The 57,671-nt window shown below is 72.4% G+C and carries 39 protein-coding genes (1 of these 39 running past the window's edge); 12 read left to right on the top strand and 27 right to left on the bottom strand.

Features of this window, described 5'->3' with window-relative positions; translation table 11 throughout:
- Together OG349_RS00620 and OG349_RS00615 are read left to right on the top strand one after the other, a co-directional pair.
- On the top strand, positions 1-1,492 hold the 3' portion of the coding sequence (locus OG349_RS00620; protein WP_327232659.1) for a purine-cytosine permease family protein. It extends 29 nt beyond the left edge of the window; 1,492 of the gene's 1,521 nt are visible here — the last part of the coding sequence; the start codon falls outside the window, past its left edge; it ends in the stop codon at positions 1,490-1,492.
- A gap of 66 nt (positions 1,493-1,558) precedes the next feature.
- Positions 1,559-2,275, top strand: a complete 717-nt coding sequence (locus OG349_RS00615; RefSeq protein ID WP_327232658.1) for a GntR family transcriptional regulator — start codon at positions 1,559-1,561, stop codon at positions 2,273-2,275.
- Positions 2,276-2,306: 31 nt separating this feature from the next.
- Here the strand turns inward: OG349_RS00615 and OG349_RS00610 are convergent, their stop codons facing one another.
- From OG349_RS00610 to OG349_RS00600, 3 genes are all read right to left on the bottom strand, one after another.
- Entirely contained in the window at positions 2,307-2,936 is a 630-nt protein-coding gene (locus OG349_RS00610) for an alpha-ketoglutarate-dependent dioxygenase AlkB (protein ID WP_327232657.1), read from the bottom strand.
- Between the two features lie 183 nt (positions 2,937-3,119).
- Positions 3,120-3,494, bottom strand: a complete 375-nt coding sequence (locus tag OG349_RS00605; protein WP_327232656.1) for an SH3 domain-containing protein — start codon at positions 3,492-3,494, stop codon at positions 3,120-3,122.
- Positions 3,495-3,654: 160 nt separating this feature from the next.
- Positions 3,655-4,116, bottom strand: coding sequence for an SPW repeat protein (locus tag OG349_RS00600; RefSeq protein ID WP_327232655.1), 462 nt, complete (start codon positions 4,114-4,116; stop codon positions 3,655-3,657).
- Positions 4,117-4,408: 292 nt separating this feature from the next.
- Between OG349_RS00600 and OG349_RS00595 the strand changes: the two genes are divergently transcribed.
- Complete coding sequence (locus OG349_RS00595; protein ID WP_327232654.1) at positions 4,409-4,846, top strand: Asp23/Gls24 family envelope stress response protein; 438 nt, start codon at positions 4,409-4,411, stop codon at positions 4,844-4,846.
- A 153-nt stretch (positions 4,847-4,999) separates the two neighbouring features.
- Here the strand turns inward: OG349_RS00595 and OG349_RS00590 are convergent, their stop codons facing one another.
- From OG349_RS00590 to OG349_RS00570, 5 genes are all read right to left on the bottom strand, one after another.
- Entirely contained in the window at positions 5,000-6,646 is a 1,647-nt protein-coding gene (locus tag OG349_RS00590; RefSeq protein ID WP_327232653.1) for an alkaline phosphatase D family protein, read from the bottom strand.
- Positions 6,647-6,781: 135 nt separating this feature from the next.
- Entirely contained in the window at positions 6,782-7,444 is a 663-nt protein-coding gene (locus tag OG349_RS00585) for a TetR/AcrR family transcriptional regulator (RefSeq protein WP_327232652.1), read from the bottom strand.
- Positions 7,441-7,827, bottom strand: a complete 387-nt coding sequence (locus OG349_RS00580; protein WP_327238393.1) for a VOC family protein — start codon at positions 7,825-7,827, stop codon at positions 7,441-7,443. The genes OG349_RS00585 and OG349_RS00580 overlap by 4 nt, the downstream gene beginning before the upstream one ends.
- 94 nt (positions 7,828-7,921) lie before the next feature.
- Positions 7,922-8,977 carry a UbiA family prenyltransferase gene (locus tag OG349_RS00575; RefSeq protein ID WP_327232651.1) on the bottom strand — a complete coding sequence of 352 codons (1,056 nt, stop codon included), beginning with the start codon at positions 8,975-8,977 and terminating at the stop codon, positions 7,922-7,924.
- A 135-nt stretch (positions 8,978-9,112) separates the two neighbouring features.
- Positions 9,113-9,640, bottom strand: coding sequence for a hypothetical protein (locus OG349_RS00570; RefSeq protein ID WP_327232650.1), 528 nt, complete (start codon positions 9,638-9,640; stop codon positions 9,113-9,115).
- A gap of 109 nt (positions 9,641-9,749) precedes the next feature.
- On the opposite strand from OG349_RS00570, the gene OG349_RS00565 reads away from it, so the two are divergent.
- Positions 9,750-10,484 carry a ribonuclease H family protein gene (locus OG349_RS00565; protein ID WP_327232649.1) on the top strand — a complete coding sequence of 245 codons (735 nt, stop codon included), beginning with the start codon at positions 9,750-9,752 and terminating at the stop codon, positions 10,482-10,484.
- 10 nt (positions 10,485-10,494) lie between these two features.
- Here OG349_RS00565 and OG349_RS00560 read toward each other — a convergent pair whose 3' ends face one another.
- Positions 10,495-11,856, bottom strand: coding sequence for a M1 family metallopeptidase (locus OG349_RS00560; protein ID WP_327238392.1), 1,362 nt, complete (start codon positions 11,854-11,856; stop codon positions 10,495-10,497).
- A gap of 218 nt (positions 11,857-12,074) precedes the next feature.
- Positions 12,075-17,021 (bottom strand): Pls/PosA family non-ribosomal peptide synthetase, encoded by a 4,947-nt coding sequence (locus tag OG349_RS00555; RefSeq protein ID WP_442806174.1) that lies wholly within the window; start codon positions 17,019-17,021, stop codon positions 12,075-12,077.
- A gap of 498 nt (positions 17,022-17,519) precedes the next feature.
- On the opposite strand from OG349_RS00555, the gene OG349_RS00550 reads away from it, so the two are divergent.
- Positions 17,520-17,786 carry a hypothetical protein gene (locus OG349_RS00550; protein ID WP_327232648.1) on the top strand — a complete coding sequence of 89 codons (267 nt, stop codon included), beginning with the start codon at positions 17,520-17,522 and terminating at the stop codon, positions 17,784-17,786.
- A gap of 106 nt (positions 17,787-17,892) precedes the next feature.
- The gene (locus OG349_RS00545) at positions 17,893-18,330 is read left to right on the top strand and encodes a TIGR03618 family F420-dependent PPOX class oxidoreductase (RefSeq protein WP_327232647.1); all 438 of its coding nucleotides are present in this window, start codon (positions 17,893-17,895) and stop codon (positions 18,328-18,330) included.
- Positions 18,331-18,354: 24 nt separating this feature from the next.
- On the opposite strand, the gene OG349_RS00540 is transcribed toward OG349_RS00545, so the two are convergent.
- Positions 18,355-18,735 carry a hypothetical protein gene (locus OG349_RS00540; RefSeq protein WP_327232646.1) on the bottom strand — a complete coding sequence of 127 codons (381 nt, stop codon included), beginning with the start codon at positions 18,733-18,735 and terminating at the stop codon, positions 18,355-18,357.
- Positions 18,736-18,919: 184 nt separating this feature from the next.
- Between OG349_RS00540 and OG349_RS00535 the strand changes: the two genes are divergently transcribed.
- Positions 18,920-19,264, top strand: a complete 345-nt coding sequence (locus tag OG349_RS00535; protein WP_327232645.1) for a DoxX family protein — start codon at positions 18,920-18,922, stop codon at positions 19,262-19,264.
- Between the two features lie 14 nt (positions 19,265-19,278).
- Here OG349_RS00535 and OG349_RS00530 read toward each other — a convergent pair whose 3' ends face one another.
- Positions 19,279-20,310, bottom strand: coding sequence for an alpha/beta fold hydrolase (locus OG349_RS00530; protein ID WP_327238390.1), 1,032 nt, complete (start codon positions 20,308-20,310; stop codon positions 19,279-19,281).
- Between the two features lie 167 nt (positions 20,311-20,477).
- On the opposite strand from OG349_RS00530, the gene OG349_RS00525 reads away from it, so the two are divergent.
- Positions 20,478-21,329 (top strand): isocitrate lyase/PEP mutase family protein, encoded by an 852-nt coding sequence (locus tag OG349_RS00525; protein ID WP_327232644.1) that lies wholly within the window; start codon positions 20,478-20,480, stop codon positions 21,327-21,329.
- 20 nt (positions 21,330-21,349) lie between these two features.
- Here the strand turns inward: OG349_RS00525 and OG349_RS00520 are convergent, their stop codons facing one another.
- From OG349_RS00520 to OG349_RS00500, 5 genes are all read right to left on the bottom strand, one after another.
- Entirely contained in the window at positions 21,350-23,923 is a 2,574-nt protein-coding gene (locus tag OG349_RS00520; protein ID WP_327232643.1) for an ATP-dependent Clp protease ATP-binding subunit, read from the bottom strand.
- 210 nt (positions 23,924-24,133) lie between these two features.
- Complete coding sequence (locus OG349_RS00515; protein ID WP_327238389.1) at positions 24,134-25,294, bottom strand: ROK family protein; 1,161 nt, start codon at positions 25,292-25,294, stop codon at positions 24,134-24,136.
- A gap of 200 nt (positions 25,295-25,494) precedes the next feature.
- The gene (locus tag OG349_RS00510) at positions 25,495-28,794 is read right to left on the bottom strand and encodes a PQQ-dependent sugar dehydrogenase (RefSeq protein ID WP_327232642.1); all 3,300 of its coding nucleotides are present in this window, start codon (positions 28,792-28,794) and stop codon (positions 25,495-25,497) included.
- Positions 28,795-28,850: 56 nt separating this feature from the next.
- On the bottom strand, positions 28,851-29,810 hold the full coding sequence (locus tag OG349_RS00505) for a sugar phosphate isomerase/epimerase family protein (RefSeq protein WP_327232641.1): 960 nt from the start codon (positions 29,808-29,810) through the stop codon (positions 28,851-28,853).
- Between the two features lie 123 nt (positions 29,811-29,933).
- On the bottom strand, positions 29,934-30,917 hold the full coding sequence (locus OG349_RS00500; RefSeq protein ID WP_327232640.1) for a hypothetical protein: 984 nt from the start codon (positions 30,915-30,917) through the stop codon (positions 29,934-29,936).
- Between the two features lie 459 nt (positions 30,918-31,376).
- On the opposite strand from OG349_RS00500, the gene OG349_RS00495 reads away from it, so the two are divergent.
- Entirely contained in the window at positions 31,377-31,649 is a 273-nt protein-coding gene (locus tag OG349_RS00495) for a GlsB/YeaQ/YmgE family stress response membrane protein (protein WP_161308442.1), read from the top strand.
- Positions 31,650-31,835: 186 nt separating this feature from the next.
- On the opposite strand, the gene OG349_RS00490 is transcribed toward OG349_RS00495, so the two are convergent.
- Positions 31,836-32,888 (bottom strand): zinc-binding dehydrogenase, encoded by a 1,053-nt coding sequence (locus OG349_RS00490; RefSeq protein ID WP_327232639.1) that lies wholly within the window; start codon positions 32,886-32,888, stop codon positions 31,836-31,838.
- Between the two features lie 391 nt (positions 32,889-33,279).
- On the opposite strand from OG349_RS00490, the gene OG349_RS00485 reads away from it, so the two are divergent.
- Positions 33,280-34,479, top strand: a complete 1,200-nt coding sequence (locus tag OG349_RS00485) for an IS110 family transposase (protein WP_327232638.1) — start codon at positions 33,280-33,282, stop codon at positions 34,477-34,479.
- Positions 34,480-34,561: 82 nt separating this feature from the next.
- Here OG349_RS00485 and OG349_RS00480 read toward each other — a convergent pair whose 3' ends face one another.
- Positions 34,562-34,729: an antibiotic biosynthesis monooxygenase family protein gene (locus OG349_RS00480; RefSeq protein ID WP_327232637.1), complete on the bottom strand. Its 168-nt coding sequence runs from the start codon at positions 34,727-34,729 to the stop codon at positions 34,562-34,564.
- 48 nt (positions 34,730-34,777) lie between these two features.
- The gene (locus tag OG349_RS00475) at positions 34,778-36,328 is read right to left on the bottom strand and encodes a vWA domain-containing protein (RefSeq protein WP_327232636.1); all 1,551 of its coding nucleotides are present in this window, start codon (positions 36,326-36,328) and stop codon (positions 34,778-34,780) included.
- Between the two features lie 288 nt (positions 36,329-36,616).
- On the opposite strand from OG349_RS00475, the gene OG349_RS00470 reads away from it, so the two are divergent.
- Complete coding sequence (locus OG349_RS00470; protein ID WP_327232635.1) at positions 36,617-37,696, top strand: Dyp-type peroxidase; 1,080 nt, start codon at positions 36,617-36,619, stop codon at positions 37,694-37,696.
- On the top strand, positions 37,693-38,508 hold the full coding sequence (locus OG349_RS00465) for a family 1 encapsulin nanocompartment shell protein (protein WP_327232634.1): 816 nt from the start codon (positions 37,693-37,695) through the stop codon (positions 38,506-38,508). Before OG349_RS00470 ends, OG349_RS00465 begins: the two co-directional genes overlap by 4 nt.
- 21 nt (positions 38,509-38,529) lie before the next feature.
- Here OG349_RS00465 and OG349_RS00460 read toward each other — a convergent pair whose 3' ends face one another.
- The 7 genes from OG349_RS00460 to OG349_RS00430 form a co-directional block, all read right to left on the bottom strand.
- Positions 38,530-39,417: a peptidoglycan-binding protein gene (locus tag OG349_RS00460; RefSeq protein ID WP_327232633.1), complete on the bottom strand. Its 888-nt coding sequence runs from the start codon at positions 39,415-39,417 to the stop codon at positions 38,530-38,532.
- Between the two features lie 402 nt (positions 39,418-39,819).
- Positions 39,820-40,584: a YqjF family protein gene (locus tag OG349_RS00455; protein ID WP_327232632.1), complete on the bottom strand. Its 765-nt coding sequence runs from the start codon at positions 40,582-40,584 to the stop codon at positions 39,820-39,822.
- Between the two features lie 74 nt (positions 40,585-40,658).
- Positions 40,659-41,537: a S1 family peptidase gene (locus tag OG349_RS00450; protein ID WP_327232631.1), complete on the bottom strand. Its 879-nt coding sequence runs from the start codon at positions 41,535-41,537 to the stop codon at positions 40,659-40,661.
- Between the two features lie 260 nt (positions 41,538-41,797).
- Positions 41,798-42,670, bottom strand: coding sequence for a TauD/TfdA dioxygenase family protein (locus OG349_RS00445; protein WP_327232630.1), 873 nt, complete (start codon positions 42,668-42,670; stop codon positions 41,798-41,800).
- A 90-nt stretch (positions 42,671-42,760) separates the two neighbouring features.
- The gene (locus tag OG349_RS00440) at positions 42,761-43,867 is read right to left on the bottom strand and encodes a GSCFA domain-containing protein (RefSeq protein WP_327232629.1); all 1,107 of its coding nucleotides are present in this window, start codon (positions 43,865-43,867) and stop codon (positions 42,761-42,763) included.
- Between the two features lie 73 nt (positions 43,868-43,940).
- Entirely contained in the window at positions 43,941-53,624 is a 9,684-nt protein-coding gene (locus OG349_RS00435; RefSeq protein ID WP_327232628.1) for a non-ribosomal peptide synthetase, read from the bottom strand.
- Complete coding sequence (locus OG349_RS00430) at positions 53,624-57,631, bottom strand: non-ribosomal peptide synthetase (RefSeq protein ID WP_442806172.1); 4,008 nt, start codon at positions 57,629-57,631, stop codon at positions 53,624-53,626. Before OG349_RS00430 ends, OG349_RS00435 begins: the two co-directional genes overlap by 1 nt.
- Positions 57,632-57,671: the final 40 nt, after the last annotated feature.

Genomic DNA, 57,671 nt, shown 5'->3' with positions numbered 1-57,671 from the left:
CTCCGGCCCGGGACCCGACTCCGGTTCCGGGTCAGGGCGACAGATCCAGGTGGAGACCCACGGTCTGGACGTGATCGGCGACGCGGAGCGCAAGGGCACCCCCCGTCAGCTCTTCTGGCCCTGGTTCGGGGCCAACGTCTCCATTCTCGGCCTCAGTTACGGCGCCTTCGCGCTCGGCTTCGGCATCTCCTTCTGGCAGGCCCTGATCGCCGGGCTGGTCGGCATCATCGTCTCCTTCCTCCTCTGCGGCTTCATCGCGGTCGCCGGCAAACGCGGCTCCGCGCCGACGATGGTGCTCAGCCGCGCCGCCTACGGCGTGCACGGCAACCGGCTGCCGTCGGTCGTCTCCTGGGTGCTCACCGTCGGCTGGGAGACCGTCCTCACCTCGCTGGCCACCCTCGCCACCGCGACCGTCCTCGGACGGCTCGGCTGGGGCGGCGGGACCGAGACCAAGATCATCGCGCTGATCCTCATCAGCGCGCTCGTCGTGGTCGGCGGCGTGATGGGCTTCGACCTCATCATGCGGCTCCAGACCGTGATCACCGTGGTCACGGCCGTTCTCACCCTCGTCTACATCGGGCTCGTCGCCGACCACATCCACTGGCACACCGTCAGCGCCCTCCCCGGCGGCTCCGCCGAGGAGTTCATCGGCGCGCTCGTCTTCCTGCTGACCGGCTTCGGCCTCGGCTGGGTCAACGCCGCCGCCGACTACTCCCGCTACCTGCCCCGCCGCTCCTCGACGCGCGGAGTGATCGGCTGGACCACCGTGGGCGCCTCCGTGGCACCGGTGATCCTGCTCATCTTCGGCCTGCTGCTGGCGGGCTCCTCCAAGAGCCTCAACACGGCCATCGCCGCCGACCCCATCGGCGCGCTCACCACGATCCTGCCCACCTGGTTCCTGGTCCCGTTCGCGATCGTCGCCGTCCTCGGCCTGGTCGGCGGCGCGGTGCTGGACATCTACTCCTCGGGGCTCGCGCTGCTCTCGGCGGGCCTGCGGGTGCCCCGCTACCTCGCCGCCCTGTTCGACGGCGTCCTCATGATCGCGGGATCGGTCTACATCGTCTTCTTCGCCGACAACTTCCTCGGCCAGTTCATCGGCTTCCTGACCACCCTCGGCGTCCCCGTGGCGGCCTGGTGCGGGGTGATGCTCGCCGACCTGCTGCTGCGCCGCCGGCCGTACGACGACCTCGACCTGTACCGCCCCCGTGGCCGCTACGGCGATTTCGCGTGGGTGCCCCTGGTGCTCACGGTCGTCGCCACCGCGCTCGGCTGGGGTCTCGTCACCAACGCCGCAGCCAGTTGGCTCAACTGGCAGGGCTACCTGCTCGGCCCCTTCGGCCTGGGCGGCAAGACCGGCTCCTGGGCCTTCGCCAACCTGGGCGTGCTGGCCGCCCTGGTGCTCTGCTTCGCCGGATATCTGCTCCTCGCGCGCGGCCGGGTGCGCGCCCAGGAGCGGCGGCCGGCGACGATCGGGGACAAGCTGCCCGTATGAGTTCCGTACGGGACGGCCGGCACCGCCCCGGACCCAACACCCCGAGAAGCTCGCGGGAGAAACGACATGACCGGAATCTGGCTCAAGCATCAGAAGATCTCCGAGGCGCTGGCCAAGGAGATCCGCAGCGGTGGACGGCGGGCCGGTGAGCAGCTGCCGGGTGAGAAGGCCCTGGCCCAGCGTTTCTCCGTGAGCCGTACCACCGTGCGCGCCGCCCTGGCGGAACTGAGCGAAGCCGGCCTGATCGTCACCCGGAGCGGCAAGGGGTCGTACGTACTCTTCGACGGCCAACCCCTGGACACGCCCCTGGGGTGGGCGCACGCCCTGGCCACCCAGGGCATCTCCTCCCGGGTCCAGACGATCGCCGTCGAGGAGGTCAACGACGACGCGCTGGCCGAGCGGCTGGGCGTGGATTCCCCCGTCTTCGTCCGGGTCGCGCGGATCCGGGAGCTGACCGAGGAGGGCTGCGTGGTGTCGTACGAACGCAGCTTCCTGCCCCCCGTTCCCGGGGTACGGGAGCTGCCGAGGCAGGGGCCGGCCGAGATGTCGCTCACGGAGGTCATGCGGCAGGCCGGACTCCACCCCGACCACGGGGAGCAGCGCCTCGGCGGGCGCCGGATCAACGCGCGGGAGGCGGAGCTGCTGCGGCGGGAGCCGGGCGACTGGTTCCTGGACGCGCAGCGCACCAGCTTCGCGTCGGACGGCTTCTTCGTCGAGCACGTCGTCAGCCTGCTCGACCCCGAGCACTTCCAGATGTCGCTCGAATTCCAGGGCGGGGCCTAAGACCCAGGGCCGGGGGCCTGTCCGGCGGGACTCAGCTGACGCCCTGCGGGCGGAACTGGACACTGATCCGGGGGCCGACGCCGCGTGTGGTCTTCGGGATCGCGTGTTCCCAGGTCCGCTGGCACGAGCCGCCCATCACGATCAGGTCGCCGTGCCCCAGCGGCACCCGCCTCGTGGTGCCGCCGCCCCCGCGCGGCCGCAGCGTGAGGTCGCGCGGCTCCCCGACCGAGAGGATCGCGACCATGGTGTCTTCCGTGGAGCCGCGCCCGGTCCGGTCGCCGTGCCAGGCGACGCTGTCCCGGCCGTCCCGGTAGTAGCAGAGCCCCGCCGTGGCGAACGGCTCACGCAGCTCGGCCGCGTAGTGGACGCCCAGGGCGGTGCGCGCCTCGTCCAGGACGGGGTGGGGGAGGGCGTCCCCGGCCCGGTAGAACGACAGCAGGCGCGGTACGGCCACCTCGCGGTCGTACATCCGGCGCCGCTCGGCGTGCCACGGCACGCCGGCCACCAGTTCCCCGAAGAGTGTGTCCGCGCCGCTCAGCCAGCCGGGGAGGAGATCGATCCACGCCCCGTCGCCCAGCGTGGTGCGCCGGAGGCCGCCGAGCGGACCCAGGCGTACGTCCTCGGACTGCTCGAAGAGTGAAGGCTGGAGATGTACGGACATGTGCACCAGCGTAAGCCCGAATAATCGAATGTGTGAGCTATTTTAACGCCGATGACGCAGGGTATCCGTGGCGTCGCGCCAGGTGCGGGAAAGGTGACCAGGGAAACGGCTGCGGGAACGGCTGCGCCGGACCCCCGGCGGCGTCCGTCGGAGGTCCGGCGCGCGTCCGCCCTGTCGGGTCGGTCAGAACCGGCAGTACGCCACCGGCGAGAAGTTCTTCACGTAGCGGGCCGAGACCCAGCCCCGCTTCGAACCGCCGAGCAGGTACCAGAGGTTGTTGCCCTCGACGTTCTGGCCGCGGGTCTTGCAGTACAGGGTGATGATCGTGCCGGGCTGGAAGCTGCCGAGGTACGCGGAGTTGGTCGTCGGCCTCTGGCGGATGCTCAGCGGGAGGCGGGCGGTGACCTTGCCCTTGGGGAGCGCCGCCACCGCCGTGGTGGCCTCCGGCGGGGTCGTGCCCGTCGCGGCGGCGGGCGTGGCGACCAGGGCGCCGGAGCCGGCGAGGATGGCGACGGCGAGGGCCGCGGTGATCCGACGCTTGATGCGCAGTTCGTACACAGTTCCTTCTTTCCCTGAAGGGGTGGTACCTCCTTATGGCACGTGGCCCCACCCGGCGCCGGGACGGACACGGGAACGTCACCCGGATGCCCCGGACAGCACACCGCCCGGCCGCGTGCTGCGGCCGGGCGGTGCGGTGGGGCGGTTGAGCGACGAGGGGTCAGCCGCGGGCGCGGCTCCGGCTCCGGCGCCCGGTCATCCCCAACACGGCCGTGGCGAGGGCGAGGCAGACGCACGCGGCTCCGACCGCGACGTTGCTCGCCATGGTTCGTGTCGTGGTCACGTTCCCGGCCACGACCCACGGGGCGATGATCGTCCACACGCCGATCCCCAGCGCGGCCCATCCCATGCCGTGCGTCCGCTCGTACGCCGCGGAACCGAACCCGAGGGTCAGCAGGGTGAACGCGATGCCGGCGATGAGGTTGGTCACGGTCAGGGTCGTCAGTCCGCTGAAGCCCACTATCCAGGGCGAGGCCGCCAGGAAGAGACCGGCCAGCAGGCTCAGGCTCTGCACGGCCTGCGCCAGGGGCGTCGCGATGGCCCGCTCGGAACGTGCCTGCAACGCACGGATGTCGGGATGGTCCTCGATGGTCGATGACGGACGAGGTGATGGTGATGCCATGGCCAACTCCTTCGGCTGTGGGTGTGGCTCGTAAAGTGACGTTCCCATCCTCGGACGATCAAAATGTCGCATAAGGTAAAAAATCCGTTAAGCGGAGTTTTAGGGCATATGTGAAGCCAGCTGATCGCTCTCCGTGCCCGGTGCGCCGGAAGCGGGGGCCCGCGCGCGGGCCCAGGAGCCGGGGAGTGCTCACCCGAATGGCGTGCTCCGGGGAGGGCGCGCACAGTGGAGTGCGAGGGGGACGACGGGGGTTCGAGTGAGCGATCAGCCTCTGCGAGAAGGGAAATCTCTCATGGCGGAAAACCAGTCCGCGGTGACCACGCGGCACAACGGAGCACATCACGAGGTCAAGGGAAACACGGTCATCGCCGACTCGGTCGTGTCGACCATCGCCGGCATCGCGGCGCGCGACACGGGTGGTGTGTACGCGATGGGCGGTGGCATGTCCCGCACGATCGGGGCCGTACGCGACCGCGTGGCGGGTAACGACGATCCCACCCGGGGCGTCAAGGTCGAGGTGGGCGAGAAGCAGGCGGCCATCGATCTGGAGATCGTGGTCGAGTACGGGACCCCGATCTCGCAGGCCGCCGGCGACATCCGCTCCCACGTCTCCGACGCGGTCCAGGGCATGACCGGACTCGAAGTGGTCGAGGCCAATATCAGCGTACTCGACGTGCACATACCGGGATCCGACGACGACGGAGACTCGGGGAACTCCCGCGTGGAGTGACCCACGACCCGAACGGCGCGTGAGCGCGCACGACGGCCGCGGTGACCCTTCGCCGGACGCCGGGCCCGTACAGGGACGTTGATCCCCGACGGACCCGGCGTCCGCCGGTCAGGAGCCGGTCAGGATGTCGGTCGGCAGTCGGTCAGGTGTCCCTCACGCCGGTTCGAGGCCGGGGTTCCCGGCCTCGGTCACGAACGACGCGGCGGTCGAGACCGGTGCGCCGGGTGTCGTGACGGCGGAGACGGTACGGAAGTCGGCCCGCGCCGACTCCCGGCCCAGCGTCACCAGCGCGTAGCCGCGCCGCCCGTTGTAGAACTTCATGTGCGGGTTGGCCTGCGTGTACGTCTCCCACGTCGCGGGCTTGTCGGCGCCGTCCTTGCCGCTGGCGATGGAGGTCGCCACGATCTCGGTGCCCACCGTCCGGGAGGCCGGGTCGTCGAAGTCGCGCTTGATGTCGTACGCGTAGGCGACGTGGACGTCACCGGTGAGCACCATCAGGTTGGCGACGCCGGCCGCCTCGGCCCCGTCCAGCAGGCGCTTGCGGGCGGCCGGGTAGCCGTCCCACGCGTCCATGCTGACCTTGGCGACCGGGTTCAGGTCCAGCCTGCGCGCGGAGAAGTTGACCTGCTGCGGCACGACGTTCCACACGGCGCGGGAGTTCTGCCAGCCGTTCAGCAGCCACCGCTCCTGCGTCTCGCCGGTCATGGTGCGCGACGGATCCTCCGACTCGGGCCCCGGGACGTGCGCCGTGTCGCCGTACGCCTGGTCGGAGCGGTACTGGCGGGTGTCCAGGACGTCGAACTGCGCGAGCCGGCCGAACTGGAGCCGCCGGTACAGCCGCATGTCCGGACCCTGGGGGCGCTGCGGGGTGCGCAGCGGCTGGTTCTCCCAGTACGCGCGGTAGGCGGCGGCCCTGCGGAGCAGGAACTCCTCCGGCGGTACGTCGTTCTCCGGCGTCTCGTCCGCGTAGTTGTTCTCGGTCTCGTGGTCGTCCCACGTCACGACGAACGGGTGCGCGGCGTGCGCCGCCATCAGGTCGGGGTCCGACTTGTAGAGGCCGTACCGCAGCCGGTAGTCCTCCAGCGTGACGGTCTCCCGGTTGTAGTGCGCGGGCAGCCGCCGGTCGGTGTAGTTGCGGGTACCGCCGACCGCCGTCACGGCGTACTCGTACAGGTAGTCGCCCAGGTGGAAGACGACGTCCAGGTCCTCCTCCGCGAGGTGCTTGTACGCGGTGAAGTAGCCGTCGTGGTACGCCTGGCAGGAGACGGCGGCGATCCTCAGCTCGCCGATCGTGGCGCCCCGCGCGGGCGCGGTACGGGTACGGCCCACGGGGCTGATCCACGTACCGACACGGAAGCGGAACCAGTACACGCGGTCGGAGTCCAGGCCCGGGACGTCGACGTGCACGCTGTGGTCGAACTCCGGGTGGGCGTCGACCTGTCCGCGCTCGGCGATCCGGGTGAAGCGGGCGTCGTGGGCGAGTTCCCACCGTACGGCGACCCTGTTCCTCGGCAGGCCGCTGTCCGGCTCGTACGGTCTGGGCGCGAGCCGGGTCCAGAGCAGGACGCCGTCCGGGCGCGGGTCACCGGAGGCGACGCCGAGGGTGAACGGATTCTCGGTGATCTTCGCGGCGTCGAGCGCGGCGGCGCTCGCGACCCCGGCGGTCGGCAGGTTCACGGCGAAGGCGAGCGCGGCCGCCGCGCCCGTCCCGGTCAGGAACCGGCGGCGGCCGAGATGCCGGGCGGCTGCTCTGAGTTCAGGTGCGTGGGTACCCGGCGCGTGGTGGTGTACGGGTGTCATGTGACCCTCCCCTGACGGCGGTTGTCAGGGGAATTGCAGTCGCGGGCCAAGGCGGCGCGCCGTCAGTCGTATGGCATGCGCATGGCGGATGGATGAGATCTTGATGTCGCGCCCCGTGGTCCGCCGGTCACGGAATCAATGCCCGTGCCCCTCCTCCGCACCCGCACCCGCGCCCGCCGCCGTGCGGTCGGTCCGCCGGCTGATCCTGACCAGGTGCTCGAAGTCGACGGCCACTCCGCGCAGCAGCAGGTCCACCAGGGGCCCCGCCGTGCCCCGGTCGACCGGCCCGTCGCCGAACAGCGCCCGCTGGTAGACCGTCGACGCGAGCAGGTCGACCAGGAGCGCGGGATCGACGTCGGGCAGCAGGTCCCCCCGGTCGACCGCGCGCCGCACCGCGACCGTCGCGGCGTGCCTGGTCGGCTCGACCAGCACGTCGATCAGCCGCCGGTGCAGGACGGCGTCGCCCGCGCAGTCCGCGATCAGCGGGGCGAGGACCCCCTGGGGCAGCCGCTCGTCCAGCGCGGTGGCGAGCAGCCGCACGCTCTGGACGAGATCGCACCGGGTGCAGCCGTTGTCCGGCACGGGCGGGGTGACCAGGACCGACGCGAGGGCGTCGACGACCAGGTTCTGCCGGACCGGCCACCGCCGCCGTATCGCCGCCTTCGTCGTGCCGGCCCGGGCCGCGACCGTCTCCAGGGCGAGGCGCGCGTAGCCGCGCTCCCGCAGGACGTCCAGGGTCGCCGTCAGCACCGCCGCGTCGATCGCCGGGTCGCGCGGGCGTCCGGCGGCCGGGCTCACCGCCCGGCGTCCTGCGGATACCAGCGCAGCTCCACGGTGTTGCCGTCCGGGTCCGCCACGTAGATCGACTGGGCGTCGCCCCGGGCGCCGTACCGGCCGACCGGGCCCTCCAGCACGGTGAACGTGCCCGCGTCGATGACCTCCTGCCAGTCCAGCGGGTCGACGACCAGGCAGATGTGGTCCACGTTCGACTCACCGCGCGGGCGGTCGACCAGGTCGATGATCGAGACCGGGCTGACCCGTACCGACGGGAACGGGACCTTGCCCGCCCGCCATTCGTCCACCCGCACCGGCTCCAGGCCGAGAGGCCCGCAGTAGAAGTCCAGCGCGCGCTCCACGTCCCCCACGTTGAGCACCAGATGATCAAAATCCTTGACCCGCATCAGGCCGTCCCCCGTCTTACTTCGCTCCACCCGGTCCGCCTTCGCGGTCACCGGTCCATTTGAATACGACCCGGTTCGGATCGTAAGAGGCACCTTACCCCGGATCCGGCGGCGGTACGCCCAGTTCGTAACGGGTCATCTGATGGCGCCCGGCCGCCAGGACGACGAGGAGGACCGCGACCGCCGCGACCGATCCGGCGCCCGTGCCCCCGGCGAGGAACAGATACGCGCAGACGGCCAGCGAACGGGCGGCCAGGTTCAACTCCGCCGCGAACAGGGCCGATCGGCGCGTCGGGCCGCCCGGTGTACGGGCCTGCCGGACCAGCCGGGCCACCGACACGGCGTCGCAGCCCGTCGCCAGGGCCAGACAGAGCCAGGCGGCCGCGCCGGCCGCCCCCGCCACGGGTCCGGCCACCGCCGCGGCCCACCCGGCCGCCCCGAGCCAGGGCACCACCAGCAGCGCGGCGACGCCCGTGGCCACCCGGGCCCCCCGCCGCACGGGCAGGGTCAGGCAGCGGGCGCGGCGGTCGCCCTCCGCGTCACCGATGGCCAGGAACAGGTTGTAGAGCGTGCCGTGGACCGCCGCCGCCCCCGCCACCGGCCACACCGCGGGCGAGGACAGCTGATGGACGGCAGCGGCACCGAAGAGCACCAGACCCGCCAGGGTCGCCGTCCCTTCCGTGACGTCCCCGAGGAGACCGGCGGTCTTGAGCCGCCGGTGGTACACCAGATGCAGCCCGAACGCGCCGGCCAGGACCACCGGGGCCCGCCAGTCCAGCAGCAGGGCCCAGACCAGGGCGGTCGCGATGCAGGACACGGCGGCGGCCAGGGCGTGCGAGGGCCGTAACGCCCCCGAGGGGATGGGCCGGTGCGGCTTGGCCGCCGCGTCGATGTCACGCCCCAGATAGTCCCCGAGGTACGCGCCGCCGATCCCGCCCAGCGTGCACACACCCCAGACCCCCAGGAGCACTCCCGCACCGGGCGCCCGGCCCGCGCCCGCTCCTCCCGCATACGCCCCCGCCAGCCCCAGCAGGCCGTAGGTGGCGGACTCGTACACCCGCCACGTCCGCGCGTGCGAGAGCAACAGGCCTTTTCGCACGGGGCGTTGGACGCCCACAGGCTCCTCGGCGCCGCCCCCCTCGGCGGTCACGACGGATCACCGGGCGCGCCGGTCCTGCCCGGTGCGAGGCTGCTCACCACGATCACATGGGCGTTCAACGACCGCCGGGCCAGGACGACACGACGACCCGGGCCAGGACAACACGACACCCCGGGCCAGGACGACCTACCAGCCCGTCACCGCCACCACCTCGCGCGCCACCTCCGCGACGGACCTGCCGTCCGTGTCCACCCGGACCGTTCCCGGCGGCGCCTCCCGCTCCAGCCGCCGCGCCGCCGACCCGCTCCGCTCGACGTGGAGGGCGAGCTGGGACCCCGTCTCGCGCCGCGCCAGCCGGTCCCGGACCGTTGCGTCCCCGGCGGTGAGCAGGACCCGTACGATCCGCGTCGTGTCACCTCCTCCCAGGGCGCGGCGGAACATCGCGCTCTCCAGCACGCTCACCGTGTTGGTGTAGACGAGCCGGCGATGGCCCAGCGCCGCGAAGTTCGCCCAGACCGCCGTGAGATTGCGCTCCGTGATCGCGGAGCGGTGCGGGTCGGCGGCGGGGGCGGGATGCACCTGCCCCATGTAGTCGCCCTCCAGCAGACAGTGCGCGACCCCCGCCTCCTGGAGCAGCGCGGAGACCTCCCACGCCACGGTGGACTTGCCGACGCCCGACCGGCCTCCGACGAGGAGTGCTTCGTACGTAGTCATGCGCGGAAGCCTGACAGCCGGTGCGGGTACGGGGCACCGGGTTTTCCCCCGGCACCGGGGTCGCGGGCGCCCGTGTGGGCCGGGGTCCTCGGCCGGGTGCCGCACTGGCATGATCGGCGGTATGGCTGAACGTGTGATCGCCGCGTGTGACGGGGCGTCGAAGGGAAATCCGGGACCGGCCGGCTGGGCCTGGGTCATCGCCGACGGGGCTGAGCTGCCCGACCGCTGGGAGGCGGGGGCGCTCGGCACCGCCACCAACAATGTCGCCGAACTCACCGCCCTGGAACAGCTCCTGGCCGCCGTCGACCCGGACGTACCGATGGAGATCCGGATGGACTCCCAGTACGCGATGAAGGCGGTCACGACCTGGCTGCCCGGCTGGAAGCGCAAGGGCTGGCGGACGTCGTCGGGCAGCCCCGTCGCCAACAAGGACCTGGTCGTCCGGATCGACGCGCTGCTCACGGGCCGCTCCGTGGAGTTCCGTTACGTGCCCGCCCACCAGGTGGACGGCGACCGGCTCAACGACTTCGCCGACCGGGCCGCGAGCAGGGCGGCCATCGTGCAGGAACCCGCGGGCAGCGCGTACGGCTCCCCGGAGCCGCCGGCCGCGCCGGACACCGTACGGACCGGCGGCCGGGGGCGGTCCTCCGGCGCGTCAGGGTCCGCGTCCGGATCCGGGACGAAGGCGGCCACGAAGACCTCCGCCAGGAAGACGTCCGCCTCCGCGCGGACCCTCAACGCCAAATTCCCGGGCCGCTGCCGGTGCGGCCAGGCGTACGCCGCCGGTGAGCCCATCGCCAAGAACCCCGAGGGGTGGGGCCACCCCGCCTGCCGTACGGACTAGACAGGCGTTTTCAGCTGCTGCGGGGACGGGGGAGTTCCGGCAGTTGTGGGCTGTACAGCCAGGACGTGAACAGGTCGTCGAGGGAGTGGGCGCTGCGGCGCCGGGCGAGTTCCGTGAAGTCCTCGGTCGTGACCGTGCCGTGCCGGTGCACGGCCGTCCACTCCCGCAGCAGCGAGAAGAACACGTCGTCACCGACCACCGTACGCAGCGCGTGCAGCGTCAGAGCCCCGCGCTGGTAGACCTGATCGTCGAACATCCGCCGTACACCCGGGTCCGCGACGCGCAGATCCTGCGGCAGCCGGGCCAGCCTCGCCCTGGTCCGTTCCGCGATCGCCGCCGCAGGGGCGCCGCCGGACACCTCGGACCACAGCCACTCCGCGTACTTGGCGAAACCCTCGTTCAGCCAGATGTGCCGCCAGTCGGCGACGCTCAGGCTGTTGCCGAACCACTGGTGCGCCAGCTCGTGCGCGACCAGCCGCTCACAGCCGCGCCGCCCGTCGACGTGGTTGGCCCCGAAGATGGAGAGCGTCTGCGCCTCGACCGGGACCTCCAGCTCCTCGTCCACGAGGACCACCGCGTACTCACCGAAGGGGTACGGCCCGAAGAGGTCCTGGAACGCGGCCATCATCTGCGGCTGCCGGGCGAAGTCGTGGTCGAAGCGCGCCTGCAACCGGGGCGGTACGGCCGCCCACTGCGGTACGGGACGCGCGCCGGGATCGGCCAGCTCGACCAGTTCGTACAGCCCCGTCTGGACCGTCGCGAGATAGGTCGACATCGGCTCCGGCTGGTCGTACACCCAGGTCGTCGTGGACGCGCCGATCGTGCGCGACTCCAGCGTCCCGTTCGCCACCACCGTGTACGGCGAGGGCGCGGTCACCGAGATCCGGTACGCGGCCTTGTCGGCCGGCCGGTCGTTGCACGGGAACCAGGACGGCGCCCCGATCGGCTGGCCCGCCACCAGCGCGCCGTCCTCCAACTGCTCCCAGCCCAGGTCGCCCCAGTCCCGCGTCTTCACCGGCCGGGGTGTCCCGGTGTACCGCACCTCGACGCTGAATGGCTCCCCGGCGGCGAGGGGACGCGCCGGCCGGATCCGCAGCTTGTCGGCCCGGTGGGTGTAGCGGGCGACGCGCTCGCCGTTCACCAGCACACCGTCGACGCGGAAGGGGCGCAGGTCGAGGCTGAACGCGGTGAGGGCGCCGCCGGGAAGGGCGGGGTCGGCGACGGCCGAGATTGTGGCGCGGCCGGAGAGGCGGCCCGTGCCGGGGCGGTAGTTCAACTCCAGGTCGTAGCGCTCGACGCCGTATCCGGTGTTGCCGTGGGCGGGCAGGTACGAGTCGGCGGAAGCGAGCACGCGGGGCGGGACACCGGCCACCGGTTCCGTGTCCGTGGCCGGTCCCGCCGCAGTGTCCGTACCGGCACCGGTGCCGGTGCCGGCACCGGTGTCCGTGTTCGTCCTGGTGTCCGGTCCGGCTTCCGTCTCCGCCGGTGCCACGGGTCCGGCCGTCGCCTCCACCACCGCGTCGACCGCCGTGCCGACCGCGGCGCGGACACGGCTGGACAGGCTTCCCGCACGGCCGTTCTTGCCCCTGCTCACGCTACGGCGTCCTCCGTCTTGGCTGTGCTTCCCACCGGCTTCACACGCTTCAGGCGCTTCACGCCCTTCGGCCTGCCGGCGGCCGTCTTCCCCGTCTTCCCCGGAGAGCGTACGTTCACCGTCTCCTCCCGCCACGACGCGATCGGATTGCCGAGCCAGCGGGAGTCCTCGGGCAGGGTCTCCCCGCGCATCACCAACGACGCCGGTCCCACCGTCGTACGGGCGCCGATCGTCGCGCCCGGGAGGACGATCCCGTGCGGGCCCAGGGTCGCGCCCTGCCCCAGGACCACCTCGTCCATGCGCATGATCCGGTCGTGGAAGAGGTGGGTCTGCACCACACAGCCCCGGTTGACGCTCGCGCCGTCGCCGATCCGTACCAGATCCGCTTCCGGCAGCCAGTACGTCTCCGACCACACACCCCGGCCGATGCGCGCGCCGAGGCTCCTCAGCCACACGCTCATCAGCGGCGTGCCGCCCACCGCCCCGGCCAGCCACGGCACGGCGAGCACCTCGACAAACGTGTCCGCCAGCTCGTTGCGCCACACGAACGAGCTCCACAGCGGGTGCTCGACCGCCCGGAACCGCCCCACCAGCAGCCACTTCGCCAGACACGCCACGGCGCACGCCACCAGCCCGCCGGCGAGCAGCAGCGCCCCGCCGGCCGCCACGGCGGCGCCGAAGCCCCAGCGGTCCGCGACGGCCTCGAAGGCCGCGAGGACGGTCACGGCGAGCGCGACCGTGCACATCACGGGAACGATCCGGCACAGTTCGACGCCGGCGCGCGCCCACCGCAGCCGCCGGGGCGGGCTGTACGTACGGCTCAGGTCGTCCGTCTCCACCGCGCGCGGCAGCTTCATCGGCGGCATCCCCAGCCAGGAACTCCCCGCCTTGGCGCCCTTCGGCGCCGTCGACAACACGCCCACCAGGCCCCGCTTGGGCACCGAGTGACCGCCGGACGCCATCCCCGAGTTGCCGAGGAACGCCCGCTTGCCGATGCGGGCCGGGGCGATCCGCAGCCAGCCGCCGCCCAGCTCGTACGGGGCGACCATCGTGTCGTCGGCGAGGAACGCGCCGTCGCCGACGGTGGTCATCGAGGGGAGCGCCAGGACCGTCGACGCCTCCACCCCGCGCCCGACCTTCATGCCGAGCGCGCGCAGCCACACCGGGGTGAACAGGCTCGCGTACAGGGGGAAGAGATGCACCCGCGCCATGTCCATCAGCCGTTCGGTGGCCCATGCCTGCCAGGCGATCCGGCCGTGGACGGGGTGGCAGCCTTCGCGCAGGCCGAGGCCGAGGGCCCGTACGCCGACCACGACGAACAGCGCGTAGCAGAGCAGGGACGCGAGGGTCGCGAGCGGTACGGCGGTCAGCGCGTGGGTGAGCGCGGTGCCCGCGTCGTGCGCGCCGCGCACGAAGACCGCGAAGACCAGCAGACCGGGGAGCAGCGCCAGCGAGGGGAGCAGGCTCAGCAGCAGCGAGGTGACCGCGTACCCGGCGGTCCAGCGGCGGGTACGGGCCGGCCGCTCTTCGGGCCAGCGCCGCGGCGGCTTTCCGGTGGCCTTCCCGGAGCGGGCCGCGGGCACGCCGGCCCAGCGGCGTGCGTCGGGCACCGCGCCCGTCACGGCGGACCCCGCGTCGATCTCGGCGCGCTTGCCGATCCTGGCGCCGGGGAACAGCGTGCTGCGGGCGCCGACCGTGGCGCCGGCCCCGACCCGGATCCTGCCGAGGTGCAGCCGGTCGCCGTCCAGCCAGTGGCCCGACAGGTCCACCTCGGGCTCGATCGCACTGCCCCGGCCGAGCTTGAGCATCCCGGTGACCGGCGGGAGGGTGTGCAGGTCGACGTCGGGGCCGATCTGCGCGCCGAGCGCCCACGCGTAGTGGGTGAGCCAGCTGCCGGACAGGCCGGTCGCGCCGCTCAGTTCCGCGAGCCGCTCCGCGGTCCACAGGCGCAGGTGGACGCCGCCGCCACGGGTGTACGTACCGGGCCTGAGGCCGCGCAGCAGCAGCCGCGCGCCACCGGCGGCGATCGCGATACGGCCGGGCGGGCTCACGCAGAGCAGCCAGCCTGCCAGGACCCACCACCAGGAGACGGTGGGGGCCCAGGGGTACGCGCCGAGGTGCGCCAGCACGTTGTTGGCCGCCGCGACCGCGACGCCCCACCGGAGTCCGGCGACCGTCAGGAGGGGCAGCATCAGCAGGATCTGCGCGATGCCGGTACGCCGGGGGACGGGTGCGATCGTGCGGGGCGCCGACGTCTCGGCGCGGGACTCGTCCAGGAGGCGGGCGAGCGCGCCCAGCTTCGGGTTCTGGTAGATGTCGCTGACCGACCCGGAGGGGTGGCGGGTCCTGATCCGCGAGACGAGCTGCGCGGCGGCGAGACTGCCGCCACCGGCGGCGAAGAAGTCACTGTCGGGCCCGGTGGCCGGGGCGCCGAGAACCTCGCCCCACAACCCGGCCAGCCAGGCCTCGGTGTCCGTGAGCCCGTCCGCCGTTTCCACGCCCCCGACCCCGGGAAGCGGCCACGGCAGCGCGGCACGGTCGACCTTGCCGGAGGTACGGGTGGGCAGCGTCTCGACGACGGCCAGCATCGGCACCATGGAGGCGGGCAACGCGGCGCGCAGCCGCCGGAGGGCGTCGTCCTGGTCGAACACGACGGTGGCACTTCCGGCGGGGGGAGCCGTGCCGCTGTCCGCGACGGGGACGCCACCGACGCCGGCCGCCGCCCCGCCGACCTGGGACGCGGGCCGCGCGAGTCCACCCCGATCCGGACCGCCACCGACGTGTCCGTCGGTAGGGTCCGCCTGCCCGGCCAGGGCTGTGCCGACCCCGTTCGTGTGGGCGCCGTCGCCGTCCGGGGACGACGGACTGACGTTGCTGTCGGTACGGTCCGCCCGTGCGACGGCCGTTGTTAGGCCAGCTCGGTTCGTGCCGGTGCCGCCGACCTTTCCGTCGGTACGGCTCACGGGCCCGCCGTCCGGGGGCGTCGGCTGAGCCCGCGCGTCCCGACCCCGACCTGCGCCGTCCGGGTCCGGCGAGTCGCCGTCGGTACGGGCCACCCGCTCGGTGACCGGGGCTGAGCCCACCGCACCAGTCCCCGTGCCAGGGGCACGCGGGCCGACCGGCGGCTCCGCGCCGGTGTTTCCGTCCGTGGGCGTCGCGCTGTCCGCCTGGGCGGTGACCGGTGCTGTGCCGGTTCGGTTCGTGTGGGTGCCGGCGCCGTCCGGGGACGGCGAGCTGACGGTTCCGTCACCGTGGGCCGCCCGCGTGGCGGTCGGGGTGGCGGTCGGGGTGGGACCCGGTCGGTCCGTGTCCGTCCCGAGGGCGTTCGAAGGGGCCGAGCCGATGTCTCCGTCGGGGAGGAGCGTTGTGGGCTCCTCCCCTTGAGCTGTCCGGCCCTCCTCGGGGCCGGAGTCGGCGGCGACAGGGCCGTCGGCGCGGGCCGTCGTCCCGGCACGGTCCGTGCTGGGCGCGGCCAAGGGCCCCGAGGCGCCTGCCTCCGCCGCGGCGGGCGGTGCGTCGGAAGCGGCGTGCTCCGGGGCAGCGGCCTCCTCAGGCGCCCCGCCCCCCGCCGTCACCACGTACCCCACCAGCATCTGGTGGCCCGCCGGCGTCGTGCGGATCGCCGCCGCCGCTCCCGCGACGCCCGGCAGCGCCTGGAGCGCCGCGTCGACCTCGCCCAGTTCGATGCGGCGCCCGCCCAGCTTGACCTGCTCGTCCGCCCGCCCCACGAACAGCAGGCCCGCCTCCTCCGCGCGCACCAGATCGCCGCTGCGATACGCGCGGGACCAGCCGAGCGACGGCAGCGCCGCGTACTTCTCCGCGTCCTTCGCCGGATCGAGGTACCGTGCCAGCCCCACCCCGCCGATCACCAGTTCGCCGACGGTGCCCATCGGCACCACCTCGCCCCGGGCGTCCACGACCGCCAGTTCCCAGCCGTCGAGCGGAAGCCCGATCCGTACCGGCCCCTCTCCCGTCAGCCGCGCCGCGCACGCGACAACCGTCGCCTCCGTGGGCCCGTACGTGTTCCACACCTCGCGGCCCTCGACCGCCGTCCGCTCCGCGAGTTCGGGCGGGCACGCCTCCCCGCCGAAGATCAGCAGCCGTACGTCGTCCAGTGCCTCGACCGGCCACAGCGCCGCCAGCGTCGGGACGGTCGAGACCACCGTGATCTCCTGCTCGACCAGCCAGGGACCCAGGTCGAGACCGGTCCGTACGAGGGACCGGGGCGCCGGCACCAGGCAGGCGCCGCTGCGCCACGCCAGCCACATCTCCTCGCAGGACGCGTCGAAGGCGACCGACAGCCCGGCCAGCACCCGGTCGCCCGGGCCCATCGGCTCCTCGGCCAGGAACAGCCCGGCCTCCGCGTCCACGAACGCGGCCGCGCTGCGGTGCGTGACCGCGACGCCCTTGGGCCGCCCCGTGGACCCGGACGTGAAGATGATCCACGCGTCGTCCTCCGGCCCGGGCCGGCCGCTGACACCCCCGGCGGCGCCGTGCGCCACCAGTTCGAGGCCGGCGCCCAGCACCGCGCAGGTCCCCGCCTCGGAGAAGACCAGCTCGGCCCGCTCGTCCGGATCCTCCGCGTCCACCGGCACATACGCCGCGCCGACCGCCAGGACGCCCAGGATCGCGACGTACAGATCGGCGGTCCCCGAAGGAACGCGTACGCCGACCCGGTCACCGACACCGATGCCCTCGGCCTTCAGCCGCAGCCGCAGGCCGTCCACCTCGGTGAGCAGCGCGCGGTAGCTCAGAGCCCCCGTCCCGTCGTCGACGGCGGGCGCGTTCGGGAAGCGCCGCGCCGTCTCGCCGAGGATGTCCATCAGGGTGCGGCCGTCCGGGGCCGGACGCCCGGCGAAGACGCCGGGCCGTACCGGGGTGTCCAGGGCACCGGCCGACAGCGACCCGATCAGGGCCTGGGACTCGTCCGCTACTACAGTCATGCGGTTTCTCCGGGGTCAGGGGGGTCGAGCGTTCGGCGGCACCGGCCGGACAACTCGCTCCGCCGTTCCGGCTCGACACTGAGCCGGATCCCGAACACCCGCTCGCGGGGAGGACCTCCGCGAGGGCGAACCGTCCGAGCGGCCCGTTCACGACCGCCGCCCGACGTGTGCCGATCCGTGGTCCGACTGCCCTGCCGGCAGCCGACCCGATCGACGCTCCCTACGCCGAACAGGGAGTTTACCCAGCGTTAACGGGATCCGCCTGTTGGTCACGGCGCCGACGGCCGGGGGACGCGTCGCGCTGGCCGCCGCAGGGCGTGGCCGGGGCGCGCCCGCGATGATCGTCATCACCCCAGGTGGGAGCGGCTCGGCGCGGCGGCCCGCGCGGCACGACACGCCGGGGCGCCGCGCCCGCCCGCCGGACCCGTGCCTGTGGCTGGACTCACAGCCGTGGAGCCGTCCGGGCCCGCTGTCAGTGGCGGCTGGAATGCTTGTGCCATGGACGAACTGATGCGGCGCAGGGTGTACGGCGCCGACCACGACGACCCGGACCCGGGCCCGCGGCCCGGCCATGTCTACCGGGAGCTGGTCGCGGGCCCGCTCGACGGACTCCTCCTGGACGTCACCGGCTGGCCGGCCGACCGGTTGCGCGAAGGCGCGTCGCTGACGACGGAGATCGGCTCGTACGGAGCGGGCGGCCACGCGCTCTACGGCCCCCGCCCCGCCGACCCGGACCGCTGGGACTGGCAGGGCGACACGCCGTAGCAGGCATGGCCACGAGTGTCGCGCCGGCCCGAGGAATCGCCGTGTCGGTCATTGTGTTGACCACACGGACAGGTCCACCTCCCGTCCCGACATCCCTGGAGAGCCGATGACCACCCTCGAAGAAGCGACCGCCCTGGCACGGGAGGAGAACGGCCTGGCGGTGATCTCGACGCTGCGCGCGGACCTCACGATCCAGTCCTCGCTCGTCAACGCCGGTGCCCTGGACCACCCTTCGACCGGTGAGCGCGTTCTCGCCTTCGTCACCTACGGCAAGGTGAAGCTCGGCAACCTCCGGACCAGGCCGCAGGTGACGGCGACCTTCCGCAAGGGCGGCCAGTGGGCGACGGTGGAGGGCGAGGCCCAGCTCGCCGGCCCCCACGACCCCCAACTCTGGCTGGACGCCGAGAGGCTGAGGCTCCTGCTGCGCGAGGTGTTCGTGGCGGCCGGCGGCGAGCACGAGGACTGGGACACGTACGACCGGGTGATGGCCGAGCAGGGACGTACGGCGGTCCTCATCACCCCGCGCCGGGTGTACAGCAACTGACGCGGGGTCCGTGGCGCGGGGCCGTCAGATCGTGACGCAGACCTCTTCGATCTGACGGCCGCCGCGCACCAGCGCCCCGCACACGAGCGGCGCGCTCTTCTCGGCCCCCACCACCCAGCGGTGGCGTGAGGCGTTGACCCGGGAGCTGTGGAAATCGCCCCAGTAGGACCGCAGCTGCCCGCTCAGGCCGTCCCTGGTCTCCACGGTGATGTCCTGCACGAACCTGTTGTGGTGCGCCGTGTACACACAGATGTACGTGCCGCACCTGCCGTCGACCTGCGAGGGAAGCGCACTCGCGGGAGCCGTCACGGCCATCCCCACGAGCACCGCGCCCGCCACCGTCGTGGCCACCCGCCGTACCGCGCGCCGAGCGACACCATTCCGCAGATCCCGCAGATTCCGCATATTTCCTCCATGTCGGAGAGGGGGCGATTGCGGAACGAGAATGTCATCGAAGCAGGCCGGGGCAGGGCGGTCGGCGCGAAAAGCACTCGTTCGAGTCCGAGTCCGGATCGGACTGTCACACTGCCGCGCCGCTACGGCTCTCGGGACGGGACCGCACACTCGACCCGCCCCAGGAAGCAGGCCCATGACCCTCGCCTTTGTGTTGCTCGCGCTCGTCACCGTCTCCGCCAACGTGTTCTCCGCCGTCTGCGACTTCGTCCGCTACGAGAAGGTCGCCGTCGGCATGGACGCGGCGGGCGTGCCCCGCTCGTGGATGCCGGCGCTCGGAGTCCCCAAGGCGGCGGCCGCGCTCGGACTCCTCGCCGCCGTCTGGATCCCGCCGCTCGGCACGGCGGCGGCGGCCGGACTTGTGGTGTTCTACCTCTGCGCCGTGGCGACCCATCTGCGGGTACGGGACTACTCGTTCGGGTTCCAGTACCCGTTCCTGGTCCTGGCCGTCGCCACCCTGCTGCTGAGCCTGGCCCGCTGACCGAGGACCGCTCCTCAGGGGCGCGGGGAAGGCGGCGTGAGCCAGTCGACCAAGATCCGGTTGACCTCGTCGGCCCGTTCGCGCTGGATCCAGTGCCCGCAGCCCTGGAGGATGTGCGACGCCGTCAGCCCCGGCAGCGTGGCCGGGAACGCGTCGACGGCCGCGCTCATCCACGTCGTGGACGCGTCGCGCTCCGCCCCGACGAACAGCGAGCGCTGCGTGACCGGCGCGCCGTTCCAGGCGGCCAGGTCCTCCCAGTCCCGGTCGGCGTTGCGATAGCGGTTGAGCGCGCCGGTGAGTCCCGTACGTTCGAACTCGTCGGCGTACGTGTCGAGTTCGGCCTCCGTGAGCCACGCGGGCAGGGCATCGCGAACAAAACGGTCGGACATCCGCCGCCCGGCGGGGACGAAGAACGGGCTGTCGCCGCCCGCGTCCGCCATCGTGTCGGCGGACAGACTGGCGTAGAAGCCCGCCAGCCAGCCGCGGACGTCCGGCTCGATCTCCGCCTCGGCCCGCCCCGGCTCCTGGAAGTAGCTGACGTAGAACTCCTCGTCCCCGCCGATCGCCGCGAAGGCGTCCGTCGGCCGGGGACCCCCGGGCGGGGCGTACGGGACGCTGAGCAGTCCCACGGCCGTGAACACGTCGGGCCTCAGGAGCGCGGTGGCGGCGGCGATCGTCGAGCCCCAGTCGTGGCCGACGACCGTCGCGGTCTCCTCACCGAGCGCCCGTACGACCCCGACGTTGTCGGCGACATGGCACAGCATCCGGTACGACGCCACGTCGACCGGCTTCGAGGAACGCCCGTACCCCCGCAGATCGACGGCGACCGCCCGGAAGCCCGCGGCGGCCAGGACCGGGAGCTGCCGGGTCCAGGAGCGCCACGACTCGGGGAAACCGTGCAGCAGCAGCACCAGCGGGCCCGTGCCCTGTTCCACCAGGTGGATGCGGCCGCCGGGGACCTCGACCAGGCGGTGCCGGGCGGCGGGTACCGGCGTGTGGGGGGTGTCGGCCGTGGCCGGGGGCGGTACGGGGGTGGGCTGCGCCATGGTGCTCTCCTCGTCGGTCGCGGCGATGTCCGCTGTGATCACGAGCATCTGCCAGGGGAGCGGGGCCGGGACAGAAAACTTGCCGGTCCGGCAAATCGTGGCGACGCCGGACGTCCCTGTCGCAAACCTGCCAGCCCCGGCCGGTACCGGCTGGTCCAATGGTCGTCATGACCACACAGCACGACCGCACACAGCACGACCGCGCCCACGCCTTCCGTACCCTGCACCGCCCCTCGTCCCCCCTGGCCCTCGCGAACGCCTGGGACGTGGCGAGCGCCCGCCTGATCGAGGCCGCCGGATCGGCCGCGGTCGCCACCACCAGTGCCGGGGTCGCCTGGAGCCTGGGCGCGGCCGACGGGAACGAGATCGACCGCGAACGGGCCGTCGACCTGGTCGCCCGGATCGTGGCCGCCGTGGACGTGCCGGTGAGCGCCGACATCGAGTCCGGGTTCGGTGTCACCGCCGCCGAGGTGGGCGAGACCGTCACGCGGGTGATCGCGGCGGGCGCGGTCGGCGTCAACATCGAGGACGCGCACACGGACCCGGCGGTGCCGCTCCGCCCGGCCGCCGAACAGGCCGTCCGCATCGCCGCCGCACGGACGGCCGCCGAGGCCACCGGCGTTCCCCTGTTCATCAACGCCCGCACGGACACCTACCTGTCGGGCGCGCTGGACGCGTCCGTACGCCTCCAGGAGACGCTGGACCGGGCGCGCACGTACCTGGCGGCCGGAGCCGACGGCATCTTCGTCCCCGGCATCACCGACCTGGCCGAGGTCGCCGCCCTGACGGACGGGATCGACGCCCCCGTCAACATCCTCGTCGGGTCCGGCGCGCCCTCCGTCGCCGACCTCGCGCGGCGCGGTGTCGCCCGGATCAGCCTGGGCTCCTCGGTCGTCCTGTCCGCGTACGCCGTCGTCCGCCGCGCCACCGAGGAACTGCTGGCCACCGGCACCTACGGCGGTCTGGCCGGCGGCCTGGAGTACGGGGAGCTCAACGCCCTGATGAGGCAGGCCGACTGAGCCCCCCGTACACCGAGGCGTCAGACCATGGCCGTCGTGTGGAACGCCAGCCGCTCCTCCTCGACGGTCACCCGCACATGCGCCCCGGAGGCGAGCGCGCCGTCCAGCAGCAGCCGGGACAGGGCGTTGTCGACCTCACGCTGGATCGTGCGGCGCAGCGGACGCGCGCCGTACTCGGGCTGATGGCCCCGCCGCGTGATCCAGTCGACGGCCTCCGGCGCGAACTCGATGGTGATGTCCTGCGCCCGCAGCCGGCGGCGGGTGGCCTCCAGGAGCAGTCCGGTCACCTCCCTGAGCTGCTCGTCGGTGAGACGGCGGAAGATGATGACCTCGTCCAGCCGGTTGAGGAACTCCGGCCGGAAGTGCTCGCGCAGCGCGCCGAGCGCCCGTTCCTCCGCCGCCGACCGGGTCCGCGAACCGCCCGCACCGGCAGGCTGCCCCGCGTCGGAGGCGTCCGGGGAGGCGAAGCCGAGCGCGCCGCGGCTCCCGCTGAGGGCGTCCGAGCCCAGGTTGCTGGTCATGACGACGACCGTGTTCTTGAAGTCGACCCGGCGGCCCTGAGAATCCGTCAGATGCCCTTCGTCGAAGACCTGGAGCAGCAGGTTGAAGACATCGGGGTGCGCCTTCTCCACCTCGTCGAGCAGCAGCAGCGAGTACGGGTGCCGGCGCACTGCCTCCGTCAGCTGGCCCGCGTCCTCATGGCCCACGTATCCCGGCGGGGCACCGACGAGCCGGCTGACCGTGTGCCGTTCCTGGTACTCGCTCATGTCGACCCGCACCATCCGGTCCTCGCTGCCGAACAGCGCCTCCGCCAGCGCCCTCGCCAGTTCGGTCTTCCCCACCCCGGTCGGCCCGAGGAAGAGGAAGCTGCCGATCGGGCGGTTGGGGTCCGCCAGGCCCGCCCGGGAGCGCAGGATGGCGTCCGACACCGCCGTGACCGCCGCGTCCTGCCCCACGACCCGGGTGTGCAGGTGGTCCTCGATGCCGAGGAGCCTGGTCTTCTCCTCCTCGGTCAGACTGCTCACCGGGATACCGGTCTGCCGGGACACGATCTCGGCGATGTCCTCCGCGGACACCTCCACGATGTGGCCGTCGCCCTCGCTCCGGCCGTCCTCCGCCCCGATCCGGTCGATCAGCTCGTTGATCCGGTCCCGCAGTTCGGTGGCCCGCTCGTACTGCTCCGAGGCGACCGCCTGGTCCTTGTCCCTGGTCAGCTGCTCCGCCTCGCGTTCCAGGTCCCGTACATCCGTGGCCTTGGTGCGCGAACGCAGCCGGACCCGGGCCCCGGCCTGGTCGATCAGGTCGATGGCCTTGTCCGGCAGGAAACGTTCGGTGATGTACCGGTCGGAGAGTTCGACGGCCGCGAGCAGCGCCTCGTTGGTGTAGCGGACCTGGTGGTGGGCCTCGTACCGGTCCTGAAGACCGCGCAGGATCTCCACCGTGTCCTCCGCGGACGGCTCCGGCACCAGGATTGCCTGGAAGCGGCGGGCGAGCGCGGCGTCCTTCTCGATGTAACGGCGGTACTCCTCCAGGGTGGTGGCGCCGATGACGTGCAGCTCACCCCGCGCGAGGGCGGGCTTGAGCATCTGGCTCGCGTCGCTGCCGGACCCCTCGGAGCCGCCGCCGCCCGCGCCGACGACCGTGTGCAGCTCGTCGATGAAGACGATCAGCTCGTCGGAGTGGGAGCGGATCTCGTCGATGATGGCGTTGAGCCGCTCCTCGAAATCACCCCGGAAACGGGTACCGGCGACCACACCCGACAGGTCGAGCGCGACCACCCGACGGTCGTGCAGTGTGCCGGGCACCTCACCGTCGCCGATGCGCTGCGCGAGACCCTCCACGATGGCCGTCTTGCCGACCCCCGCGTCACCGATGAGGACGGGGTTGTTCTTGCCGCGCCGGGAGAGCACCTCGACGGTCTGCTCGATCTGCTCCTCGCGGCCGATGACCGGGTCGATCCGGCCCGACCGGGCGAGATCGGTGAGGTCACGGCTGTATTTGTCGAGGGTCGGCGTGCCGTGCTGCTGCACCGCGCCCTGCTCCATGCCCGGCGGCTGCGGCCCGACACCGCCGTACTGGGCGGCGGGCGGTGTGAAGCGGACCACGTTCAGGATGCGTCCCGCCGCCGAGTCGGGATTTGCCGCGAGCGCCCCGAGGACGTGCTCGGGACCGATGTACGAGGAGCCGGTCGCCCGCGCCAGTTCGTGCGCGCCCAGCAGCGCCCGTTTGACCGCCGGGGTGACGGAGACGGACTTCTGCTGCGGTCCCGAGCCCACGCTCCGGTCGATCTCCGCGACCAGGGCGTCGGGGTTCGCACCGGCCTGCTCCAGCAGGGCGCGTGTCGGCTCGGCCGTGAGCGCCGCGTGCAGGAGGTGTTCCGTGCCCAGTTCCGGGCTGCCGTGTTCCGCGGCGTAACTGGCCGCCGACGCCACCAGCTCCCGGGCCGGTTCACTCATCAGCCGGGCGATGTCCGCCTGTCGCGGCGGGGGCCGTCCCGGGCCGCCGGTGTTCGCACCGGTACCGAGGATGCGGGAGAGGAAGTCACTGAACGGGTCGGGGCCGTAGCCCTCCGGACCCATGAATCCGCTGCTCATGTGTGTCCGATCCGCTGTCACGGCTCCACCGCGACCAGCTGCGCCGTGGGGGCCGCCTGTATGCCCCTGTACCTGTACGTGTCCGTACCTGTGCGCGCGTGTACCCCATGTGCGACTTTCATCCTAGTCGCACATCGCGGGAAGCACCGCTGCGGGCGGGGCCGTACGGATCGCGCGGCCCGGCGACGAGAGGCCGGCGGGGGAGTGCGGTCAGCTCGGGTGGGGCCAGACCCCTCCGCCGTACGAGAGCTCGCTGGCCAGCAGCGCCGCGCCGACGACCCCGGCCCGCGGGCCCAGCTCCGACATGACGATCGGCAGGTTGCCGGTGGCAAGGGGGAGGGAGCGTTTGTACACCACGCTGCGGATCTCCGACAGCAGGACGTAACCGAGCCCCGACAGCCCGCCACCGATCACGATCATGGACGGGTTCATGAAGCTGACCAGGGTGGCGAGGACCTGCCCCACCCGGTGGCCGCCGTCCCGGATGAGGTTGACACACGTACTGTCACCGCCCGCGGCACACTCGCCGACGTCGACGGCGGTCAGCGTGCCCCGCTCCGCGAGCCGGTCGGCGAGGGCCGGCGACCGGCCGTCCTTGGCGGCCGCCAAGGCGTCCCTGGCGAGGGCCGCGCCGCCGAAGTACGCCTCCAGGCAGCCGGAGTTGCCGCACGAACACACCGGGCCGTCCGCCTCGACCTGGATATGGCCGATGTCCCCGGCCGCCCCCGCCGCCCCCCGGTAGATGTGGCCGTGGTGCTGCACCCCGGAGCCGATCCCGCTGCCGATCTTGACGAAGAGCAGGTGCTCGACGGTCCTGGCGACCCCGCTGTGCTGCTCGCCGAGCGCCATCACGTTCACGTCGTTGTCCACGACCACCGGGCAGTCGTGCGCACGGGCGAGGGTGTCCCGTACGGGATAGCGGTTCCACCCCGCCATGATCGGCGGCGAGACGGGCACGCCCTCCCGGAAGCTCACCGGGCCGGGCAGGCCGATGCCGATCGCGTCGAGCCGGGTGTAGTGGCCCCGCTCGCGCATCCCGACGAGGAGTTCGCTGACCCGGTCCAGCACCGCGACGGGGCCCGAGCGGATGTCCGCCTCCTCGGAGCAGGACGCCACCGGTTCAAGACCGCCGTCGGTGATCTCGATGTCGATCGAACTGGCTCCCAGGTCGACGGCCGCGAACCGCAGGCCGGGCGCCAGCTGGACGAGCGTGGAGCGACGGCCGCCGCGCGAGGCGGCGGGGCCCGCCTCCAGGACCCGGCCGGCGGTGACCATGCGGTCGAGTTCCGCGAGGAGCCGGGGGCGCGGTACCTCCACCCGGTCCGCCAGTTGGGCGCGGGACAGCGGCCCGTTGTCGCGCAGCAGGCTCATGACGCGGTACGGAATGTTCACGGGCTCCCTTCCTCGGGACACCTTAGGTCGGAACACCTCAGGGATGGAGCGGGACGGAACAGCTGACGGGACGCGACAGCCGGGGGAGCGCCGTGAAGGGCAGGGGCCGGTACGGACCGGCCCCTGCCCTTCACGCGAACCGCCCCGCCCCACCGGGGGACGGAGCGGTACTCGGCGCGTCAGTCGCCCAGGCCCCCCTTCACCGCGACCGCGTCCCGGGCCAGCGCGGCGCGCGCCGCCGCGTCGGACACCAGGGACGTGTCACGCGCGGACGCGGAGAACGCGTCCAGGACAGCCGCTGCCTGTGTGATCCGGCCGGCCTGCGCGTGGGCGCGGGCCTGGTCGAGCCGGACCGTGAGCCGCTGCTCGCCCTGCGCCGTGATCAGCCCCTCGGCCCGCAGCCGCGGGATGAGCGTGCCCAGGTCGCCGAAGGACGTGCGGGTCGTGAAGCGCACGGTTCTCACCGTGGTGTTGCCCGCGGCGTCCCGGGCCGTGACCGTCAGGTCGTGGCCGCCGAGCGGCAGCCGCCAGAGGGCCAGCGGCTGTCCCGAGGTGACCGCGGACCCGTCCAGCGTGGTGGTGGCGGTGGCCCCGCCGGACACCGGGTCGGTCGCGGCGATCACCGGGGCCGGGCGGGTGGAGTCGCCGTACGTGCCGTCCGCGTCGAGCCCGGTGACGGTCACCGTGGGCCCGGTACGGTCGATCCGTACGGTCAGGCTGCCGACCTCCGAGATGTTCCCGCCGCTGTCGGTCGCCCGGTAGCGGACCGAGGTGACGCCCTCGGCGGACAGGGTGACGGCCGCGTTGGCGGTCAGCCAGGTCGTCCCCCCGTTGACCGAGTACTGCCGGCTGCTGACCGTCCCGTTGTCGGTGGCGGCGACGTTCAGTGTCACGTTGCCGGTGTACCACCCGTTGCTCCCGGTGGGCTGCGCCGGATTGAGCGTGGCGGTCACCTTCGGCGGGGTCTTGTCGGCGACACCGGCGCCCTGGAAGGTCAGGGAGTCCAGCTCCACACCGCCGGAGGTGGTGACGTACAGCCGTCCGCTGCCCGAAGGGGCGCCGGCGAGCGAGGTGGTCACGGTCCGCCACCCCTCACCGGCGGGTACGGACACGGTGGCGAACGGCGCCGCGTCGGCCGCGTTCCACCGCAGGGCCAGCGTCCCCGCGCCGGAAGCGCGGGTCTGCACGCCGGTGATGCCGGCGAACGAGACGGGGTCGTACGCGATCCAGTCCCCCTCGTCGAAGGAGGTCACCTTGCGCTGTCCCGACGCCGTGGTGTCGTCGGTGACGGTGATCCCCTGCGAGGTGTCGTAGTGCTCGCCCTGCATCAGCGCCGGGTTGAGGACGACCTGGGCGTCGCCGGCGGCGGGCGGGACGCCGCCCGCGCCCTTGTCGGTGTATACGATCCCGAGGACCCCGAAGACGTTCTCGGTGTCCCCGTGCCCGGCGTCGGCCGGGGAGACGACCGCGCCGGTGCAGCCCGTTCCGCTGTTGACGGGGTGACCGTGCTGGTTGTGCCCGAGACCGAAGGTCCAGGCGACCTTGGCGCAGTCGATCGCGGTGCCGTCCTCCGGGTCGTTGATGTCGACGCCGTACGGCACGGCGTCGCCCCAGGTGAAGAAGCCGCCGTCGGGGGGTGAGGTGATCCGTACGGTCGGTGCCGTGTTGCCCACGGATATCTGACGGCTCGTCAGTCCGATTTTGCCCTGCGGGTCGGTGACCTTCAGGCGGGCCTGGAACTGTCCGTTCTCCGCGTACGTGCGGGTGGCCTGGGGACCGCTGGCGTCGAAGGTGCCGTCACCGTTCAGGTCCCACTGGTAGGTGAGCGCGCCGCCCTCGGGATCGGTGGACGCGCCCGCGTCGAAGGAGACGGCGAGCGGGGCCTGGCCCGACGAGGGAGTCGCCTTGATGACCGCGGTCGGCGCCTTGTTGCCCTCGGCGTAGTCGATCCGGTAGAGACCCGCGTCGGGGTTCTGCCGGAAGAATCCGTCGCCGTAGTCGAGCACGTACAGGGCGCCGTCAGGACCGAACTCCATGTCCATCGGGTTGTCCCACGGGGGGATGCCGTTCTCCGAACGCTCGCTGTTCGGGAGGACGTTCTCCAGCTTGCTGACCGGGCCGTCGGGGCCTTCGAGCGTCAGGGCGGCGACGTAGTCCTGGGAGAACTCGCCGAAGAACGCCTTGCCGTCCCAGTATTCGGGGAACTTCCCCGGGGCGGGGTTGTCGGCGTCGTAGTGGTAGACGGGTCCGGCCATCGGGGCCTGGCCGCCGGGACCACCGGGGCCCCGGAAGGCGGTCAGCTCCGGCCACGGCTGATCGGTGTCCCGGTCCCCGTACCAGAGGGTGGCCGGGGCGGCGGGCGGCAGCTGGGTCAGGCCGGTGTTCCACCGGGAGTCGTTCACCGGCGCCGCGCAGTCGAAGGCCGGTCCCGGGGTCAGCGTGGCGAAGTCGAAGTCCCGGTACGGGCGGGTGTTGTCGCCCGTGCAGAACGGCCAACCGCTGTTCATCGCCTTGGTGGTGGTCTGCCACTCGACGTACCCCATGGGCCCGCGGTCGGGGCTGGCGGTCCCGGCGTCGGGTCCGTAGTCGCCCCACATCACGGCGCCCGTCGTCTTGTCGACCGTCATCCGGTACGGGTTGCGCAGCCCCATCACGAAGATCTCGGGACGGGTCTTCGCGGTCCCCACGGGGAACAGGTTCCCCTCCGGGATCGTGTAACTCCCGTCCTCCTTCACGGAGATACGGAGGATCTTGCCCCGGAGGTCGTTGGTGTTGCCGGAGCCGCGCCGCTCGTCGAGGCCGGGGTTGTACGTGGCCGCGTCGTTGATCGGCGTGTATCCGCTGACGTTCGGCCCGGACGCCGGGGTGTTGCCCCCGGTGGCCAGGTAGAGGTTGCCGTCGCCGTCGAAGTCCACGTCTCCCGCGACGTGGCAGCACTGGCCGCGGTTGTGGCCGACCCGGATGATCTCCTGCGCGGAGGCCGGATCCAGCTTGTCACCGGTCCACTTGTAGCGGACGAGGCTGTCGTACCCCTTCCACCGGTCCCAGTACGAGTCGTCCTGGCCGGCGGGAAGCCGTTCCGGCGCCGACCCCGTCGGTGTGTCGAGCGGCGGTGAATAGTAGAGGTACACCCACTTGTTGGTGGCGAAGTCGGGATCCAGGGTCACCGTCTGGAGACCCATCTCCGAGTTCTGGTACACGTCGATGTGATTGACGACCTTGGTCACACCGCTGCCGGGATCGGTCAGCCGCAGATCCCCGTTGCGGGCGGTGTGCAGGACTCTGCTGTCGGGCAGAACGGCGAGATCGATCGGCTCGCCGGTGTCCTTGGTGAGTGTCACCTTCTCGTAGTTCGCCCAGTCCAGGGCGTGTTCATGGTCGGGGTGCGCCTGCGCCGCGGGGGCCAGCCCCACCGCGCCCAGTGCGGGCAGCGCGGTGAGGAGGACCCCTGCGAGCAGGCGTCTCAGGGTACGGTGCACGGCGATCGCGTCTCCTAAGGTCGCTGGGCGGAATCGGAAGTGTGCGGGGATGCGCCCTAGCGGTTGAGGAGTGTCTTGATCGCGGTGAAGCTGCGCTCGGCGGCGCCGAGCGAACCGGGCGGATTGGGCAGGGTGTTGGGGGCCGTGTCCTGCTCCCAGATCCCGACGTGGCTGGCCCGCGGTCCGATGTCCCGGATGAACTTCTCGTACGGCAGGTCTCCCGCGCCGAACTCGACGATGTCGTACCCGTCCGCCTTCGACGGGTTGGCGTCCCCGTCCTTCAGGTGGAACAGCGGGTAGCGGTACGGCTGGTCGCGCACGTACGCCGCCGGGTTGAAACCGGGCCAGCGGTGCTGACCGACGTACGCCCAGAAGATGTCCATCTCCAGGTACACGTGGCGCGGGTCGGTGTTCCTGAGGAAGACGTCGTACAGCCGGACCGACGGCTGGTCGGTGGCGAAGGCGAACTCCCCGGCGTGGTTGTGCTGGTAGAGCTTGAGGCCGCGCGCCGTGGCCGCCGCGCCCCAGGTGTTGAACTCCTCGGCCGCCGCGAGGTAGCCCGCGACGGTGTTGTTGCCCGAGGGAGCGTTGGCGGTGCCGATGTGCGGCATGCCGAGGATCTGGGCCGAGTCCAGCTCGCCCTGGAGGTTGGTGCGCAGGTTGCCGATGCCGACGTGACTGCCCACCGCTCGCAGTCCGTTGTCGTCCAGCAGACGGCGGATCTCCTGGAGGGTGATCTGCCGGCCCAGGATGGAGGTGTTCTGCGTGTACCCGGCGAACTCGATCTCGCGGTAGCCGATCCGGGCCAGTTCGGCCAGCACGACGGCGAAGCCGAGCGAGGTGACCTTGTCACGGATGCTGTAGAGCTGGATGGCGATGCGGTCCTTGGGGATGGACAGGCCGCTCGCCGCGGCGGCGGAGGTCGCCCCCACGCCGGTGACGGAGGTGGCGGCGAGCGCCACGGTGGTGCCTGCGGTGGCCCGCAGGAAGGCTCTGCGGTCGAAGGACTTGCTCATGTGGCCCACGGTCACTCCTGAGGTATGCGGCCGAGAAGATCTGGGGGTGCGCCGGTCTGACGGCGCCGGACTGCTGCGGTGGCGCGGGGAGGCGCGGTACGGGGCGTGCCCGCCCCGTACGGGCTACAGGTCGGAGTCGCCCGCCGCGCTCGCGTCCGCCCGGGCGTCGGCGACCCGCTGCTCGACCTTCTCGGCGAGGGCGTCCCCGCGGTCCTGCGGCGCCGCCTTGCGGGCCGCGAGGGAGGGCGAGGCACCGGCGGCCGTGGTCTCACCGGTGATCGCGCCCCGGACCCTGGCCAGCGGGCCGAGTCCCAGCACGGGGCTGTTGCCGGTCGCGGTGAGGCCGCCCCGGACGATCGTGTTGTCCAGCACGGTCGCCGCCGTGTTGTCGGTGACCGTCAGGTTCCCGCCGAGGTAGGTGGCGCCGGCGCAGGAGCCGAGGGTCCCCTCGCCGCCGAGCTGGAGTGTGTCGGCGTTGTTCCGGTACGTGGTGTTGCCTTCGACCTCGCTGGCGCACAGGACCCCGCCGAGCGTGTTCCCGCCGACGGTGAGGGCGCCCTTGACCGTGCTGTCGTAGACGTCGGTGTACAGGTTCCCCTCCCCGGTCAGCGCGCCGGAGAGGGTGCTCCCCGAGACGTACAGCTCGCCCGCCGAGGATCTGACCGTGCCGCCGAGCGTCGCGTCGACGGCGTACACGAACCCCTTGTCGGCGGTGATCCCCGTCTTGACGCTGCTGTCCTGGACGTGCGTGCCGAAGGCCGCCTGTGCGGTCACGGACCCCTTGACCGTGGTGTCGGTGAGGTCCAGGTAACCGTTCTGACGGACCGTCACGTTCGAGTTGAACGTCGCGCCGGACGCGACGAGGTCGGCTCCCGCCTCCACCGTCACGGTGCCCTTGACCTTGGTGCCGGTCAGCGTGCACGACTGTCCGGCCGGTACGACCAGGTCCCCGCCGACCGTCACGGCGCCGCCGTCACCGACACAGGTGGTGTAGAGCGCGGCCTGGGCGGATCCGGCGAGTCCCACGAGCCCGGCGGAGGCGGCCAGCGAGGCGGTGGCCACAAAAATACGGATCTTCATGTCGCTTCCCTTTTCTGCTGCGGTCACGGCCGCGACGGTCGCGCGGCCGGGTACCCCGCCGGGACGTCCGGTGGCGCCGGGCAGTCCGGTGACGGGAGTGCTGGGGGTGCGTGTGCGGGTGGCGCAGAGCCTCGGTGCGGGGGAGTGGTCCGACCGTGGGAGGGAGGCGTGGTGAGTGAGGTGCTGTCCGGTACGTGAAGGAGCGTGGGGACGCGTCGTTGTTACGGGGACGAAACACTTGCCTGGTGGGCCGAGACACTAAGGCGCACCCAAGGGGCTGTCCAGAGGTTCGGAACGAATCGATGAAACTTTCTCATGATCCGTCAAAAGCCTGTCCTGAAAGTGCCCTGCGTACGGAGGTCGGCCAAGGACCGCGGAAGGAATCTCGGCTTCCGACGTTTGGGGGCGGCGCGCAGGGTCACACGGCAGGCCGTAAGGAACGGACGAGCCCGGCTCGTTCACGGACCAAAGGGAAGGTTGTGCGTCATGGGCATCATCGCCTGGATCATCATCGGACTGCTCGCGGGCCTCATCGCCAAGGCCCTCGTGCCCGGCAAGGACCCGGGCGGCCTCATCGTCACGATGCTGGTCGGAGTGGTCGGCGGTCTCCTCGGCGGCTGGCTCGGCAAGGTGATATTCGGCGTCGACTCCATCGACGGGTTCTTCGACCTGTCGACGTGGATCGCCGCGATCGTCGGCTCCATCATCGTGCTGCTGATCTATCGCGCCGTCACGGGCCGTACCCGCGCCCACGCCTGACCGCCCACCCGGCACCGCGCACGGCCGTCCGCCACGGACGGTCGGGCCGAAGCCGGAGCGCGGAGCCGATGACGCCGCGGTCGCTCGTCCCCTTCGGGGAGGAGCGGGCCGCGGCGCGGCTGTGTCCACGCGCGACACGCCGTGAAAACCGGCGCTCCGACTCCGCGACACGCCCGGAAGAGACGCCTAGGGCCTGTCCTCCCGCTGGGGAGCGATCACCGTGATACCCGCCCCGGACCCCTCGCCCAGGGCCGCGAGCGCCGCCGGGGCCGCGTCGAGACCGATGACCTCACTGACCAGGAGATCCGGGCGCAACCGGCCGGACCTCACCTGAGCCATCATCACCGGATACGCGTGCGCGGCCATGCCATGGCTGCCCAGAAGATCGAGTTCGAACGCGATGACACGGTTCATCGACACGCCGAAGCCGTCCGCCGGAGCCAGTCCGACCTGCACGTGCCGTCCCCGGCGGCGCAGGCACTCCACGGACGCGCGGCAGGTGGCCTCCGCGCCGAGGGCGTCGAGCGACACCTGCGCCCCGCCGCCCGTCACCTCCCGGACCGCCGCCGCCGTGGCCTCGACACCACCCGAGGCGTCCACACACGCCTCGGCGCCGAACCGCTCGGCCAGCCGCAGCGCTTCCGGCGACACATCGACCGCCACGACCCGCGCACCCGCCGCCACCGCGATCATGACCGCCGACAGACCCACCCCGCCGCAACCGTGCACGGCCACCCACGAGCCGGGCCCCGCGCGCCCGCGCGTGACGACGGCCCGGTAGGCGGTGGCGAAGCGGCAGCCCAGGCTCGCCGCCGTGACGTAGGACATCTCCTCGGGCAGGGCGACCAGATTGACGTCGGCCCCGTGCACGGGAACGTACTCGGCGAACGACCCCCAGTGCGTGAACCCGGGCTGCTCCTGGCGCTCGCAGATCTGCTGGTCCCCGGCCGCACACGCGGCGCACCGACCACAGGCGCAGACGAAGGGCACCGTGACCCGGTCGCCGACCTTCCAGTTCCCGACCGCCGAATCCAACGCCGCGATCCGGCCGGCCAGTTCGTGCCCCGGCACGTGCGGCAGGGAGATCCCGTCGTCGTGCCCCCTCCACCCGTGCCAGTCGCTCCGGCACAGCCCGGTCGCCCCGACCCGGACCACCGCCCCGGAGGGCGGCGGCACCGGATCAGGAACGTCCCGTACGACCGGCAACCGCCCGAACTCCTCGAACACCACAGCGCGCACGCCACACCCTCCCCTTGGGCCCGCCAGGAAACGATCCCTACGGACCGGACCGTACGGAAAAGGCGCCGTACGGGAAAGGTGCCTCAGCCGTCCATGACGTCGACGTAGTGCTCGACCACCAGGGGCTCCGACTCCGACACGTGCGCCATGAGGAAGCCTTAGAACCGGGGTGTGGTCCCAAGGGGATTGGGCAGGTGCGTCGTTGGTCCGGGGGAGCCGGGTGTGGCTGATGAGAAAGTGCCGCGCAGATGGCTCCCGGGGCATGGCCGCCCGGTTCCCTTGGACGCTCTGACTGCTGATTGAGAGATGCGACCCATCGCTGACTAAGGCTTCGACGGCGGAGTGTTCCTCGGACCACGAACTTGCAGGTCAAGAGGGACGGTGACGCACGTTGAGCACGAAGTATCAGTTGATCTGGGTCGGCATCGACGCCGGCAAGGGACACCACTGGGCGGTGGCCATCGACGGTGACGGCGAGCGGGTGCTGTCGCGGAAGGTCCCCAACGACGAGGCAGAGATCCTCGCCCTGCTCGGGGACGTCCTGGAGATGGCGGACGAGGCACGATGGGCCGTGGACATCTCCAGCCGCCCCTCCGCCCTACTGCTGGCCCTCCTCCTCGCTCACGGCCAGTCGGTCGTCTACATCCCCGGCAAGACCGTGAACCGCATGACGGGCGCCTACCGCGGCGAGGGCAAGACCGACGCCAAGGACGCCCGGGTCATCGCTGACCTGGCCCGCCTGCGACGGGACTTCCGGCCGATCGAACCCTCGGTGGAGCTGACCAGCGGACTCCAGCTCCTGGTCGGCTACCGCCAGGACCTGATAGCCGACCGGGTCCGGATGATCAACCGGCTCCGCGAGGTCCTGGTCGGCATCTGCCCGGCGCTGGAACGCGCCTTCGAGTTCCGCAAGCGCCCGGGGCTGATCCTGCTGACGGGCTACCAGACCCCGGCCGCCATCCGGCGAATGGGAGTGAAGCGGCTCACCGACTGGCTCGCACGCCGGAAGATCCGGTCCGCCGCCGTCTTCGCCGAGCGCGCCGTGGAGGCCGGGGCCTCCCAGCACACATCGCTGCCCGGCGAGGACCTGGCGGCGAAGCTCGTGAAGGATCTGGCCCACCGCGTTCTCGAACTGGACGAGCGGATCAAGGAGAACGAGCAGGCCATCACCGCCGTGTTCCGCACCGACGAACGAGCCGAGATCATCGAGTCCCTGCCCGGCATGGGGCCGATCCTCGGAGCCGAGCTGCTGGCCGTCGTCGGCGACATGTCCACGCACAAGGACGCCGGCCACCTCGCCGCACACGCGGGTCTCGCGCCGGTCCCCCGGGATTCCGGCCGCAGGACCAACAACCTGCACCGGCCCAAGCACTACAACCGGCGCCTACGGCACGTCTTCTACATGTCCGCCCACGTGTCGATGACCCTGCCTGGCCCCTCGCAGGAGTACTACCGCAAGAAGCGAGGTGAAGGCATGATCCACACCCAGGCAGTCCTGTCCCTGGCCCGGCGCAGGGTCGACGTTCTGTGGGCGATGCTGCGGGACAAACGCCCGTTCACAGCGGCCCCACCCGCTGTCGCAGCAGCTTGACACAGGGCATTGAGATGCCCCGGTACTTCGCGTACCGCTCGGTGTCACCCCGGAAGTTCTCCAGGTGCGCCTCCTTGGACTCCTACTCGTTCACACCGATGAACCGCGACGGCGACTCGACGCCCCACAGCATCTTCGCGCTCAGGCAGCCGGGCGTGGTGATGAGCAGCTCACGCGCCTGCCGGTACGCGGCGGCGAAGGCTTCGCTGTGGCCGTTCTCGACCTGGATGATGACGATTTCAGTGACCATGTCCGCACATTACCCGCCACCTGTGACAGCGCCCGAGGGCCTGCCAGGTCAGTCCCGGAGCCGGTCCGCCCGGCGGATCGCCTCCGCCAGCCGCTCGACCGACGGGTCCTCCGTCGACTCCGCCAGGGCGCCGGCCCGCTCGGCCAGCGTGTCCAGCGCGGGCGCGCCGGGAACCGAACCGCCGCGCAACTCCTCGGCGAAGTAGGCCGCGACCGCGGTGACCTGGAGGCGCGGCTTCGCCTCGCTCCACAGTGCCGAGTCGACCGCGTCGGTCCGCACGGACCCCGACCGTTCGCGCGGGGCGCGCGTCGCGGGGTCGAGCCAGCGTACGGTCGCCTTCGCGATCTCCCCCTCGGCACCGGGACGCAGTTGTACGGCGTAGAGCGCCGTGACCGTGTGGCCGGGGCCGATCTCCCCGCCGTCCACCCGGTCGTTCCGGAAGTCCTCGTCCGCGACCGCGCGGTTCTCGTACCCGATCAGCCGGAACCGCTCGACCGTCCGCCGGTCGAAGGCCACCTGCGCCTTCGCGTCCCTGGCCCGCAACTCGACCTGGGCGGGCAGCTGGTCGACGAAGACCTTCCTGGCCTCCTCCTTGTCCGAGATGTACGTGGTGGACCCGTCGCCCTTGTCGGCCAGCCGCTCCATCAGCGCGTCGCCGTACTCGCTGCCGATCCCCACGCCGAAGAGGGTGATGCCGTGGCGCTCCCGCGCGGTCGCGATGCGTTCGAGGATCGCGTCCGCCTGCGTCTCGCCGGTGTTGGCCAGCGCGTCGGAGAGCAGGACGACCCGGTTGGTGGCGCCTTCCCTGCGACCCTCGACGGCCTCCGCGTACCCGGTCGTGATCCCCGCCTCCAGGTTGGTGGAGTCGGAGGGTTCCAGGTCCGCGACCGCCCGCCGGATCCGCTCGCGGCTGTCCCCGACCCGCGTCATCGTCAGCCGGGTCTCCGCCTCGCCGCTGAAGGTCACCAGAGCGATCGAGTCGTCGTCGCGCAGCTCGCCGGTGAGCAGGGAGAGCGAGTCCTTGACCAGGTCGAGCCGGCCGGGCTCGGCCATCGACCCGGAGACGTCGACCACGAACGTCAGGGCGGCGGGCGGGCGTTCCCCGCTGTCCTCGGCGAGCCGGGTGGCCAGCCCGACCCGGACGAGGGACCACGGTCCGGCCTCGTCCGGATCGTCCTTCCCGCTCACCCGGGCCCCGTCCAGCGAGACCGAGAAGCCGTTGCCCTCGGGGCGGTCGTACTCCTGGCGGAAGCTGTTGACGAACTCCTCGGGCCGTACGGTCGACGGCTCGGGACGCCGTCCCTCGTCCAAGGACCGCACCGCGTAGCCGTACGAGGCGGTGTCCACGTCCAGCGCGAAGGTCGACAGGTAGTCCGGCGGCGCGAACTTCTGCTCGCCCTCGTCCGTCCCCTCCTCGACACCGGTCGCCGGCGCTCCGGACCCGCCGGCGCCGCCCGAACCGCCGGCCCACGCCCGCGGGCCGCCGTTCGAGGCCCTGTCGGCCTTGCTCCCCATCTCCCCGGAGCAACCGGTGAGCAACAGGGCCCCCGCGATCGCCCCGGCCACAGCTGATCGACGGATTCCCGTACCGAGTCTCATCTGATCCCCCTGAATCGTCGGGCACTTGTGAATGTGACGTACGACGAGGGTCTGACGAGCCGTCGAAAGAGTTTCGGATCCGTCTCGATGCGGCAACGGCCGGTCCGTGGTTCCCTCGTGCGGCCCCCTACGGCGCGCACACGCGGGCAAAATCCGGATGATCCGGAACAATCACGTCGCGAAGCGCGGAAGAAGCCGCACCGCATCGCGGAATCGGCACACCCGAATCAGCACACGCAACGCGGAACACGCCACACAAAACTCGGAACACGGATCAAGGAGAGCGGATTGACGGGCGAACCTTCCCAGGAGGCCGTGCCGCAGGCGGTCCTCAGCCCCCTGACCACCGCCGCGACCTTCCTGGTCCTGACGGTCGACCCCGGGGGCGAGGCCGTCGCCCGCGACCTGCTGTCCGACCTGTCGGGACTGACCCGGGCGGTCGGCTTCGGCGCCCCCGACGGCGTGCTGACCTGTGTGACCGCCTTCGGCTCCCAGGTGTGGGACCGCCTCTTCGACGGCCCCCGCCCGGCCGAACTGCACCCCTTCATCGACCTGGCGGGCCCCCGGCACCACGCGGTGTCCACGCCGGGGGACCTTCTCTTCCACATCCGCGCCACGCGAGCCGACCTGTGCTTCGGCCTGGCCGCGGAGATCATGGACCGGCTGCGGGGCTCCGTCACCGTCCAGGACGAGGTCCAGGGCTTCAAGTACCTGGACGTACGGGACCTGCTCGGCTTTGTGGACGGTACGGAGAACCCGACGGGACCGGACGCGCGGACCGCCGTCCTCGTCGGCGGCGAGGACCCGGGCTACGCCGGCGGCAGCTACGTCATCGTGCAGAAGTACCTGCACGACCTCGACGCCTGGAACGCGCTGCCGGTCGAGCAGCAGGAGAAGATCATGGGGCGCAAGAAGCTGACCAACGTCGAGCTGGACGAGGACGCGTCGCACGTCGCGCTGACCACCATCACCGACGCGGACGGCGAGGAACAGGACATCCTCCGCGACAACATGCCGTTCGGCAGCCCGGGGCGGGGTGAGTTCGGCACGTACTTCATCGGCTACTCCCGTACGCCCGGTGTCACCGAGGAGATGCTGCGGAACATGTTCCTCGGCCGCCCGCCGGCGACCCACGACCGCATCCTGGACTTCTCGACGGCCGTCACCGGCACGCTCTTCTTCGCGCCCACGGTCGACTTCCTGGACGATCCCCCGCCTCCGCCCGCGCCCGCCGGGATCCGCGTCGCCAGGCCGCGCGGTGACGACACGGCGAGTCGCGACACGCCGGGCCCGGGCGGCACCCCGACCCCCGACGACTCACTCGGCATCGGCGATCTCAAGGCAACGAAGAGGAGCAGCACCCCGTGAACAACCTGCACCGCGCACTCGCACCGATCTCCGCCGTCGCCTGGGCCGACCTGGAGGAGGAGGCGCGCCGTACCTTCACACGCCACATCGCCGGCCGCCGTATCGTCGACATGCCCGAGCCCGGCGGGCTCGAACTGTCCGCCGTCCCCACCGGCCACGTGGACCCCATCGACCCGCCCGCCCCCGGCGTCCACGCCCTCTCCCGCCGCTCACAGCCCGTCGTGGAGCTGCGGGTCCCGTTCACCGTCGACCGCCGCGAGGTGGACAACGTCGCGCGCGGTGCCAAGGACGCCGACTGGGGGCCCGTCAAGGACGCCGCCCGGCAGCTCGCCTTCGCCGAGGACCGCGCCCTCTTCGAGGGTTACCCGGCCGCGGGCATCACCGGGGTCCGCGCCAGCTCCTCGAACCCGGCACTCACCCTGCCCGCGGACGTGCGCGCCTATCCGGACACCGTCAGCCAGGCCATCACCGCGCTGCGGCTGGCGGGCATCGACGGCGCCTACCACCTGGCCCTGAGCGCCGACGCGTACACAGCCGTGAACGAGACCTCCGACCACGGCTACCCGATCCACGAACACCTGGCGCGGCTTCTGGACGGCGACATCATCTGGGCGCCCGCCATCGACGGCGCGTTCCTCCTCTCCAGCCGGGGCGGCGACTTCGCACTGCACATCGGCCAGGACGTGTCCATCGGCTACCTGTCGCACGACAGCAACGACATCCATCTGTACTTCCAGGAGACGCTCACCTTCCTGGTCCACACGAGCGAGGCGATCGTCGCGCTGGCGGCGCAACCGCCCACCGTCGCCTGAGCGGGGCAGGCCCGGGCTCCGTCACCTCCTCGGAACCTTCAGCGCGTCCCAGGTCTCCTTCCCCGGGGGCCAGGTGAGGGCGGAGCCCGTCCACCCCTTCCCGTGCTCCGCCGAGTACTTCCGCTGCCATGCCTCGTACGACGCGACATCGCCGGACCCGAGGGTGTCCTTGCCCGCCGAGAAGCGATACCTGTCGCATCCGACCGCCACCAGGCGGTCGTGCATCCGGGCCACGATCGCGCTCCTGCGGCCCGCGGTGAACCACGCGGACCCGGGGAACGGTTCGTACGCCTTCACCGCCCCGCCCTGCGCGCCGCCCCCGTCGCCCTGGGGGAAGCGCGGCCAACTGCCCGGATCCTGGTGGGTGTTCTCCGGGACCTGGGCGTGCGCGTACCACCCGGCCTCGGACCGCCAGACCTCTTCGTCCCGGTGCGAGCTGAAATCCGTGGGCCGTCCCATAGGCCAGATGTCCGGCACCCCCCAGGACCTCACCCAGGCGTGCAGGGCCTCCCAGCCCTCGCACGGGGTGTCCTGGAGCGATTCGTACGCCTTACCGCCCACGACACACCACGGGAAGAAGAGCGCCTCGATCTGGAGGACGACGGAGCCCGCGCGGTTGGTCCGGGTGCCTCCGGGTTCGTCCGCGAGCGATTTGGAGCGTGAGGTCGCGGGTACGAACTGGCAGATCTTCCCCTCGAAGGGATCCCACAGCACGTGCGGGGCGACGCCCTTGCCTCCCTCGGTGAAGTAGGTTCTCAGCCGGTCGTACGGCACGAGCGCCTGCGGCTTCGCCTCGGTGGCGTTCTTGTCCCAGGTGATGTGCGCGACGGCCTTCGCCGGCCCACCGTCCGTGGGGGCGTGGTCCCTGATGTCTAGTCTTTCGGCGCCGGGCATCCAGAGGTCGGCCATGACGACTCCTCAGGTACGGGATCGGAGGACGGGCCTGCGATTCCATTGAAGCCGAAGAGCTGCCCGAGTTGGGCGGATTTCACCCGATCGAGTGGGGTCGTCGTACCGGGCGTACGACCGCCGGAGGAGGGCCTGCGGGGGAGCGCCGGCTCAGGTGGGGGAGCCCGGCCGGGGCGGGACCCCTGGCCGATCCGGGGGAACGCCGGCCGGGGTGGTCTCGAAGTAGGGGGCGGAGGGGCGGTCACCGGGGGCGCGGGACCGCTTCCCCTCCGTACCCACATACCGATGAACGAGTGGCCAACTCACTGGGTTCCGCCCGACGTTCCGGAACGTCTGTGAGCTGTGCCACCCGTCTGTGGACCCGCCGACCGAGGCCCGGCCCGGGGGCGCGGTCGCGCCCGGCTACGACCCCGGCGGTGCCTCCGCGCGGGCGGGGCGGCCGAAGCGTACGGGGACTCCGGGCGAGTACAGCACACTCGCCGGAGCCCCGGCGGGCGCGGGCAGCCCGCCGGCCGCCATCAGATCCTCCCCGTATTCGACCAGCTCAGCGCGGTGCAGCGGCCAGCGCGGGTGGGTGTTCGGCAGGAACAGTGGACGGCCGAGGACGGTACTGTGCATACCCCACCGCGCGGTCAGGAAGTGCTCCAGGGCACTGGGCTCCGCGATCGGTTCCCCGACGCGCAGACCGATCCTGCTGTACGCGCCCCGGGGTCCCGGCCAGCGCCGCCTGCTCGCGTACGTGAGCGTGTCACCGTCCCGGGCCACGCTCATCCGGGCCCACACGTACGGCAGATTGAAGGCGGCCCGGCCGACCAGCACGGGGAGGAGCCGGGAGGCGTCCAGGGAACGGAACACCACCCCGCGCCGGCCCCGCTCGTCCACCGAGTAGAGCCGGACGTTGGTCTCGGGGAAGGTCCCCAGGTACGGAAGGCCGGGCAGCCGGAACCACCCGATGCGGTGCATCCGGAAGGCCACCAGCCCCGCGTAGGCCCGGCCCTCGAAGAGGTCGGGGACCGTCCCGGACGGCAACAGCGGCGCCACGTCGGCCGGGTCGACCGTCCAGTGGAGGAAGGCGAGATCGAGCCACGACTGGGTGAGCAGCGGGTTCGGCTCGGCCCGCGGCGGGTCGGGCGTCACCGGCTCCGGAGGAACGGCGGGGGTCGGCATCCCGCCAGCATCGCAGAGAACACCGTCCGATCACGCGCACAGGGCGCGGTCCGCCCGGAAGACGCTCGCTCCGGTCAGAAGACGCTCAGACCGTAGGCGGCGAGCGGTTCGAGGATCGGCTGGTAGTACGTCACCCCGCCCGTCGAGCAGGTGCCGCTGCCGCCCGAGATCAGGCCGATGGCGGTGCTGCCCTGGAAGACCGAGCCGCCGCTGTCGCCGGGCGCGGCGCAGACGTTGGTCCCGCCCAGTCCGGAGACGATCCCGCCGGACCCGTAGTTGACGGTCGCGTTGAGCGCGGTGACCGTACCGCAGTGCACGCCGGAGGTGGCGCCGCTGAAGCAGACGGGCTGTCCGACCACGGCGCTGCCCGCGCTGGTGATGTCCTGGTAGGTGCCGTTGTGCAGATAGACCCTGCCGTCCGCGGCGGCCGGGTCGGAGTGCCGGATCAGGCCGTAGTCGTTGCCGGGGAAGCTGCTGCCGGCACGGATGCCGATGCTCCACGTGGAGCTGCCGTTCGTGCAGTGACCGGCGGTGAGCCCGTACTTCACCCCCGTACCGCTCTGCACGTTGAAGCCGAGCGAGCAGCGCACGCCGCCGCCGGTGATGGCCTCGCCGCCGGCGATGAGCGGGGTGAACCGGCCCGGCGTACGGGTGATCTCCAGCGCGCCCGCCGGGACTTTGACGGCCCTCCGGAGCTTCGTGACCCCGGCCGCGTCCACCCTGCTGTCCACCGTGACGACGACCTTCCCGCCCCCGGTGTCGGCGTGCCACGCGGAACCCGCGACGTCGGCCGCCCGCAGGGAGGCGTCGGCCGCCGCGAACTCGGAGGCGGTCAGGGTCCCGTGGGCCGCGGCGGGTCCGTCCGCCGCCGCCGGAGCGGCGAGGGCGCTGGCGGCCAGCAGGCCGGACGCGACAGCGATCACGCGGATGCGCCGGGCGATTTTGCTGTTCACAACGTCCTCCGATGATGGGGGGCCAGGGACACGATGGTCCCGGCTGCACATTTTCCCGGCAAGGCACGGAATGAGCCGCGTGGGCGGATCACCCCGTCGGCCCGGGCGTCGGCGCGCTGTTCGACGGGCAGGACGCTACCGCATCGGAGGACCGGTCCCGGTGTCTCCACGACGCGTTGGCGCGCCTCGAAGGAACGGTTCCGCCCGGGCCCGTACCTGGCGCCGCGTCCCGCCCCGAGGGACCGGCGCCAGGAGGTCCGTCAGGCCCGCGGCCGGGTGCCGTTGATGGCGACGCGCCGGCCGTAGCGTGAGTGCGGGAAGTAGTCCCACGTCGCGTGGTGCTGGACACACCGGTTGTCCCAGAACACCAGGGTGCCGGGCTCCCACCGCACCCGGACGTGCAGCATGGGCGTGGTCGCGATGTGCGCGTACAGCATCTCCAGCACCGCCTTGCTCTCGGCGCGCGAGAGCTGCGGGATGTGCGAGGTGTAGGCGCCGTTGACGAACAGCAGCTTCCGCCCGGTCTCGGGGTGGCGGGGGATCACCGGGTGCTCCGACTTGGCCACGACGTATCCGGGCGGCGGGGTGTGCCCCTGCCACGCGATCAGCCCGTCGTGCACGGCGGTCAGGTCGTCCAGGAGCGTCCGTATCGCCGGGGACAGGCTCTCGTAGGCCAGGTGCATGTTGGCGAAGAGGGTGTCACCGCCACTGCCGAGTTCCGGGGTGCGGGTGACGTGGAGCATCGACCCGAGCGACGGTTCCGCGTCGGCGGTGCCGTCGGCGTGCCAGCCGGCCCCGGCGACGGCCCGTGAGTCCTTGGTCGCCACGACCTCCAGGATGTACGGGTCGCCTTCCTCGGGCGGGGGTTCCACGGGGTGCAGATCGCCGAAGTGCCCGGCGAAGCGCTTGTGGTCCTCGCCCGACAGCGTCTGGTCGCGGAACACCAGCACGTGATGGGCGAGGAACGCCCTTTTCACCTCGGTTACCTGATCGTCCGTCAGTTCCTTGGAGAGATCGAGGCCCGACACCTCGGCGCCGGTCAGCGGCGTCAGCGGGGAGACGCCGATGGTGTCGTACACCTCCGGCGGCCTGGTGGTGATGCGCTCGATCGCGTCCAGCGCGAACTGTTCCATGACGTCCTCCTGAGGGGTGCGTGGATGAAGGTGCGGTGAATGCTGTCGGCCGGGCGCGAGGCCGCCGCCCCGACCGCACCGGCGGGGGAATCACCGGGCGGGAGGAACCGGGCTCTGGTGGTAGTAGTCGAGTACGGCGTCATCGCACCGGAACTCCTCTCGCGTGGCGGTTCGGGCGGGGACGGGCGGCGAGGGGACGGCGGTGGTACGGGGCTCCGGCCGCGGCCCGGTCGGCACGCCGAGCCCGGCGAAGAGGTGCCACATGACCAGGGCCACACCGTCCGGCCTGACCGAGCGCATGTTCCGCTCGAAGGACGTCCCGCCGAAGGGAAAGCCGGTGACGATCTCGTACGACGGGAAGTAGTCGACGTGGTCGAGTTCCTGGGCGAGCTGGCCCGCGACCGCGCGCAGCACGGACTTGGAGTAGGTGTTCGCGGTGAGGGCGTGACCACCCGTCGCGGTGGCGGTGAGCGGTACCGGCGAGACGGTGAGGAGCACGCGCAGCCCCGGGTTGACGCGCCGGGCGAGCGCGACGGCGGCGGAGAGGTCGCGGTGCACCTCGGTGAAGGTGAAGTTGTGGAACACGTGCCGTTCGGCGTCGAACGTGCCGCGCACGGTGCCGGGACACACCGGGTACGTGAGGCCGGTCGCGCGGTCCCGCCACGCCTCGGTCCGTCCCAGGGTGAAGATCAGACAGCTCGCCCGGGTCACGCCGTCACGTATGGCGGCGAGGGTCGTGCGGCGCGCGTCCCGTACCGCGTCCGGCGTGGCGTACCCGCCGGGCTCGACAGCGGGACGGAACGGATCGTGGTGGCGGCCGTCCTCGCTCCGGACCTCGCCGGGTTCCGTGCGCTCCTCCGGCGGCACCTCGCCGGGGAAGGCCCAGGTCAGCCACTGCCGCAGGCCGGCGGCGGTGGAGATGTCGCCGGTTCGGAACGAGGACCGGCCGTAGTGCCGGTCCCGGCGCTCCTCCTCCGTCAGACCCGGCGGCGCGGGCTCGGCGTCGTACCACTTCATGCCCTCCGCCAGCAGGGCGGGCCCGATGTGGCCGGCGAAGGAGGAGCCTGCGGTGAGGATCGGGTCGTCCTGCCCGAGGGAGAACGCCGGTGTCCACAGCCCGGCGAGGTGCGTCGGATCGGCCTCGGCGACGGCGGAGCGCCAGAGGGAGCGCGCCGGTAGTGACTCGTAGGGGTGCACGGAGGTCTCTTCCTCGGACGAGGGCACGGTCGGGGGCAGGGCAGGTAGGGGCAGGGGTGCTGCGGGGCGTGGGTCACTCGGAGGAGAAAGGTGGAGAACCGGTGTTCACGGCCTCGGCCACGTGCTTCACGTGGGGCGGTTTGACGAGGTCGTAGTGCGTGGTCTCCACGGACTCCCAGTGCGAGGGCTCCGGCAGGTACGCCTGCCAGGCACGCGCCTGGCTCTCCGGGGATTCCGGCGACGGCAGGCCGGGCACCGATTCGCTCGCCAGCCAGAGGATGCTGGGCGTGCGGGTCAGCCGGGGCGGTTCGTGGTCCCGCAGGGTGGCGAGGTTGGCCCGGCAGCAGTGCGCGAGCCGCTCGGCGTAGGCCGTCGCCACCTTGCCCGCCGTACTCCGCCTGCCCTCCTCACCCGTACCGGCGCCGTCCTCGCCGCCGTTCCCGCCCGCCGGGCCCCGGCCGTCGGCCTGTGCCAGCTCGTGGGCGAACACCGCGCGGATCTCCTCCTCGTCGTAGGCGCCGAGGGCCGGCCCCGCGCCGGGGGGTGGCGGGTCGAGGAGGTACAGCCCGTCCGTGGGACGGCCCGCCGTCTCCGCCTCGGCCGCCATCGACAGCGCCACCCACGCGCCGAACGACCAGCCCGCCAGTCGCCACCGCCACTCCCCGTGGGGGAAGCGCGCCTCCAGCGCGGTGTGGTAGCGGGCGGCCCGTTCGGCGACGGACCAGGCCGGCAGCTCGGGGTGGAGCAGGGCGGGGTCGGCGATGAGACAGACGGTCAGCTGGGGTTCGAGCGCCGAGACCAGCGCGCGGTACGCCTGGATGTCACCGCCCACCGGGTGGACCAGGCAGAGCAGGTCGCGCCCCGACCCCGCCTGCCAGACCTCGACCGTCACCGGATCGCCGGGGGAGGGACCGGTGTCCGGGGAGCGGTCGAGCAGCGCCAGCAGGTCGTCGAGGGTGACCTGGTGGCTGAGGTGGAACAGCGCCAGCTCCACGTCGTACAGGCGCTTGATCTCGGAGATCAGGTCCAGCAGGGTGAGGGAGTCCGCGCCCAGGTCGTAGAGGGACACGGTGGGGTCGAGCGAGTCGAGGCCCAGCAGGCGGCAGACGACCTCGGTCAGTTGCTCGACGGCGGGTGCGGTTTCCCGCACGGGCCCGGTCACGGTCGCCGTGGAGGCTGCCGCCGATGCCGATGCCGATGCCGATGCCGATGCCGATGTCCTGGACGCCCCCGGCTCGTAGAAGGCGTGAGCCCGGTCGACGGCCGTGGTGGACACCATGAGCTGCGGCAACTGGAGTTCCAGCGCGTGCCCGAAGACCCGCCGTCCCTCCTCCACCGTCAGCCCGACCGCGACGTGCGCCTGGTGGCGGGCGTCCGCGTGCAGGGTGTCCCGGGCCATGCCCACCTCCTGCCACACGTCCCAGCCGATTCCGATACGGAGTGTGGTCTCCGTATCGCCGGCGCGGTACCGGGCGAAGCCGTCCAACACCCCGTTGGCCGCCGCGTAGTCGAACTGGCCGACGCCACCGAACAGCGTGGCCATCGAGGAGCAGTAGGCCGCGTAGGCGGGCCGGTGGTCGGCGATCAGGCGCTCCATGAGCAGCGCGCCGTGCAGCTTGGCCGCCGTGGCGAGGTGCGTCGCCCGCGCGTCGCGGCGCACGATCAGGCCGCCGGCCGCCGTGCCCGCCGCGTGGACGATGCCTCGCAACCCGGGGAGATGGGGCGCGAGCCGGTTCAGGAGTACGTCGGACGTCTCCCCGGCGAGGTCTCCCTCGACCAGGTCGACCCGGTCGGCCCAGCGCGCCAGGGTCTCCGGGAGCCGCGGCCGGCGCGCCAACAAAACCACCCGGCAGTCGGTCCGCTCCAGCAGCCAGGACGCGATACTCGCCCCGATACCACCGGTGCCGCCCAGGATCAGCTGGACACCGGGTGCTTCCGCGGCCTCCGGTCCGCCGGACAGCAGGCCCTGGGCGGAGTCGTACGCGGCCGGGGCACCGACGGACTGGACGGTCTGATGCCACCAGTACCCGTCCCGGAGGGCCAGCCGCCGGGGCAGGACGGCCGAGGTGTCGGCCTCCGCCAGGATCGTCGGCAGCACCGCCGCCCACCCTGCCGGATCGGACCCGGGCAGGTCGAGCCAGTGACCGGTCGCACCGGTCTCCTGGCGTACCACCTCACCCGCACCGGCCAGCAGCCCCAACTCCGGCCGCCTGACCGGCCCTTCGACCGGCTGGGCGCTGTACGAGACCCACCAGACGCGCACGTCCGGGGCCGCGGGCGCCTCGGCCAGGGCGCGCAGCAGCGCGGCGGAGGTGTCCAGGCACGCCCAGCGCGCTTGGGCGAGTGTGCGCTCGTCCACCGTTCCCTCGACGGCCAGCGGCAGCGTGTGCAACCAGTCGACACCACCCCGTGCGACCGGTTCCAGCGCGTCGAGCAACTGCCGCACCGAGGCGGGGTCGGCGGGGTCCACCGCGTAATTGTCCTCGGCGAGCCGGGCGAAGGCGTCGGCGGCACTGACGCGGATCACGCGGGCGTGGCTCGGCTCGAAGGCCCGCCACGTCTCCGGCCCCGACGGTGTGGCGGTCAGGACCACCAGCACCCGCCCGGAGGGGGTACGGGCTCCGGCCCCGGCGCGGCGCAGCCGTACCCAGCCCGGCTGGTGCAGCCAGTCACCCTCGGGGAGCCGCCGTGGTGCGGCGTCGTCGGACGGCGTCCCGGTGGTGCCGGGCGTGGCGCGGGCGAAGGTGTGGTCGGACAGCTCGAAGGCGGGCGGCGGGAAGTCCCACGGCGCCTGGGCCGGCCCGTCGGGCCACCGGACCGACCGGCCCGCCGCCCAGGCGGCGGCCAGCGTCCCCGCGGTGTGCTCCTCAGCGGACAACACCCCGGCGGCGGGGTCCGTACCCGCATCACCCGGCAGGTCCGACGCCCCGGACGGGGTCGTTTCCCCGAGCCCGGACAACTCGTCGTCAGAGGTGGCGACTTCGCGCAGCCACGCCACCGCCGCCCCCGCGTCCGCGCAGACCGATGCCGCACGCCGTCGCAGGGCGGGACGGCCCGCCTGGAGGTGGCGCAGCACCCGCTCGTACGTGTCGGGCCGGGCGGCCAGATGATCCGCGATCCGGGCGGCGTCGGCGCGCAGGGCGGCCGTACTGTCGCCGGACAGCACCAGACACGGTACGGCCGCCGGCCACGCTCTTGGCTCCGCCACCTCTCGCCGCTCCAGGACCAGATGGGCGTTGGTGCCACCGATGCCGAAGCTGCTCACCGCCGCCACGCGCGGACGTCCCTCGGGCCATGGCAGGGCCCCGGTCGGGATGTGGAACGGTGCGAGGTCTTCGCCGATCTGCGGATTGATCCGGTGGAAATCGACGTTGGGCGGGATCACACCGTGATGGACCGCCAGCGTGGCCCGTACGAGCCCGACCACCCCGGCGGCGGCGCCGAGGTGCCCGATCTGGCTCTTGACCGAAGCGAGGGCGCAGCGGTCCGGCTCGGCCAGGTCGTACGCCTGGCGCAGCGCGCCGACCTCGACCGGATCGCCGAGCGGGGTGCCGGTGCCGTGTGCCTCCACGTACCCCAGATCGGCGCTGGTGCGGCCGCTGCGCCGCAGCGCGGTACGGATCACCTCGCGCTGGCCGGCGAGCGAGGGCGCGGCGTAACTGAGCTTGCCCGCGCCGTCGTTGTTCAGGGCCGAGCCGGTGATGACCGCGTACACGGTGTCGCCGTCGCGCTCCGCCAGCCGGAGCGGTTTGAGGACCACCACCCCGACCCCGCTCGCGCCGATCGTGCCGCTCGCGTCGTCGCTGAACGGGCGGCAGTGCCCGTCCTCGGAGAAGATGTGCTGCGGCCGGTAGCGGTAGCCGCCGCTCAGCTGGGTGTCGACCAGGACCCCGCCGGCCAGCATCACCTCCGCGTCACCCTGGCGCAGCAGGCCCGCGGCGACGTGGACGCCGACCAGGGAACTGGCGCAGGCCGCCTGCACGGTGAAGGCGGGGCCGGTGAGTCCGAGGTGGTAGGCCGCCTTGGTGGCAAGGAAGTCCTTCTCGTGGTGGAGAGCCAGTTGGAAACCGTCCGGCAGGTGCGCCGGGTCGCCTTCGCGCAGCATCGCCTGGAAGTACGTGTCCTCGCCGCAACTGGCGATCAGCCCGACGCGCCGCGCCGCCGGGTCGGTGATGCCCGCGTGCGCCAGCGCCTCCACACAGCTCATCAGGAGATGCCGCTGCTGCGGGTCCATCAGCCTGGCCTCCTTCCGGCTGATCCCGAAGCGCCCGGGATCGAAGGCCAGCGGCCCGTCCATCAGGCTGCGGGCGCCCACCAGTCCGTCCGCCGCGTCGAAATGCTCGATGCCCCGGCCACCGGCCTCGACCATGGTCCAGAAGGCCGCGAGATCGTCGGCGCCGGGGAGCCGTACCGCCATCCCCACCACGGCGACCGGCTCGTCGGACGCGACAGCCGCACTCCCGTGCGCCGCCGCGTCCGCCGGGGACGACCCGCCGTCCACAAAACGGGCCAGGGCCCGGATCGTGACGTGCTCGAACAGGTCGGGGATGGTGAACCGCAGACCTTCCCCCGCGGTGCAGCGCAGATGGAAGCGCATCAGGTCGAGGCTGGTGGCCCCGGCGTCGAAGAAGCGCTGCCCGGGCGCGACCGGTTTCCCGGTCACCGCCTCGAAGAGATCGGTCAACTGGGCTTCGCGCGGGGAGAGTTCGGGAGCGGCGGAGCGCGGTGCCCGCAGGTCTTCGCCGTCGGCGGTCAGTGCCGCCCGGCGGTCGAGCTTGCCGCTGGGGGTACGGGGAAGAGTCCGCACGCGTCGGAAGCGCGCGATCCGTACATAGGCGGGCAGCAAGGACGCCAGATGGCCGGCCAGTTCGTCCGGCGACGGCGACGGCGACGGCGTCGTGTCGCGGCACTGCACGCAGGCCACGAGGTCGTCGCCGTCCCGTACGACCACGGCGTTGACGATCGCCGGGTGCTGGAGCAGGGCGGCCTCGACCTGGCCCAACTCCAGCCGGTGACCGCTGAGTTTGATCTGCTGGTCGTTCCGGCCCAGATAGTGCAGAACTCCGTCCCGGTCAAAGCTCGCCTGGTCGCCGGTGCGGTAGAAGAGGCCGAGGCCGGGCCGTTCGGTGAAGCGCGTACGGTTGAGCTCCTCGTCGCCCAGGTAGCAGGGCGCGGCCATCGGGCCGCCGATCAGCAGGTGGCCGGGGCAGCCGGGCGGCACGGGCTCACCGGCGTCGTCGACCACCCGCAGCCACGCGCCCGCCACCGGACGGCCGATGGCCGGGCGGGCGGGCCAGCCGGCCGGATCGCCCTCCAGGCAGAGGCCGCTGACCACATGGGTCTCGGTCGGGCCGTAGTGGTTGAACAGCCGGGCGCCGGGCAGCCCGGCGAACCAGCGGCGGATGGCGTCGGTGCACACCAACTGCTCCCCGGCGGTGATCACTTCACGCAGCCGGGAGGGGAAGCGGCCGAGGTGGGCGCCGTGTTCGGCGAGGAGCTGGAGGGCCACGTACGGCATGAAGACGCGCTCGACGCCGGCGGATTCGAGCTGGTCCAGCAGCGCGGGGACGTCGTGCCGCCACTCCGGCCGCACCAGGTGCAGGTGTCCGCCGCCGCACAGGGTGGTGAAGATCTCCTGGAACGACACGTCGAAGGACAGCATGGAGAACTGCTGCGTGACCGCGGGCGCCCCCGGGCCGCCGCTGTCGCTCTGCCATTGCAGCAGGTTGCACAGGGTGCGGTCGGGTACCTGCACGCCCTTGGGCGTACCGGTGGAGCCGGAGGTGAACAGGGTGTAGAGCGGCCGTTGTCCGTCGTGGGGTGTCCAGGGGGAGGCGGGCGCGGGTGAAGCGGCCAGGGTGACCGGGTGGTGCGCGAGACCTGCCGGGGCGACCGCGTCCAACTGCGCCTCCCCGCCAGGAGGCAGCAGGACGCACAACGGGTCCACCTGGTCGAGGATCTGCCGCAGCAGTGCCGGTGGATAGGCCGGGTCCAGCGGCACGATGGTGACGTTCAAGCGCGCCAACGCCAACAGGGCCACGACGTGTTCGGCCGAGGGCCCGAGATGCAGCGCGACACAGCGCGGGCCGGTGTCGTCCGGCGACAGCGCATACCGGTCCCGTATCTCCGTGGCCAACGCCGAGGCCTGCGCGTCGAGTTCGGCGTAACTCAGCGTGCGGCCACCGGTGGTCACCGCCGGGGCGGCGGGTGTCCGGCGGACCTGGCGGGCGAAGCCCTCGGCCACGGTGGTGAAGGCGAGCGGCGCCGACGGGCCCTTGCCCAGGTCGGTCAGACCGCGCCGGTACGGGGCCACCAGCGCGCCGAGCGTGCCCGTACCTCCCTCATCGAGCCGGTCGAGGCCGTCACCGAACAGGCGGGCCACGGACTCGACTTCGGCGGAGTCGAAGTGGTCGTCGGCGTATTCCCACAGGCAGTCGAAGCCCGCTTCGCGCTCGACCACGGACAGCGTGAGCGGGCACTTGGCCTCGACGGGCCGCGGCCATACGGGACGGATCTCGCGCCCCGGCAGGGTGAGCGCGCCGAACTCGGTGTTCTCCAGCACGAACATGAAGTCGAACGGCGGCCCCTCGGCGCGGAACGGGTGGTCGGCGAGGGCGTCCGCGAGCAGCACGTCCTGCCGGTCCAGCACCGCCTGCGCGGCGGCGCCCTGCCGGAGCAGTTGGGCCCGTAGCCCGTCGTGCGGCGCCAGGGTGAGCGGGAGCAGCACGGTGTTGGCGAACATGCCGACCCCGGCCTCGAACTCCCGCACCGGCCGGTTGGCCACCGGGCTGGCGATCAGGGGATGGGCGCGGCCGGTCACGCCGTACAGACTCCAGGCGAACACCCCCAGCAGGAGCTGGAACCGGGTGAGGCCCAGCTCCGCGCCCAGCCGGTCGAGCGAGGAGCGCCGGACCAGGTCGAGCGTGGTGTGCAGCAGCCGCCCGGCGGGACGGCCGCCGTCGCGGATCGGCCGCAAGGGCGCCGCCACGTCCTCCACGGTCTCGTAGTGGGCGCGCAGGGCGGCGCGCTGGTCGCGGTAGGGCTGCCGGGTGAACCACTCGGCCTGCCAGGCGGCGAAGTCCAGGGGTGTCGGTACGGAGGCGTTGTCACGCGGTGCGTCGCGCTCCTCGGCGTCCGCGCCGGCGAGTACGGCCGCGTAGTCGGCCGACAGCTCGCGGAAGAGGACGTTCAACGACCAGCCGTCGACGGCGATGTGGTGCAGGTGCAGCAGCAGTACGTTGCTGTCCGGCAGCCACCGCGCCCGCAGCATGCGCGGCTCGGCGAGGTCGAACGGCTCGGCGAAGAACCGCTGGGCGGGGCCGCGCCAACCATCCTTGTCCGGCCCTGACACGCCCGTATCCGCCCCCGCCGACGCGCCCGGGTCCGCTAGTGCGCCCGTGTCCATGGACACGTGGGAGCCCACGGACGCGCCGTGGTCAGGGGTGGCTTGCCCGTTCCCGGACACGCGGGGGTCTCCCGGCATGTGCGGGTCCAGGCCCGCTCGCGCGTCCACCGATACGCCAGGGTCCGCCGGTGCGTCTGGGGCCGCACGCAGTCCTGGACCCGAAGGCGTCCGCAGGTCCGCCGGGATCCCCGGAGCCGACGAAACCACCCGGCCCGCCGACGCCCCAGGACCCAAGGGCGCCCCAGGACCCGAGCGCGCCCCCGGATCCGCCGACCCCCAAGGGTCGTACGCCTCCGCCACCTCCTGGTACAGCCCCTCAGGCGTGGCACGGAACCCCGTACGCAGAGCCGGGTGCCGGGCCACCGACCGTCGCAGCGCTTCGCGCAGCGCCCCGAGGTCGGGTGCGCCGTCCAGTTGGAAGGCCAGCGGAACGCTGTACGCCCGGGACTCCGGGTCACGCTGCTGGAGCAGCCACAGCCGCTGCTGCTCCGACGTCGCCGGGGCGGAGTGCGCGCCCGACGGCGCGGACACCGGCGGATACGGCGCCGCCTCACCCGCCGGGCCCGGTGCGATCGCCGCCGCCAGCTCCGCGAACGTCGACCTCAGCACCACGGACGCCGGCAGCTCCCGGCCCCAGAGGCGGCGGACCTCGAAGCGCAGCCGCAGGGCCTTGAGCGAGTCGCCCCCGTGGGGTATCCACCGGTCGTCGGGGCGCAGATCCGGTACGCCGAGGATCCGGCCCGCGAGGTCCAGGACCTCCCGCTCCCACGCGGTCGCCGAAGCCCCGGCGGTGGCGGCGGGCCGCCACGGTTCGTCGTCGCGCGCGAGCAACGCGCCCTGGTCCACCTTGCCGTTGGCGTTCAGCGGCAGCGCGTCCACCCGGTGGATCCGGTGGGGCCGCATGTACGGCGGCAGCCCCGCCGACAGATGCCGGTCGAAGTCCTCGTACGACAGCTCCGCCCCGAGCACCACGTACGCCAGCAGCTCGTTCGTCCCCAGCTCCGCGTCCCGTCGGGTGCAGACGTAGGCCTGCCGTACCGCCGGATGGGCCACGATGTGCCGTTCCAGCTCGCCCGGTTCGATCCGGAAGCCCCGCACCTTCACCTGCCGGTCGGCGCGACCGACGTACACCACAAGCCCCGAGCCGTCGCGCCGCACGAGGTCACCGGTGCGGTAGTGGCGGACCCGCCCGCCGTCCAGCCAGGGGAGGTGGACGAACCGGCGTTCGGTCTCGTCCGGCAGGTTGCGGTATCCCGCCGCCAGACCGTCCCCGGTCAGATAGAGCTCCGCCACCTCACCCGGCGCGGCGGCCCGCGACCCGTCGGCCACCAGCACCGCCCCGGTGCCCGGCAGGGGCCGCCCGATCGGCACCACATCCCCGTCGAAGTCGCGCGGGACGGGGTGGCAGAGGGCGAAGGTGGTGGTCTCGGTGGGCCCGTAGACGTTGTGGAGCCGCGCCGAGGAGGACACGTTGTGCCGGTACCAGCGGCTGATCAGCCGGGCGTTGAGCTGCTCACCACCCACCAGCACCTGCCGGGCCCCGGCGAAGCACGCGGGCTCCTCGCCGACCACGGCGTTGAACAGGGCCACCGTCACCCACACGGTGTCGACACGCTCGCGCAGCAGCGCCTCGGCCAGCAGATGAGGGGTCTGTACGGTCTCGTCGTCCAGGATCACGCAGCAGCCACCGGTCAGCAGCGGCACCCACACCTCGAAACTCAGCGCGTCGAAGGCGGGGTTGGACAGGCACGAATAGCGAGCCCCCTCGTCCAGGGCGAGGTAGCCAGGACGTGCGAGGCGCAGGACGCCGGCGTCCCGTACCTCGACGCCCTTGGGCCGGCCCGTCGTTCCCGACGTGTAGAAGAGGAACGAGACCGGCGCGTCGGCCGGGACGGCGGGCTCCTCACCGGTGACCGGACCTTCCCGCAACAGCTCACTCGCCGCCAACGGCGTGACGAAGGAGGGAAGTTCGGCGGGAGCGCTCCCGCCATGCACCAGCACGGTGCTCGCCGAGTCCTCCAGGATGTGCCGCCGTCGCCCGGACGGGCTCAGGACGTCGAGCGGCACGACCACCGCGCCCACCCGCAGGATGCCGAGCATGACGCACACCAGCTGCCACGAGCGCGGCAGGCACACCGCGACCGCCTGCCGGGGCCGTACACCCCGGTCACGCAAGGCCGCGGCGACGGCCGCGCTCGCCGCGTCGAGGGCCGCGTAGTCGAGCACCTGGTCACCGTCCACGACGGCGGTCGCCCCCGGGGTGCGGCGCGCCCGCGCGAGGACGGAGCGGGCGAGCCCCTCGGGCTCGGTGGCGGCCGGGAACTGTCCGGCAGCGTCGGCGACGTGGTCCATCACGCCTCCCGCCCCGGACGGGCCAACGACGGCTCACCCTGCCGCCCGGCAGGCGGTGGGGGCGCCGGGAACCGGCCCAGCTCGTCCTCGATCACGGCGGCCACCCGCAGCACCTCGGCGCTCTCCAGCATCTCCCAGTGGTCACAGTCGACCGGCTCGACGTGGAAGCCCCCGAGCCCCCGGCGCTCCCAGAACGCGCGCACGGCGTCCGTGAGCGGCGTATCGTTCCCGCCCTCGACGGCCTGCACCAGGACAAGCCGCGCCTCGGACGGCGCCGGCACGTGCGTGCGCGCGGTCATCCGGTTGTGGTTGTAGATGTGGAAGTACTGCTCGATCTGCTCGTCGTCGATTCCGGGATACATCCCGTTGAACTTGACGAGTTTGTCGCGGAACTCATCGATCTCCACCGGCGCCAGCGCGGCCCGGTCGGCGGGATCGTCGGTGGCCTGGGTGTCGATCAGGACCACACTCACGTCCGTCTTGCCCGAGGCGGCCAGCCGGCGCGCCATCTCGTGGGCCACCAGACCGCCGTACGACAGCCCGCTGAGAACGAGCGGACCGTCGAGCAGCGGCTCCACCAGCGCCAGATACGCCTCGGCCATGGCCTCGACCGTCGGGAGGAACGTCTCGCCGGGGTTCACCCCGGGCGACTGGATGCCGTACACGCCGTAGCTGTCCGGCAGGGCCTTGGCGAGCGACAGGTAGCAGAAGGCGGTGCCGCCGGCCGGATGGACACACACCACCCGGCGGCGTCCGTCCCCCTCCCGGAACTCGATCAGATTGCTCGGCCGGCCCGACGGCCGGCCCGACGCGCCCTGCCGCAGCCGCCCGCCCAGCGCCTCGACCGTCGGATGGAGCATGATGTCGCGGATCGGCAGCATCTCGCCGAAGGCCTCACGGATGGCATGCGCCAGCTTGATCGCCGACAGGGAGGTGCCGCCGATGTCGAAGAAGCTGTCATGGACGCCGATGTCGGCGTGCAACAGGATGTCCTGCCATATCTGATAGAGCGTCAGCTCGATGTGGTCGCGGGGGCTGGCCTGGTTGACCTGTACGGGGGCGTCGGTCCGCGCCACCCGCAGCAGCGCCTCCCGGTCGAGCTTGCCGTTGCGGCTCAGCGGCAGGGAGGGGAGTTCGGCGAAGAACGCGGGGACCATGTAGTCCGGCAGCCGCTCCGACAGGGCGGCGCGCCACTCGTGCGGCTGCCGTGGCGCGACGTCCCCCCGGCCGATGCCCGCCACCAGCCGCAGCTCACCGGTGGCGTCCCGGTCGGCGAGCACCGCGGCCTCCCGTACACCGGGCAGCGCCAGCAACGCCGCCTCGATCTCGGCCGGTTCGATGCGGAAGCCCCGCAGCTTGATCTGGTCGTCGACGCGCCCCATGTACTCCGCGTTGCCGTCGGGCAGCCTGCGGGCCAGGTCGCCGGTACGGTACATCCGCGCGCCGGGCACGAACGGATCGGCCACGAACCGCTCCGCGGTCAGGTCAGGACGGTTCAGATACCCCCGGGCCAGGCTCGCGCCGCCGAGATACACCTCACCGGTCACCCCGGCGGGTACCGGCCTGAGCCGCTCGTCCAGCAGGCGGAGGCGGGTGTTGCCGACCGGCCGGCCGATCGGGCACTGCCGGCCCGACGGCCCCGGGTCGAGGTACGCGGTGCTGTACAGCGTCGTCTCGGTCGGCCCGTACCCGTAGCAGATCCGCAGCCCGGGCAGCGCCTCCCGCATGCGGTGCAGCGCGGCCTCGGGGAGGGACTCCACCCCCGTGAGCAACTGCCGCAGGCGCAGGCCCTCCAGGCGGGCGCCGGGGGACTCGTCGATCCACTTGACGTACGACGGCGGGAGGAACGCCTGGACGATCCGGTGCTCACGCAGCCAGCCCATCAGCGCCTCCGGGTCTCCCCTCAGGCCGTCGGGGACCAGGTGCAGGACGGCCCCGGTGGTCAGCGGCAACAGGATCTCGTGCACGGACGCGTCAAAACCGACGCTGGACCAGGCCGATGTCGCCTTGCCCGGTGTATCGCCCATCCGGGCACGCCAGTTGTCGAAGAGATTGATGACGCTCGCGTGGGTCACCGCCACGCCCTTGGGGCGGCCCGTCGACCCCGACGTATAGATGACATAGGCGAGTTGGGAGGGCGAGACCTCGATTCCCGGCGCGTCGTCCCGCCGCCCCTCGGCCTCGACCGACGCCAGTGCGTGCCAGCCGTCGGGAGGGGTGTGCGCGTCGCTCAGTACCAGGGCGGGTACGGCGTCCTCCACCATCGCGGCCAGCCGCTCGGCGGGCTGGCCGGGATCGAGCGGCAGATAGGCGGCGCCCGCCTTGAGGATGCCGAGGACACCCACCACCAGGTCCACCGACCGTCCCGCGTGCAGGCCGACGACTTGGTCCCGGCGGACACCTCGGCCGGTCAGCGCGTGCGCCAGGCGGTTCACGCGCCGCTCCAGGGTGGCGTAGTCGAGCCGTTCCCCGGCGCAGACCAGAGCCGTCCCGGCGGGACGGACCCGTACCTGCTCCTCGAACCGCTCCACCAACCCGCCGCGCGCGGACGGCGGCAGAGCCTCCGGCCCCTCGGTGGCGTCCCAGTCCGCCAGGAGCCCGCGGCGCTCCTCCGCGTCGACCAGCCCGAGGTCCGCGACCTCGCGGCCGGGGTGTTCGGCCATCTCGGTCAGCACCTGCCGCAGATAGCCCGCGTACCGCTCCGCCGTCGCCCGGTCGAACAGGGCCGAGGCGTAGTCGAGATACCCGATCACCCGGCCGTCCGTCTCGGCCAGCGACAGCGAGAGGTCGAACTTCGCCGCCGCGTGCGGGATGCCGACCGGATCGACCTCGATGTCCGGCAGCTCCAACAGGCCCTTCCGCGAAGGCTGCCAGGCGAACATGGTCTGGAAGAGCGGGGTGTGGGCGACGCTGCGCGGTGGATTGACCAGCTCCACCACCCGGTCGAACGACACGTCCTGGTGGTCCAGGGCTCCCCGTACGACCCCGCGTACACGCCGCAGCATGCCCTCGGCCGTCGGTGAACCGGACAGATCGACGCGCAGGGGAAGGGAGTTGACGAAGAAGCCGATGATGCCCGCGACATCGCCGCGCCGGCGGTTGGCCGTCGGGGTCCCCACCACCAGATCGGTCTGCCCGGTCAGGCGGGACAGCACGACCGACCAGCCCGTCAGCACGGCGACGAACAGCGTGCCGCCGTTGCGCCGCGCGAGGCCCCGGAGCGCGGTGGTCAACTCCTCGTCCAGGGCGACCCGCACCCGGCCGCCCCGGTAGTCCTGCTCGGCGGGGCGGGGCCGGTCGGTGGGGAGGGTCAGCAGGGGCGGGGCCCCCGCCAGGTGTTCTTTCCAGTACGCGGCGTGCGCGGCCGGTTCGCCGCCCGACGAGGCTGCCTCCGCCTCCGCCCGTTGCCGGCGCGCGTAGTCGGCGTACTGCGCGGCCGGGGGAGCCGGCGGATCGTCCGCTCCTCGGACGAAGGCCGTGTACACCGGCCCGAGTTCACGGAGCATGATGTCCATCGACTGTCCGTCGAAGACCGTGTGATGCATCGTCAGCAGGAGGACGTGCTCGCGCGCCCCCAGCACGACCAGCCGGCCCCGCACCAGCGGTCCCCGGCTCAGGTCGAACGGGGTGGCGGCCTCCTCCCCCTGGAGCGCGACCAGGCGCTCCTCCGCGTCGGCACACCCCGTCAGGTCGTCCACCACCAGCGTGTAGCCGGTGTCCGGCGGATCGATCCGCTGGAACACCTCACCCTCCACGGCCACCAGCCGGGTGCGCAACGCCTCGTGCCGGGAGACCAGCGCGTCGAGCGCCCGGCCGAGCACCGCACGGTCCAACGGGCCCCGCAGCCGGTACGCCATCGCCTCGTTGTACGCCTGGCTCGCGCCCCGCATCTGGGAGAGGAACCACAGCCGCTGCTGGGCGAGGGATGTCACCGCGGTCGTGGCCGGGCCGTTCGCCGCCTTCGACCGCGGGGGGAGGGAGACATGGGGGGATTCTGTCGCCGACAAAGCTCGCTCTTTCCCGTCTGGGGGGGAGTGGGGTACGTAC

Source organism: Streptomyces sp. NBC_01317, assembly GCF_035961655.1.
Lineage (GTDB): Bacteria > Actinomycetota > Actinomycetes > Streptomycetales > Streptomycetaceae > Streptomyces.
The sequence above is the reverse complement of the archived record's forward strand: the minus strand, read 5'-3'. Positions and strand labels throughout refer to the sequence as shown.

Coding starts and splice junctions, on each gene's coding strand:
- OG349_RS00600 (WP_327232655.1), bottom strand. CDS start 4,116: ATGGCATCACCATCACCTCGTCCGTCATCGACCATCGAGGACCATCCC.
- OG349_RS00555 (WP_442806174.1), bottom strand. CDS start 17,021: ATGACTGTAGTAGCGGACGAGTCCCAGGCCCTGATCGGGTCGCTGTCG.
- OG349_RS00610 (WP_327232657.1), bottom strand. CDS start 2,936: ATGTCCGTACATCTCCAGCCTTCACTCTTCGAGCAGTCCGAGGACGTA.
- OG349_RS00565 (WP_327232649.1), top strand. CDS start 9,750: ATGATCGGCGGTATGGCTGAACGTGTGATCGCCGCGTGTGACGGGGCG.
- OG349_RS00445 (WP_327232630.1), bottom strand. CDS start 42,670: ATGGAACAGTTCGCGCTGGACGCGATCGAGCGCATCACCACCAGGCCG.
- OG349_RS00480 (WP_327232637.1), bottom strand. CDS start 34,729: ATGGTCACTGAAATCGTCATCATCCAGGTCGAGAACGGCCACAGCGAA.
- OG349_RS00520 (WP_327232643.1), bottom strand. CDS start 23,923: ATGAGCAGCGGATTCATGGGTCCGGAGGGCTACGGCCCCGACCCGTTC.
- OG349_RS00545 (WP_327232647.1), top strand. CDS start 17,893: ATGACCACCCTCGAAGAAGCGACCGCCCTGGCACGGGAGGAGAACGGC.
- OG349_RS00595 (WP_327232654.1), top strand. CDS start 4,409: ATGGCGGAAAACCAGTCCGCGGTGACCACGCGGCACAACGGAGCACAT.
- OG349_RS00535 (WP_327232645.1), top strand. CDS start 18,920: ATGACCCTCGCCTTTGTGTTGCTCGCGCTCGTCACCGTCTCCGCCAAC.
- OG349_RS00505 (WP_327232641.1), bottom strand. CDS start 29,810: ATGAGCAAGTCCTTCGACCGCAGAGCCTTCCTGCGGGCCACCGCAGGC.
- OG349_RS00615 (WP_327232658.1), top strand. CDS start 1,559: ATGACCGGAATCTGGCTCAAGCATCAGAAGATCTCCGAGGCGCTGGCC.
- OG349_RS00475 (WP_327232636.1), bottom strand. CDS start 36,328: ATGAGACTCGGTACGGGAATCCGTCGATCAGCTGTGGCCGGGGCGATC.
- OG349_RS00495 (WP_161308442.1), top strand. CDS start 31,377: ATGGGCATCATCGCCTGGATCATCATCGGACTGCTCGCGGGCCTCATC.
- OG349_RS00455 (WP_327232632.1), bottom strand. CDS start 40,584: ATGCCGACCCCCGCCGTTCCTCCGGAGCCGGTGACGCCCGACCCGCCG.
- OG349_RS00435 (WP_327232628.1), bottom strand. CDS start 53,624: ATGGACCACGTCGCCGACGCTGCCGGACAGTTCCCGGCCGCCACCGAG.
- OG349_RS00530 (WP_327238390.1), bottom strand. CDS start 20,310: ATGGCGCAGCCCACCCCCGTACCGCCCCCGGCCACGGCCGACACCCCC.
- OG349_RS00525 (WP_327232644.1), top strand. CDS start 20,478: ATGACCACACAGCACGACCGCACACAGCACGACCGCGCCCACGCCTTC.
- OG349_RS00515 (WP_327238389.1), bottom strand. CDS start 25,294: ATGAGCCTGCTGCGCGACAACGGGCCGCTGTCCCGCGCCCAACTGGCG.
- OG349_RS00590 (WP_327232653.1), bottom strand. CDS start 6,646: ATGACACCCGTACACCACCACGCGCCGGGTACCCACGCACCTGAACTC.
- OG349_RS00550 (WP_327232648.1), top strand. CDS start 17,520: ATGGACGAACTGATGCGGCGCAGGGTGTACGGCGCCGACCACGACGAC.
- OG349_RS00580 (WP_327238393.1), bottom strand. CDS start 7,827: ATGCGGGTCAAGGATTTTGATCATCTGGTGCTCAACGTGGGGGACGTG.
- OG349_RS00570 (WP_327232650.1), bottom strand. CDS start 9,640: ATGACTACGTACGAAGCACTCCTCGTCGGAGGCCGGTCGGGCGTCGGC.
- OG349_RS00540 (WP_327232646.1), bottom strand. CDS start 18,735: ATGCGGAATCTGCGGGATCTGCGGAATGGTGTCGCTCGGCGCGCGGTA.
- OG349_RS00460 (WP_327232633.1), bottom strand. CDS start 39,417: ATGGCCGACCTCTGGATGCCCGGCGCCGAAAGACTAGACATCAGGGAC.